The organism is Metabacillus arenae (assembly GCF_014773385.1).
Classification (GTDB): Bacteria; Bacillota; Bacilli; order Bacillales; family Bacillaceae; genus Metabacillus_D; species Metabacillus_D arenae.
The window spans coordinates 1-52092 of record NZ_JACXAI010000041.1 but is presented as its reverse complement, the minus strand read 5'-3'; the positions used below and the strand labels follow the sequence as shown (position 1 = coordinate 52092).

43 protein-coding genes are annotated in these 52092 nt (G+C 35.9%); 41 read left to right on the top strand and 2 right to left on the bottom strand.

Going from position 1 to position 52092, the window contains the following annotated elements; all coding sequences use genetic code 11:
* Positions 1–344 precede the first annotated feature (344 nt).
* The 15 genes from IC621_RS22825 to IC621_RS22755 all read left to right on the top strand — a co-directional run bounded on the left by IC621_RS22825 (position 345) and on the right by IC621_RS22755 (position 16849).
* Positions 345–803 carry a VOC family protein gene (locus tag IC621_RS22825; RefSeq protein ID WP_191161818.1) on the top strand — a complete coding sequence of 153 codons (459 nt, stop codon included), beginning with the start codon at positions 345–347 and terminating at the stop codon, positions 801–803.
* 250 nt (positions 804–1053) lie between these two features.
* Positions 1054–1638 (top strand): TetR/AcrR family transcriptional regulator, encoded by a 585-nt coding sequence (locus tag IC621_RS22820; RefSeq protein ID WP_191161816.1) that lies wholly within the window; start codon positions 1054–1056, stop codon positions 1636–1638.
* 182 nt (positions 1639–1820) lie between these two features.
* Positions 1821–3092, top strand: a complete 1272-nt coding sequence (locus IC621_RS22815) for an ABC transporter substrate-binding protein (protein ID WP_191161814.1) — start codon at positions 1821–1823, stop codon at positions 3090–3092.
* Positions 3093–3156: 64 nt separating this feature from the next.
* The gene (locus tag IC621_RS22810) at positions 3157–4122 is read left to right on the top strand and encodes a carbohydrate ABC transporter permease (protein WP_191161811.1); all 966 of its coding nucleotides are present in this window, start codon (positions 3157–3159) and stop codon (positions 4120–4122) included.
* A 1-nt stretch (position 4123) separates the two neighbouring features.
* Positions 4124–4945 (top strand): carbohydrate ABC transporter permease, encoded by an 822-nt coding sequence (locus IC621_RS22805; RefSeq protein WP_191161809.1) that lies wholly within the window; start codon positions 4124–4126, stop codon positions 4943–4945.
* 785 nt (positions 4946–5730) lie between these two features.
* Positions 5731–6003, top strand: coding sequence for a hypothetical protein (locus tag IC621_RS22800; RefSeq protein ID WP_191161807.1), 273 nt, complete (start codon positions 5731–5733; stop codon positions 6001–6003).
* Between the two features lie 22 nt (positions 6004–6025).
* A complete protein-coding gene (locus IC621_RS22795) occupies positions 6026–6193 on the top strand; it encodes a hypothetical protein (protein ID WP_191161795.1) in 168 nt (55 codons plus the stop codon).
* A gap of 508 nt (positions 6194–6701) precedes the next feature.
* Positions 6702–7724, top strand: a complete 1023-nt coding sequence (locus IC621_RS22790) for an ABC transporter substrate-binding protein (protein WP_191161821.1) — start codon at positions 6702–6704, stop codon at positions 7722–7724.
* Between the two features lie 20 nt (positions 7725–7744).
* Positions 7745–9469, top strand: a complete 1725-nt coding sequence (locus IC621_RS22785; protein ID WP_191161794.1) for an ABC transporter permease — start codon at positions 7745–7747, stop codon at positions 9467–9469.
* Positions 9466–10512, top strand: coding sequence for an ABC transporter ATP-binding protein (locus IC621_RS22780; RefSeq protein ID WP_191161792.1), 1047 nt, complete (start codon positions 9466–9468; stop codon positions 10510–10512). Before IC621_RS22785 ends, IC621_RS22780 begins: the two co-directional genes overlap by 4 nt.
* A gap of 104 nt (positions 10513–10616) precedes the next feature.
* Positions 10617–11171 (top strand): transposase, encoded by a 555-nt coding sequence (locus IC621_RS22775; RefSeq protein ID WP_191161790.1) that lies wholly within the window; start codon positions 10617–10619, stop codon positions 11169–11171.
* Between the two features lie 240 nt (positions 11172–11411).
* Positions 11412–13142, top strand: a complete 1731-nt coding sequence (locus tag IC621_RS22770) for a PTS mannitol-specific transporter subunit IIBC (RefSeq protein ID WP_191161788.1) — start codon at positions 11412–11414, stop codon at positions 13140–13142.
* A 34-nt stretch (positions 13143–13176) separates the two neighbouring features.
* The gene (locus IC621_RS22765; RefSeq protein WP_191161786.1) at positions 13177–15258 is read left to right on the top strand and encodes a BglG family transcription antiterminator; all 2082 of its coding nucleotides are present in this window, start codon (positions 13177–13179) and stop codon (positions 15256–15258) included.
* Between the two features lie 12 nt (positions 15259–15270).
* The gene (locus IC621_RS22760; protein ID WP_191161784.1) at positions 15271–15708 is read left to right on the top strand and encodes a PTS sugar transporter subunit IIA; all 438 of its coding nucleotides are present in this window, start codon (positions 15271–15273) and stop codon (positions 15706–15708) included.
* A 1-nt stretch (position 15709) separates the two neighbouring features.
* Entirely contained in the window at positions 15710–16849 is a 1140-nt protein-coding gene (locus tag IC621_RS22755) for a mannitol-1-phosphate 5-dehydrogenase (RefSeq protein ID WP_191161782.1), read from the top strand.
* A gap of 55 nt (positions 16850–16904) precedes the next feature.
* Here IC621_RS22755 and IC621_RS22750 read toward each other — a convergent pair whose 3' ends face one another.
* Positions 16905–17159 carry a hypothetical protein gene (locus IC621_RS22750; RefSeq protein ID WP_191161780.1) on the bottom strand — a complete coding sequence of 85 codons (255 nt, stop codon included), beginning with the start codon at positions 17157–17159 and terminating at the stop codon, positions 16905–16907.
* 203 nt (positions 17160–17362) lie between these two features.
* Between IC621_RS22750 and IC621_RS22745 the strand changes: the two genes are divergently transcribed.
* A complete protein-coding gene (locus IC621_RS22745) occupies positions 17363–17818 on the top strand; it encodes a hypothetical protein (RefSeq protein WP_191161778.1) in 456 nt (151 codons plus the stop codon).
* A gap of 276 nt (positions 17819–18094) precedes the next feature.
* Here the strand turns inward: IC621_RS22745 and tagU are convergent, their stop codons facing one another.
* Complete coding sequence (gene tagU, locus IC621_RS22740) at positions 18095–19045, bottom strand: polyisoprenyl-teichoic acid--peptidoglycan teichoic acid transferase TagU (RefSeq protein WP_191161776.1); 951 nt, start codon at positions 19043–19045, stop codon at positions 18095–18097.
* A 317-nt stretch (positions 19046–19362) separates the two neighbouring features.
* Between tagU and IC621_RS22735 the strand changes: the two genes are divergently transcribed.
* From IC621_RS22735 to IC621_RS22615, 25 genes are all read left to right on the top strand, one after another.
* A complete protein-coding gene (locus tag IC621_RS22735; protein WP_191161774.1) occupies positions 19363–22737 on the top strand; it encodes an N-acetylglucosaminidase in 3375 nt (1124 codons plus the stop codon).
* A gap of 455 nt (positions 22738–23192) precedes the next feature.
* Entirely contained in the window at positions 23193–24074 is an 882-nt protein-coding gene (galU, locus tag IC621_RS22730) for a UTP--glucose-1-phosphate uridylyltransferase GalU (RefSeq protein WP_191161772.1), read from the top strand.
* Between the two features lie 25 nt (positions 24075–24099).
* Positions 24100–25419: a UDP-glucose dehydrogenase family protein gene (locus tag IC621_RS22725; protein ID WP_191161770.1), complete on the top strand. Its 1320-nt coding sequence runs from the start codon at positions 24100–24102 to the stop codon at positions 25417–25419.
* A 180-nt stretch (positions 25420–25599) separates the two neighbouring features.
* Positions 25600–26532 carry a hypothetical protein gene (locus tag IC621_RS22720; RefSeq protein ID WP_191161768.1) on the top strand — a complete coding sequence of 311 codons (933 nt, stop codon included), beginning with the start codon at positions 25600–25602 and terminating at the stop codon, positions 26530–26532.
* Between the two features lie 16 nt (positions 26533–26548).
* The gene (locus tag IC621_RS22715; RefSeq protein ID WP_191161766.1) at positions 26549–27358 is read left to right on the top strand and encodes a glycosyltransferase; all 810 of its coding nucleotides are present in this window, start codon (positions 26549–26551) and stop codon (positions 27356–27358) included.
* Between the two features lie 25 nt (positions 27359–27383).
* Positions 27384–28427: an N-acetylneuraminate synthase family protein gene (locus tag IC621_RS22710; RefSeq protein WP_191161764.1), complete on the top strand. Its 1044-nt coding sequence runs from the start codon at positions 27384–27386 to the stop codon at positions 28425–28427.
* Positions 28427–29569, top strand: a complete 1143-nt coding sequence (gene neuC / locus IC621_RS22705; protein WP_191161762.1) for a UDP-N-acetylglucosamine 2-epimerase — start codon at positions 28427–28429, stop codon at positions 29567–29569. The genes IC621_RS22710 and neuC overlap by 1 nt, the downstream gene beginning before the upstream one ends.
* Before the next feature lie 10 nt (positions 29570–29579).
* The gene (locus IC621_RS22700; protein WP_191161760.1) at positions 29580–30272 is read left to right on the top strand and encodes an acylneuraminate cytidylyltransferase family protein; all 693 of its coding nucleotides are present in this window, start codon (positions 29580–29582) and stop codon (positions 30270–30272) included.
* A gap of 329 nt (positions 30273–30601) precedes the next feature.
* Positions 30602–31810, top strand: a complete 1209-nt coding sequence (locus IC621_RS22695; protein WP_191161758.1) for an alpha-2,8-polysialyltransferase family protein — start codon at positions 30602–30604, stop codon at positions 31808–31810.
* 73 nt (positions 31811–31883) lie between these two features.
* Positions 31884–32717 (top strand): ABC transporter permease, encoded by an 834-nt coding sequence (locus IC621_RS22690; RefSeq protein WP_191161756.1) that lies wholly within the window; start codon positions 31884–31886, stop codon positions 32715–32717.
* Between the two features lie 20 nt (positions 32718–32737).
* Positions 32738–33478 carry an ABC transporter ATP-binding protein gene (locus IC621_RS22685; RefSeq protein ID WP_191161754.1) on the top strand — a complete coding sequence of 247 codons (741 nt, stop codon included), beginning with the start codon at positions 32738–32740 and terminating at the stop codon, positions 33476–33478.
* A gap of 47 nt (positions 33479–33525) precedes the next feature.
* Positions 33526–34899: a sugar transferase gene (locus tag IC621_RS22680; RefSeq protein ID WP_191161752.1), complete on the top strand. Its 1374-nt coding sequence runs from the start codon at positions 33526–33528 to the stop codon at positions 34897–34899.
* Positions 34900–35393: 494 nt separating this feature from the next.
* The gene (locus tag IC621_RS22675) at positions 35394–36452 is read left to right on the top strand and encodes a glycosyltransferase family 4 protein (RefSeq protein ID WP_191161749.1); all 1059 of its coding nucleotides are present in this window, start codon (positions 35394–35396) and stop codon (positions 36450–36452) included.
* 159 nt (positions 36453–36611) lie between these two features.
* On the top strand, positions 36612–37868 hold the full coding sequence (locus IC621_RS22670; RefSeq protein WP_191161747.1) for a glycosyltransferase: 1257 nt from the start codon (positions 36612–36614) through the stop codon (positions 37866–37868).
* 2 nt (positions 37869–37870) lie between these two features.
* Entirely contained in the window at positions 37871–39214 is a 1344-nt protein-coding gene (locus IC621_RS22665; RefSeq protein WP_224752750.1) for a flippase, read from the top strand.
* Positions 39215–39250: 36 nt separating this feature from the next.
* Complete coding sequence (locus tag IC621_RS22660) at positions 39251–40270, top strand: Gfo/Idh/MocA family protein (RefSeq protein WP_191161743.1); 1020 nt, start codon at positions 39251–39253, stop codon at positions 40268–40270.
* Between the two features lie 8 nt (positions 40271–40278).
* Complete coding sequence (locus tag IC621_RS22655; protein ID WP_224752747.1) at positions 40279–41619, top strand: nucleotide sugar dehydrogenase; 1341 nt, start codon at positions 40279–40281, stop codon at positions 41617–41619.
* A 245-nt stretch (positions 41620–41864) separates the two neighbouring features.
* Entirely contained in the window at positions 41865–42995 is a 1131-nt protein-coding gene (locus IC621_RS22650) for a glycosyltransferase family 4 protein (RefSeq protein WP_191161741.1), read from the top strand.
* Between the two features lie 163 nt (positions 42996–43158).
* On the top strand, positions 43159–44400 hold the full coding sequence (locus IC621_RS22645; protein WP_191161739.1) for a glycosyltransferase family 4 protein: 1242 nt from the start codon (positions 43159–43161) through the stop codon (positions 44398–44400).
* Positions 44397–45512, top strand: coding sequence for a DegT/DnrJ/EryC1/StrS family aminotransferase (locus IC621_RS22640; RefSeq protein WP_191161737.1), 1116 nt, complete (start codon positions 44397–44399; stop codon positions 45510–45512). Before IC621_RS22645 ends, IC621_RS22640 begins: the two co-directional genes overlap by 4 nt.
* 17 nt (positions 45513–45529) lie before the next feature.
* Entirely contained in the window at positions 45530–46243 is a 714-nt protein-coding gene (locus IC621_RS22635; RefSeq protein ID WP_191161735.1) for an acyltransferase, read from the top strand.
* Between the two features lie 258 nt (positions 46244–46501).
* Entirely contained in the window at positions 46502–47959 is a 1458-nt protein-coding gene (locus IC621_RS22630; protein ID WP_191161733.1) for an O-antigen ligase family protein, read from the top strand.
* A 2-nt stretch (positions 47960–47961) separates the two neighbouring features.
* Positions 47962–48621: a GumC domain-containing protein gene (locus IC621_RS22625; RefSeq protein WP_191161731.1), complete on the top strand. Its 660-nt coding sequence runs from the start codon at positions 47962–47964 to the stop codon at positions 48619–48621.
* Between the two features lie 177 nt (positions 48622–48798).
* Positions 48799–49710, top strand: a complete 912-nt coding sequence (locus IC621_RS22620; protein ID WP_191161729.1) for an NAD-dependent epimerase/dehydratase family protein — start codon at positions 48799–48801, stop codon at positions 49708–49710.
* 592 nt (positions 49711–50302) lie between these two features.
* Complete coding sequence (locus tag IC621_RS22615) at positions 50303–51898, top strand: hypothetical protein (protein ID WP_191161727.1); 1596 nt, start codon at positions 50303–50305, stop codon at positions 51896–51898.
* The last annotated feature ends 194 nt before the right edge of the window (positions 51899–52092 follow it).

The window sequence follows — 52092 nt, the reverse complement described above, 5'->3', positions numbered from 1 at the left end:
CCTCCTAATGTTTGTTGTGGTAACTAACATTATTGCCAGGAATTCGTTCGTGTTTTCCTATTTTTGTGCTATTTTCACAAAAAGTGATGATGAATCTTAATAATAAATTGAGCGCCAAAGGTCTTTTTCTTTTATGCAACTTTTCTACTACTATTTATACCTGACTTTAGAAGATATAGAAACATCATATCTCTTTTTAAGTAAACAAAATATCTCCGTGACTACTTACTTTGGTTGTGATTTTAACTTTGGTTTTTTTTAGGATATGAAGCAGCGTTTAAATTGCATACATACAGTACGTATGTTAAAATTCAAGTATACTCATACAAAGGGGATGTTTTCCAATGAAACCCACTAGTGTGTATCCTGTCATACTGACGGAGCAGGTTGCTGTCAGTTCAAATTTTTATAAGGATTATTTTGGCTTTGAGACTGTATATGAGGCCGACTGGTACGTAAGTCTGAAGAATTTCCGGAATACACCCTCTTTTGAATTAGCTCTGCTTGAGGCATCACACTCTACAATCCCTGAAGCCTTCCGAAAAACGGCGCAGGGATTAATCTTAAACTTTGAGGTAGATCATGTGGATGCGGAATACGAAAAACTTATTCTCAAAGAAAATCTGCCTCTACATCTTGATATTCGAGATGAGCCTTTTGGACAAAGACATTTCATCACTTCAGATCCAAACGGTGTATTAATTGATGTCATTACTATTATCCCACCCTCCGAATCTTACAGCAGTCAATATACGGAGAGCGTTTGGTTGAACAAAGAAAGAAGCAGTGATAGTGATGACTAACTTTGCTGGAGCCCTTACTAAATGATGCCTCTTTTTATGTTCGAAAATCCGTAGCCAACCATTTAAATGATTTAACGAAGGATTATAGAACCATTACGTTAGAATGGCTTCGTGATCGTTTGGAACATGGGGGAGAGCATATAACCTGGATCACCTGTCATGCCTTGAGATCACTGATCAATTCAGGGGACAGGGATGCTGAACATCTCTTGGAAAAAACAAGGGAAAAAACTTAGAAGGAGAATATGAAATGAAGAAATCGGAGCAAACAAAGGACACGATCCGGAAGCTGACGAAAGTTGCTCGTGATTATTTTACTGAACAAGGTTATGCACATGCCTCAATGGAGGTAATCGTTAATAAAGCAGGACTGACTAGGGGTGCACTCTATCATCACTTCGGGAGTAAAGAAGGACTGTTCCATGCGGTTCTTGAATCTGTTCAGCAAGAAATAGCAGAAAAAGTTGAAGCTGAGGCTGCAAAAAGCGATGATTTATGGGAACAGCTTCTTTTAGGATGCAGGGCATTTGTTTCGGCCGCAGTCGAACCCCAAAACAGGAGAATTTTATTAATAGATGGACCGGCAGTATTGGGATGGGAGACTTGGCGCACGATGGATCAACAAAATTCCATGCGACTGCTAAAGGATCAATTAGAAGTTATGGCGCAGCACGGCTGTCTAAGGCCAATTTCCATCAATACCTTGGTGCATCTCCTCTCAGGTGCAATGAATGAGGCTGCGCTATGGATTGCACCAAAACCGAACCAGAAACAATCGCTCGAAGAAATCTCGGAAGTTCTTTCTCTTTTTATGGAAGGATTTAGATCGAGATAAACAATATTCAGAAGAATTTAATGGGACCTTACCTAAGATAATAAACACTATTAACAGACTACATTAAAAAAGTGAAGAAAATCATAAAAAAGTACAGATTATTTAATGAAAGAGAGCCTCTTTTTCTCGATATAATCCTAATTGATAGCGATTACATAATTAATCAATAAGGGGATGGAGAAATGAAAAAGGGGTTTTTTTTGTCGTTACTTCTTGTTGTTGCTCTGATTTTATCTGCTTGTAGTGGAGGTACTACGGAGGAAGCAAGTGGAGATGGAGAGTCTGGCGAAAGTGGAAAGCTTGATATTTTCAGTTGGTGGACAGGTGCCGGTGAGGAAGATGGATTAAAGGCATTACTTGCCTTATTTGAAGAAAAGTATCCAGATGTGCCGATTGAGAATGCAGCGGTTGCCGGCGGTGCAGGAACGAACGCGAAGGCTGTGCTTGCGAGCCGTATGCAAGGCGATGATCCTCCTGCAACATTTCAGGTTCATGGAGGGGCAGAACTAAATGAAGGCTGGGTAGCTGCCGGTAAAATGGAGCCGTTAAACGACCTTTATGAAGCAGAAGGCTGGATGGATAAATTCCCAGAGTCATTGATTGACATGGTTAGCAAGGAGGGAAAAATTTATTCTGTTCCTGTCAATATTCATAGAGGAAATGTGCTTTGGTACAATAAAAAGATTTTCGAAGAGAACGGACTGGAACCGCCGACAACATTTGATGAGTTTTTTAAAGCAGCAGATGCACTGAAGGAAAAAGGTATTACTCCGTTAGCATTGGGAGATAAAGAAGCATGGACTGCAACCCATATATATGAAACGGTTTTACTAGGGCACCTTGGGGTCGAAGGCTATGGAAATCTTTGGACAGGCGAGTTGGCATTTGATGATCCAAAAGTGAAAGAGGCAACAGAAATTTTCAAGAAAATGCTGAGTTATGTAAATGAAGATCACAGCTCTCGTAACTGGCAGGATGCCTCTCAGTTAGTAGGCAATGGTGAAGCGGCTATGAACATTATGGGTGACTGGGCTAAAGGATACTTTGTAAATGATTTAGGGTTGAAAGTAAATGAGGATTTTGGATATGTTGAAGCGCCTGGAACAGACGGGAAGTTCATGGTTATTACCGATACATTCGGCTTACCTAAAGGTGTTGATAATCCTGAAGGAGTGAAAAAGTTCTTGTCAGTCTTAGGTTCGGTTGAAGGACAAGATGCTTTTAATCCGTTAAAAGGGTCCATTCCTGCACGGGTAGATGCAGATGTCTCAAAATATGATGAATATGGCAGTGAGACAATCGAAGATTTCAAAACAGCTGAACTTGCTCCAAGCTTGGCACACGGCTCAGCCGCTGAAGAAGGCTTCCTGACAAAGGTTAACCAAGCCGTCAACATCTTCGTAACCCAGCAAGACGTAGACCAATTCGTAGACTCAATCAAGAACGCCAAATAGTATCGGTACCAGGTACCAAAGGTACCTGGTACCGCCATTTTTGCCCTAAGGAGTTGATTTGCAGATGGAGACAGTAAGATCACAAACAGCGTCCGCTGCTGGAGTGAGGGTGAAAAAGAGGGCTCGTTTAACAAGCGATCATTATATGTCATTTTTGTTTTTAGCTCCCTCTTTCTTACTGTTATTGGTTTTTGTTTATGGATTTATCGGATGGACTGGCTATGTGTCCCTAAGCAATTGGAATACGTTAGTGCCGGATTTTTCGTTTGCCGGTCTTCAAAACTATATCTATCTTTTTCAAGATTTCCGCTTTCAAGCTGATTTACGTAATACATTATTCTTTACCATTCTATTTATCGGCTTGGTTATAGTAATCGGCGTTTCGCTTGCCGTTCTCCTTGATCAAAAGCTTAAAGGAGAGTCGATCTTCCGCAATATTTTTTTCTTTCCAATGGCGTTATCATTTGTTGTCACAGGAGTTATTTGGCAATGGCTATTAAACCCTTCAACAGGGATCAACCTTTTTTTAAAAACTTTTGGTATTCAGCCGAAGTGGTATACAGATACGACGATTTTGGCTGGATTTCAATGGGGAAAAACTGAGTTTGGAATTCCAGTTGCGATTTTTGCTGTTGTAATTGCTGCAGTTTGGCAGATGACAGGCTTTTCACTTGCGATGTATTTAGCGGGCTTGCGTGCTATTCCTGATGAAGTCCGGGAAGCTGCCCGTATGGACGGTGCGACAGAATTTCAGCTTTTTAGAAAGGTTATTCTTCCGCTGCTTAAACCGATTACGGTCAGTGTCATAATTATTATGGCACACATTTCATTAAAAATTTTTGATTTGATTTATGCAATGACAGGATCTGGTGCAAACTTTGTAACAGATGTACCAGGTGTATATATGTTTGAAACGACATTCCGTGGCAATTATTATGCAAACGGAGCAGCAATTGCGATTATTATGCTGTTAACCGTTGCCATTTTTATTGTTCCCTATTTGATACAAAGCCGAAGGGGGGAAGTGTGAGATGGTTCTTGGAAGAGTAAACAAATCCTTGGTTTATCTCATTTTAGCAGGATTCAGTATTGTTTTTTTACTGCCGGTGTATGTCATGTTAACTACAAGCTTAAAGCCGCTTGCCGAAGTGACACTTGAGAACATGTGGACCCTTCCAACTGCGATCGATCTCAGCAGTTACAGTGAAGCTTTCATCAAGCTTGCACCAAACTTAATGAACTCTTTTTATCTTGTCATTCCTGCGACAATTTTGTCGGCATTGTTAGGGGCAATGAATGGGTATGTCCTGTCAAAATGGAGGTTTAAAGGGTCAGAAATAATTTTTACAATGATCTTGTTTGGAATGTTTATTCCATACCAAAGTATTTTGATTCCGTTAATTCAATTTTTACGAGAGATTGGGCTGTATAACTCGATTCCAGGACTCATCTTCGTTCATGTCATTTATGGATTACCGATTACAACGCTGATGTTTCGTAATTTTTATACAAATATTCCAGACGAAATGCTAGAATCAGCAAAAATAGACGGCGCAAACTTCTTGGGTATTTTCCAGCATATCATTATTCCGCTTTCGATCACTGGATTTGTTGTCGTGGCAATCTGGCAGTTTACGAATATATGGAATGAATTTCTCTTTGCCGTCACAATAACAACCTCTGATCAGCAGCCAATCATGGTCGCCCTGCAAAACCTGTCAGGAAGTCAAATCGTTCAATGGAATGTCCAAATGGCAGGAGCACTGCTTGCAGCTCTCCCGACACTGCTCGTTTATATCTTGTTAGGAAAATATTTTGTAAGAGGGCTTTTGGCAGGTTCTGTTAAGGGTTAAATAAAGGGTATCAGGTACTCGCGGTTCCAGGAACCGCAAGTACCTGATACCTAATTATTTTCTTAACACAAAAAGGAAAACGTGAAAGAATGTCGAATAGGTACGAGGTAAATCAAATGATAGAAAGGCAGAAACTAATGGTAAGGAAGAACAGAGTTTGGTATCCCGGTGCAATGTACCATATAACTGCTAGAGGAAAAGTTAAGTGTACGATATTTTATGATGAAAAAGATCGGTTAACATATTTTGAGAATTAACAAGGGAAAAACACCCCTGCTATCTTCACTCCCATTGTTTAATGACGAATCACCTGCATCTGCAAATTGAAACAATTAATACCCATATTAAAGATATCATGAATCATCTCCACCAGAAATTATGCCACTTATTTCAGGACAGGTATGGAGCGAGTCTAATTGAGGGAATGGAACACTTTCTTAGAGTAAGCAGATACATTCATTTAAACCCAATAGAAGCGAAGGTCGTTAAGAATCCGGAAGAATATAAATGGAGCTCATTTTCTTCCTATATTTCTTCATATCCTAATCCCCATCTACACCACTTAAAAACTCTATCTCTATTTCAAAATCTTAGTCAAGAAAACTATAAGAAATTTGTCATGAGCGGAATGGAAGATTAATGCCTTAACGCCTTTAACGGTACCAGGTACCTTTGGTACCTGGTACCGTTTTTTTTGTTTTGTAAAATTTTTTTAAAAAAATAGGTATATTTCGCTCAAAATCTAGTAAGAATAGTATCAACTACTAGTTTTGGGAGGAAGTAAAATGATAGGGGTATTGAAAGAGGAACCATCAGTGAATGTCGGTTTTGATTCGGACTTTGATGACTTGGTGAGGGTAGCTCTATCTGATTTAATTGCAGAATATGAAGAAAAAATACTAAAAATTTCGTTTGAAAATGATTTATTAGAGTTAAAAAAGGGAAAAGTATTACCAACACTATATTGTGAAGTCATCATAGAATCATATGAACAGCAGATTAAGGAATTGCAAAAAAAGCTGAAGGTAGCAAGAGTTCTGCTCTATTCCATCATTTAATCTATTAAAAGGGGTGCAAGAAATGGAATATAATATGAGAAATGTAAAAGATTTCAATTCTCCTATTCTTACATCTAAGGATTATTTAGAGTTAATGCACATGGCTCTTCATATGGATGACAAAGAATGGTTTGATGAATTAGCAGCCAAAAAGGAAGTTATAGATGGGATTTTGGATAGCACATGCTAACATAATTAAGAAGGGTCCATGCACAAATTGAAATTTGGTGCATGGACCCTTTTCTTTTATCTGTAAAGAAAGTTTAAGTTAATTAAAGTATTAACGTGATAAAGAGTGGTATCTTTGTCCACCTCCGAGTGCCATCGGCCCTTAGGTCTCAGGGTCAATCCGCCTGAGAAGGTTAAAGAACAACCTTCATGCAGGCTCGCCTAGTGGTTGTCGCCGAAGGACTAGCGCTCTGCGCTTTTCGTTCTAGTTTCAATAAGTTTAAGTTGATTAAAATATTAGCGCAGGTAAAGTGAGTGATCGTTGTCCAGTTCCGGGCGCTATCGACTCCTAGGTCATAAGTCAAAAGGCCTGTACCTTTTTCTTTTTTGTTAATTTTTCATTAAGAAAAATTAACTTTTTTTTATTCTTCTATAACAAATCCTTAACAATGGTTCAGTAAGCTAAATGAAAGATGGTCGATTTGCACCAATATTAGGAGGAATTTAATTTGAGAAAATGGTCATGCTTTATGTTATTTGCGCTTATTCTAGTTTTTACTACTGCTTGTGGAAGCAGCTCAAGCTCTTCAAAAACTTCTGAAGCTTCATCTGCTCAGAATGATTCCGGGAAGATAGAAGGTACGCTTAATTTTTACACCTCACAACCAGACGCTGATGCTGTCGCTCTTGTGGAGGCTTTTAATAAAGAGTATCCCGATGTTAAAGTTGAGACTTTCCGTTCAGGTACAGAAGAGGTTATTTCAAAAATTAAGGCTGAGCAATTAGCTGGAGATGTACAAGCTGACGTTCTGCTAGTAGCAGATTCTGTTACTTTTGAGGGATTAAAGGAAGAAGACCTTCTTCTATCCTATAAATCTCCAGAGGGAAAAGAAATTCCTGAAAACTTAGTAGATCCTGATGGAATGTATACTGGAACAAAAGTCATGGCAACGGCAATGGTCGTGAATACGGAAAATGTCAAGGAAATACCAAAAAGCTGGAATGCATTAACTTCTAATGAAGCAAAGGGTTCTGTTTTAATGCCAAGCCCATTTTATTCAGGGGCTGCAGCATATAATTTAGGTGTGTTTACACGACAAGATCCATTTGGATGGGCGTTATATGAAGATTTAAAAGCAAACGGAACGACGGTTACAAAAGGGAATGGAGATGTATTAAAAACTGTTGCCTCTGGTGAAAAGAACTACGGGATGGTTGTAGATTTTGTAGTTGCCAGAGCTAAAGCAGAAGGTTCTCCAGTTGAGCTCGTTTACCCTGAAGAAGGCGTACCTGTTATTACTGAGCCTGTTGGGATAATGAAGGATACGAAAAATGAAGCGGCTTCTAAAGCATTTGTTGATTTTGTTCTTTCAGAAAAAGGACAGGAACTTGCGGCAGAAATAGGTTATACACCTATAAGAAAAGGAATTGAAGCACCAGAAGGATTAAAGACAATTGATGAGATGAAGGTCCTTGATGCTGACATCACTGAGCTGTATCAAGCAAGAGAAGATGATAAAAAACAATTCGGCGAAATATTCGGTCAGCAATAGAACATCAGAGGAGTGGCACAATGATTTCGCAAAAAAGTGTGAAGAAAACGGGGCAATTCACCCCGTTTTCTTTTTCTGCGAGCTGGAAAACAATTGGATTGCTTTTCGTTCTCTTTTTGTTTTTTCTACCTGTCATTCGATTAATTTGGTTGAGCGTTATATCAGAAGGAACCTTCACCCTTGAAGAATATTCTTCCGTTCTATCAGAAAGAATGACCTGGCTCACTATTCAGAATACGTTATATATTGTAGCAGGTAGCACTGTTTTTTCTGTCATTTTAGGAATTTTTCTCGCATGGATCATAGCCTATGTGGATATAAGAGGTAAGAATTGGATGCAGCTGTTCATCTTCCTGCCGTTCATTATTCCCTCCTATATTTCTACGCTGGCGTGGGTTCAGTTTTTTGGGAAAACTGGTCCTTTTGCTTTTTTTAATGATTTGTTATCTTTATCTCTTTCTACTCCAAACCTTTACAGCATGGGCGGGATCATTTTTGTGTTAGGCATAACGAATTATCCCTTAGTATACCTGTTAAGTGTAGACGTTTTTAAAAAGATTCCCAGAGAGCTTGAAGAAGCAGCCTGGACGTCCGGCGCCAGTCGTTTCGTGTTGTTTTGGAAGGTAGTTTTCCCTATGGCTTTACCAGGTATTGCGAGCGGAGGGCTGCTTGCTTTTATATCAAATTTAGATAACTTTGGTGTCCCTGCCTTCCTTGGCATACCTGCGAATATTAAAGTGTTAAGCACGTATATCTATGAACAAATAGTAGGATTTGGACCAAGTGCTTTTGCCCGGGCAGCTGTATTATCGGTTATTCTCGGTTTGGTTGCGATAAGCGGAACAATCATTCAATGGGTGATTACGAGAAAGAATAAAGTCAATGAAACAAATTTGAGAGACAATAAACCAAGAATTTTTTTGGGGAAATATAAACAGATCGTGCTCGAGGCAGGGATATGGTTTTTACTTATCATGACAAGTTTGGTTCCTTTTATCACCATGGCAGCTACTTCATTGATTAAAGCATACGGACTGCCTTTTCGCCTGGAAAACCTGTCCTTCAAAAATTATTATTATGTTTTATTCGAGGATCAAAAAATGATATCTGCAATAACTAACAGCCTTTTTCTTGGCGGCATTACACTGGTCATTTGCTTAATAACAGGTACGATGATTGCCTATTTCCGTTATAAAAGGCCTTCCCATTTTATTAAATTCACAGAAATAATTGTGACGATCCCTTATGCCTTACCAGGTACTGTTCTGGCATTAGCCATTATCTTGATGTGGATTCAACCAATTCCAGGATGGAAGCCGGGTGTTTATGGTACAATTTGGATTTTGGTGATTGCCTATTTTACCCGTTTTCTAATCCTTCAGGTTCGCGGAAGTATTACAGCTTTTTCACAATTAGACCCTTCTATGGAAGAGGCAGCATTAACATCTGGAGCAAATGGTTTTGCCAAGTGGCGGAAGATTTTGCTGCCGCTTCTTCTGCCAGGCATAGTCGGGGGAGGGTTATTAGTATTTTTAACTGCTTTGACAGAATTGACTGTTTCAAGTCTTCTTTGGTCAAGTGGTTCAGAAACTATAGGAGTCATGATCTTTAGTTTTGAACAGGCAGGGTATAGTACTTATTCCACTGCATTTTCAAGTGTCATTGTCTTCTCAATTTTGATAGGGGCTGCTATTTGTGTGTGGTTTCAAAAGCTATGGAGTAAAAGGATGTTGAGGAATAAATGATAAACATTGATAACGTAAGTAAGCGATATGGGTCCTTCCAAGCATTAAAGGAAATTAATTTAATGTTCAAGGAAGGCGAATTTGTTGCAGTGTTGGGACCTTCAGGCTGTGGGAAAACGACACTTTTAAAATTATTAGCGGGTTTTATGAAACCGTCTGAAGGTATGATTAAAATGTATGGGGAAGAGATTGGATCTGCCAAAACTCTTATTCCGCCTAATCAGCGGAACATAGGGATGGTTTTTCAATCCTTCGCTTTATGGCCGCATATGACAGTGCAAGAACATGTCCAGTTTCCATTAAAACATCATCGTTTTGTTGAACAGAAATTAAGAGGAGATGCTGCATCAAGAGTGCAGCAAGTGCTTAATCTTGTCGGATTAGAACACTTAGCCACAAGGTTCCCCTCTGAATTATCCGGAGGGCAAAAACAAAGGGTTGCGCTTGCTAGAGCAATAGCGCCAGAGCCTTCATTGCTCTTAATGGATGAACCGCTCAGTGCTTTAGATGCAGAATTAAGGATGGAAATGAGAAAGGAAATTCAGCATATTCATCGAGAAATGGGAACTACGATTGTGTATGTTACCCATGACCAAGGTGAAGCATTAGCAATGGCTGACCGTATTGTTGTCATGAACGAAGGCAGTATTGAGCAAGTCGATACACCTGAAATCATTTACAATCAACCAAAAACGGTGTTTGTTTCTACATTTGTCGGTAAATGCAATCTTCTGCAAGGCCGCTGGCAAGGTAAAAATGAGTTTATTCCAGAGTACTATCCAGGAGTAATATTACCTGATATCGGAGTATCCCCAGAATTTAAACACGGAAATGTTTATCCGATTCGGCCGGAGCAATGGAGTCTGGCCAAGCCTCAAGGAAAAGGAAATCAACTAATCGGTAAGGTTGCATTCTCTCAATTTCAAGGAAAGGAAGTCCATTACACCATACAAACCGGGAAGCAATCATTGAATGTTATCCAATCCATCGGGAAGCCTCGCCATCAAGTCGGAGAACAAGTAGCGCTTCACATATGCAAATAAGGAGTTGGGTGCCAGGCACCAAATTGAAATTTGGTGCCTGGCACCCAACAGAGTAATTTTTGTCGACTGAAAAAGTGTACTTTAATAATGAAAGGAGCTAATTAATGGCAAGAAAACTGCGTGTTTGGTATCCTGGAGCGATGTATCATATTACTGCTAGAGGAAATAGGAGGAATGTTCTTTACTATGATGACCAAGATTATTTGAAATATTTGAGTTTACTAGCAGTTACCCGTTCTAACCTTCCTTTCCTCCTTCATTCTTATTGCCTCATGCCAAATCATCTTCACCTTCAATTAGAAACCATTGACTTTCCAATTCAAAGCATCATGCACGATATCCACTCAAAATATGCCCGTTATTTTAATCGCCGGTATGATTTAGTAGGTCATGTTTTTCAAGGAAGGTACGGAGCAAAGCTTATCGATGATAGAGACTACTTCATGAAGGTAAGCCGTTATATCCATTTAAATCCACTTGAAGCGAGTATAGTAGATAAGTTGGAAGAATATAAGTGGAGCAGCTATAGATCGTACATGAAGTTAGATCCTGATAACCAATATGTAAACCCCGAAAAAACTCTCTCCCTGTTCTACAACCCACAAGAGGAAAACTTTAAGAAGTTTGTTTTAGAAAAGGTGCCAGGCACCAAATTGTAAACTCGGTGCCAGGCACCACATCATCAGTTTGGTGCCTGGCACCCCCCATTAGAGGTGACCACAATTTAGTTTTGGCAACAGCAATAGTGACAAAATCACGTTTTCTATTCATTGAATCTCTTATGTAAGCGATTTACTATAAAGGTGTAGGCAGAAACAGCAAGATGATTTACTGTTTTAATTTCTTATTTCTTTTATTAGTTAGGTCAACAATATGTTGATGAACAGGAGGTTTATTCAATGGAAGCAAAACAAAATAATGATATAAAGGTTAAGATCCAGCGCTTCGGCAGTTACTTGAGCGGAATGGTCATGCCGAACATTGGGGCATTCATTGCTTGGGGATTGATCACGGCCTTATTTATTCCAGATGGATGGCTGCCAAATGAAAGCCTGGCGGAATTAGTAGGTCCAATGATTACGTACCTGTTGCCGCTGCTCATCGGGTTCACAGGCGGGCGTATGGTTCATGACCTTCGCGGTGGTGTTGTTGGGGCCACAGCAACGATGGGAGTTATCGTAGGGGCAGACATTCCAATGTTCCTCGGAGCGATGATTATTGGTCCAATTGGCGGTTATGCGATCAAAAAGGTTGACCAATTGTTTCAGGGCAAAGTGAAATCTGGTTTTGAAATGTTAGTCAACAACTTTTCTGCGGGGATTGTAGCAGGGATCTTATCAATCATAGGTTACCTTGGAATCGGACCAGTGGTTTTAGGAATTACTCAAGCGCTTGGAAATGGGTTAGAAGTCATTGTAAATGCTAATCTGTTACCTTTAGCTAGCATCTTCGTTGAACCGGCAAAAGTGCTTTTCTTAAACAATGCTCTAAACCATGGAGTGTTTGGACCGATTGCTGTTGAACAAGCAGCAAATGCTGGAAAATCAATCTTGTTCTTAATCGAATCAAATCCTGGACCGGGTCTAGGGATCTTGCTTGCATACATGTTCTTCGGAAAAGGCTCTGCTAAACAATCGTCACCTGGTGCAGCAGTTATTCACTTTCTAGGTGGAATTCATGAAATTTACTTCCCGTATATTTTAATGAAACCATTATTGATTTTAGCAGCTATAGCTGGCGGGGCAAGTGGGATTCTAACCTTTATGCTGACTAACACAGGGCTGGTCGCGACTCCTTCACCAGGAAGCATTATTGCGATTACTGCAATGACTCCAAGAGGAAACTTTGTTGGCATGTTCTTAGGTGTCATTGTTGCAACTCTCATTTCTTTCTTAGTAGCGAGTGTGATATTAAAATCATCTAAAAAAGAAGCAGAAGACGATATCGAATCGGCAGCAGCAAAAATGCAAGAAATGAAAGGGAAGAAAAGCAATGCAGCTTCTTTCTCTAAAGAGGCACCCGAATCTTCCCTGCAAAACGTCAAAAATGTTATTTTTGCCTGTGATGCTGGTATGGGCTCAAGCGCAATGGGAGCCTCTGTCTTGAAAAATAAATTCAAAAAAGCAGGACTTTCTATTAATGTCACAAATAAAGCGATAAACAATTTACCTGAAGATGCAGATGTTATTATTACGCATAAAGATTTAACAGAACGGGCGAAAGCAAAACGCCCGAATGCTTACCACATTTCGGTAGAAAACTTTTTAAATAGCCCGAAATATGATGAGTTAGTCAAAGAATTGGCTGAAACAGAAAATGAAACAGATGAAACGAAGCCTGAAAACAATGAAATGGAAAATGTCGAAAAAATCATTTTCGCCTGTGACGCTGGTATGGGCTCAAGTGCAATGGGAGCCTCTGTTTTAAAAAATAAATTAAAAAAAGCAGGACTATCAATAGATGTGACCAACTCGGCCATAAATAATTTGCCGAATGATGCAGATATTATTATTACACATAAAGACTTAACCGATCGAGCGAAAGCAAAAGTACCAGCTGCTCATCACATCTCAGTTGATAATTTCTTGAACAGTCCAAAATATGATGAGCTTGTTGAAAAATTGAAATAACGATTCTTCAGCATTTCGGAGGAGGTGTGAAACAGTGTATGTCACAACTAGAGAAAATGAAATTCTTCACTTTCTCTGTCATCATACGGATTATTTAACTGTACAAGAGCTGGCAGATCATCTGAAAATTAGCTCTCGAACGGTTCATAGAGAATTAAAAAAGGTCGAAAGTACGCTTTCGGCCTATGAGCTTTCAATTGAGAAAAAAGCAGGGCTGGGCATAAAGCTTTCTGGACAATCATTAGAAAAGCAAAGGCTTTTGAGTGATCTGTCAAAGGTGGAAAAGGTAGATTTTCAGCAGGAGGAACGCATCAATTTCCTTATTTGTGAATTGATCAAATCAAATGAACCTATTAAATTGTTTACTCTTGCTTCCCTTTTCAATGTTTCAATAGCTACCTTAAGTCATGATCTCGATAAAGTTGAAGAAAAAATAAAACCCTTCGAATTAACGATTACAAGAAAAAGAGGATTCGGAATCGAACTGACAGGAGAAGAATTATCTAAACGTAAAATCTTAGAATCTCTTGTAATGGAAAATTTAAGTGAACAAGACTTTCTCCAAATCATCGAAAAAAATATGAAACATTATCATACAGATGAAAAACTTTTAGGGATCGTAAATATGGAACGGCTGAATACAATAGATGGGGCGATAAAGCAGAGCCTGAACTCCTTGCCGTATACTCTTGCAGACAGTGCTTATTTTGCCCTGCTAGTCCATCTCGGTCTAACAATTGAACGTATTCTTTTAAAAGAAGACATTACTTTTGATGAAAATCATTTGAAGCAATTACAGGAAACGGAAGAATATAAGATTGCTCTGCAAATCTCTATGCAGCTTGAAAAATTGTTTCCTCTAAAGGTTCCAGTAGCAGAGGTTGGCCATATCACGATGCACTTAAGAGGAGCACGAAGGCAAAAGGAGGAAGAGGTCTTTGATCAAATTTATTCAAAGCTTTCTCAAAAAGTAATAAAGCTGATTGAATATGTAGAAACGAAGATTCAGGTTTCTTTTAAAAATGATCCTTCTCTATACAAGGGCCTGATCGCCCATTTAGAACCGGCCTGCCATCGAATTCAAGGTGGAATATCCACGTTTAATCCATTAAAAGAGGATATAAAAAGGGATTATCCCGACCTTTTTGAAGCTGTTAAGAAAGCACTGGAAATTGTTTTTCCATATTTAGTGTTTTCTGATGGGGAAATAGGATTTGTAGTGTTGCATTTTGGCTCTGCTCTGCAAGTAAGAAATAAAAAACGCCCCATCCATGCTCTTGTTGTCTGTTCGAGCGGGATCGGTTCTTCAAAAATGCTGGCAAGCCGGATTCATAAAGAAATACCTGAAATTACTAAAACAAAGCTATCATCACTTATGGATTTGGAAAAAGAAGAATTAGCATCATTTGATCTTGTTATTTCAACAATCGGATTATCTCTGACAGACATTCCATATATTCAGGTGAGTCCGCTGCTTCCAGATTCAGATGCAGAAAAAATAAGAGAATCTATTAAGGACATATTTCCTGTCCAAGGAAACAATGATCTTAAACACCCTAATTATTTTGAAGCTCTTGAAGAAGCTGATTTACTTGGTAAAATAGATGAGTTTTTTATCTATGGACAACTAATCAAAGGGATTATGGAACGCTTCCGGGTTTATGATTTTGAAAATAAGAAAGACCATGTTGAAACATTACATGCAGCTACGGAAGTTTTAGAGAAACAAAAGCTTATACAAAGTTCAGAGGCGTTGACAGAAGAACTGTTAAAACGAGAGAAGCTGGGGGGACTAGGGATTCCACATACCGCAATGGCTCTCTATCATTGCAGACACGATAGTGTTAAGGACCCGACATTTGTTATTTTTCAATTAAAACATCCTTATATTGTAGGTGATATGGGTCAAGGAGAAATCAGGATGAGGACTCTTCTACTCTTACTTGCGCCTAAGGATGTGCACCCCCTTGGATTAAAATTGCTTAGTTTAATCAGCTCCACCTTAATAGAAGATGAAGAAAGTTTACAAGTGTTCCAATCAGGAAATGGGACATGGATGGTTAAAAAGCTAAACGAAATGTTTTACAGATGGATTAATGAACAAATAAAAAAATAGGAGTGGTTCAAAATGAAATCAATACTAACTGAGGAAAACATCCTTCTAAATCAAACCGTAAATACAAAAGAAGAAGCGATCAAATTAACTGGATCCGTCCTTGTTCAAAATGGATATGTAAATGAAAATTACATTGAAAAAATGCTGGAACGAGAAGAAGTCTCCACTACCTATATGGGGAACGGAGTAGCGATTCCCCATGGAACAGAGGAAGGCAAAAAGGAAGTACAAGCTTCTGGGATTTCCATTATTCAAGTTCCTAATGGAGTCGAGTTTGGCAGCGGGGAGCCTGCGCGAATTTTGTTTGGGATTGCTGGTAAAAACGACGAGCATTTAGAACTATTATCAAAAATTGCGATTCTTTGCTCTGATGAAGAAAATGTAGCAAGGCTTGTAGCAGCAGAAACAAAGGAAGAATTGATGGCACTATTTGAAGAAGAGGTGAACTAACATGATTGCCGTACATTTTGGAGCAGGGAATATAGGACGTGGTTTCATTGGAGCTATTCTTAGTCAAGCAGGTTATGAAGTGACATTTGTCGATATTAATGAGGAAGTGATACAAGCTTTAAATGAACGTAATCAATATGAAGTCGAACTCGCTTCTGATTCTAAAAAAACTACTATCATTACTGATGTAAAAGGGATTAACAGCGAAAAAGATCCTGATAAAGTCATCGAGAAACTTGCCCAAGCGGACCTTATAACAACAGCAGTAGGACCAAATATTTTAAAGTTTGTGGCAAAGTCAATCGCTGATGGCTTAAAAAAAAGACTTAAAACCACGAACTCGTTTGGGAATATCATTGCATGTGAAAACATGATTGGCGGAACAGCTCACTTGCAGGAGGAAATTGAAAAGTATTTGAATGAGCAAGAGAAAGAAGCCATTGCAAAAATCATTGGCTTTCCAAACTCTGCAGTAGATCGTATTGTTCCTATTCAGGAGCAGAAAGATCTATTAAAAGTATCAGTAGAACCTTTCTTTGAATGGGTAGTGGAAGAGGAGAAGCTGAAAGGTGATTTTCCTAAAATCCCTGGAGTAACATACGTAAAAGATTTAATTCCTTATATCGAACGTAAATTATATACAGTAAATACCGGCCATGCTGTGACAGCATATGTTGGCTATGATAAAGGACTTCAAACGGTAAAAGAGGCAATTGAACACCCTGAAGTCCGAAAAATAGTAGAAGGAGCCTTACAAGAAACAAGCAGTCTATTAACCGCTCAATATTCGTTTGACAAAGAAGAACATCAAACATACATCAGCAAGATTTTGAGCCGGTTTGAAAATCAGTATATTTCAGATGAACTGACTAGAGTCGGACGCTCTCCTATACGAAAGCTGGGCTATGATGACAGACTCGTTGGGCCTGCCCGTAAGTTAATCGAAATTGGCAAAACTCCGGAATACTTGGCAACTGGAATTGCAGCTGCTCTAAACTATCATTACGACCAAGACCCTGAAGCTGTTCAACTTGCCATACTAGTGAAAGAACAAGGAATACCCGGCGCCTTAAGTAAGGTTTCTGACCTGCCTGAACAACATTCACTAGTACAATTAGTTACAGAAAAGTATGCTCAATAATAAACAAGGTGCCAGGCACCAAATTTTCAATTTGGTGCCTGGCACCTGCCTTTTTCTACACGGTCCCCATCATCAATAAAGTGCTAATTACAACCAAAATAATAAAGATGATATAAAAAATTAAAGCGAGAATGGTAATTGTCCATCCTAATCCCTTTTTACCGATCTTAATAAAATAGATTCCAAGAGTAATAAGTCCAAAGAAAAAGCCTAAGATTCCCCACAGCCATGGGTTCATACCGCGTTTTTTCGAGTCAATAGCTAAATAAACAGCTACTACGATTTGTATGATCCAGCCTAAAAATTCCATTATGATGCCCCCTTAATAATATTTTCCTATTCCATTATAATGCAAATGTAGGAAGTAATGGTACCATACTTTTCGATAAATTTAAACAAACGTTTAAAGAAGAATGATTCATAGAGGATGAGAGCCTTTCTTCCATCATACAACCTAACTTGTCTGCATACTTATTAGATGATACCAAGTGACATGATAAAGGTTGTGAAACGATGCGAAGAAGGAAAAAGCTGCAGCCGCTCGTTGTAGTGGCAGGGCTCATTATCATCGGAATTTTTATATTTTTTTTGGTCGTAAATGTATTTCAAAGCAGGAATTACGAAAAGGCTGTGGACTCCTTTTATGAATATGAACAAGAAGGGGATTTTGGTAGTGCATGGGAGTTATTTCATCCCCAGATGAAAAAACGTTTTTCAAAAAATGCCTATGTTACCGAAAGATCTCATATTTACATGTCGCACTATGGAGTCAATACGTTCACTTATAAAATAGTAGATGACAAAAAAATAAAATCATGGAAAATGGAAAAATCAAAAACGTTTCAAAATGTACATCGGTTTACAATACAACAGATCTTTAATAGTAAATTTGGAGTATTTAAGGTAGAGCAAGAGGTATTTGTCGTCAAGGAAAAAGGGGAATGGAAAATAGCATGGGAATTTAGATAATCTGTAAAGAAACACTATTCTATAGGGTTTCTTTTTTTACAGGGTAAAGTAAAGAAAATTCTACTAAATTAGGAGGAATTTGCAGCCAGCCGAGCGACAAGGGAAATCAAATTTGGGCGGATCACTTAATAAACTATTTTGTAGCAGATAATTGAGCAAGGGTTGCATTCTTGCTTTTTTTATCAGTATTGAAAATAAAATGTTAATATATCAGCATTTTGAAACATGTAAAGGGGCTTCCAATCGCCGAATAATCGACTAATTGGAAAGCCCCTTTTATTTTGATGCTGTATGAGAAGACAGCTCTAAGTGTTCTTTTAACTGGTTCGAGAGCTCAGTTTGCTGGGTTTCATCAGGTACATAATAATAAATCCCGTTAATCTTAGTTCCTTTTCCCTTAATTTGATACTGATCAAGCTTAGAAATTGCATCCTTGTAATTTGATTGAATATCCCACATATTATCAAATGACAAATTCGTTGTAACGTTGTTTTCAACCACTTTAAACATATCTCCGAATTTCGTAATGGAAGAGATGTTTGCCCCTTTATTTATAACAGCTTGAATAATTTGACGCTGTCTTAGCTGTCTTCCGAAGTCTCCTCTTGGATCTTCATATCTCATGCGAGTATAATTTAGTGCCTCATCACCGTTTAAAGTGACTTCACCTTTAGGGAAGTCATCTCCCCCGTAAGAAAATGTAAGATCATTATTAACCGTTACTCCACCAACAGAATCAACAATGTCTTTAAAACTTTCCATATTTACTTTAACAAAATAATCGACAGGGACATCTAAAAAGTGTTCCACAGTGTTAATGGCCATTTCTGTTCCTCCAAATGCGTAAGCATGGTTGATTTTATCCATGCTCCCCTTGCCGATAATCTCTGTGTATGTATCACGCGGAATACTAACCATGTTCATAGACTTGGTATTTGGATTTACGGTCATGTAAATCAAAGAATCAGAACGACCGCGGTCACCTTTCCGTTCATCTACACCCATTAATAAAACAGAAATTGGATCCTTCTCTTTGAATTCTGCTTTTTTTTGTCTTTTATCAGACTTTTCTCGTCCGATATCTTCTTGAATATTAGCTACTGTAGAAGTTGCTTTGTTCCATAAGTAGAAGGCATATCCTCCAGTAGAAACAATAAAAACAGCAATAATAGATAATATTATAGTCAGAACTTTTTTTCTCTTCTTAGGCTTCTTTTCAGTTCGCATGCTTCATCACCTTTTACTAGTCTATATAGATTATAAAATTACAAAAAAAAGAAATCAATCCTTTTTGACTATTCCTTAAATTTCTGTAAACTCTATATCTTTATTCTGTCTTTCTATTAATATTAATTTTTTGTAAAAAATATTACAGCATTATTAGGAAATAATACTTAGGTAAATTATCCTTTGTTTTATTGACAACAAGATTCGACAAAGATAACATGAAACATGAAATATTACAATATATTTCAAATGCAACCATATTTTACGGGGGTGTTTACCGAAAAAATGACAAATTTCGTAAGCGGAGGATACATATTTTGAAGAAATCTTCTAAACTAGTTACTATTCCATTGGTATCTCTCTTAAGTTTATCATTGTTCATTCCAACCATGCCTGCTCTTTCCTTACCTGATAATACAAGGTATAAGATTGAGACAGGGGACTTCTTGGGACATGCTGAGGCTAATAAAGCTGCCAATCAGCTGAAAAAAGACACAGGTTGGGCAAGTACTATCGAAAGAAAAGCTTCTTATGTCAATTATTTTGAAGTTCTTTCAAACCACACATACAATAAAACAGAAACTGATGACGTGATTCAAGAACTTGAAAGAACAACAGGTATAAAATCCTATTCAAAACCTACAGGTACTCCAAAAAAATACTTTGAGGTTTTAAGTGGCGGTTATGACGGTCTGCAAAATACAGAGAAAATTATCCAACAGTTTGAAAAAGATACTGGTGTAAATGCTGAGCCCAAAATAATAAAGCAATCGGAAGACTTTTACAGAATTTTATCGGGTAGCTTTAATGGCTTAGAAAATGTCAATAATAAGATCCGGCAATTTGAGACAGATACTGGAATTGAATCCTCGGCAAAAGTAATTAAGCACCCTGAAGACTTCTATCAAGTGTTATCAGGAGGTTTTAATGGGGAAGCCAACACAAATCGGATAATAAAAGATTTTGAACGAAAAACCGGCCTTAAAGCAGAACCAAAAGTGATAAGACCAAGGGGAACATACTACCAGGTGGCATCAGGTGGGTTTAACGGGTCAAAAAATGTTGATCAGTTAATAAAGCAGTTTACAAATGTAACAGGTATCGAGGCTGCTAAAAAACCTTTAAGAAAAGATAATTACTATAAAATACTTTCAGGTGCTTACATAGGTGAAAATAAAGTTAAAGAAGTAATAAGAGGTCTAAAAAGTAAAACCGGAGTAAACGCTGTATCCAAACCTATAGGATCCCAAGCTGATTATTATCGTATTCTGTCAGGATCATATACTAGTGAGGCTAAAGTAAATCAAGTTATCAAAGAACTAGAAGCGGCTGCAGGAGTAAAAGCTGCTGCCAAGCCAATTGGTTCTCCTGAAAAGTACTATTACATATTGGCTGAGCCTGTAGAAGGAAAAGAAAAAGCAAATGAAATCATTACCAACTTCGAAAAGTCTACAGGAATAGAGGCTGAAGCCAAAGGTTCCGGCTCAATTCAAACCTATCATCATGTAGTTTCAAATGGACATGAAAAAGAAGCGGAAGTCAAAAAATTGATCGACCAGCTCGAAGGTGATACAGGAGTAAAAGCCTCCTATCAAAAAATGCCTGATCATTATTTTCAGATCCGGTCTACAGTTTTAGGAGATAAAGAGACTGATAAAGTAGTAGAGTTTTATACAAATAAGTCTCTGAAAGTAAATTCACAAGAAACGTCATCGCGAGAATACTCCCAATACGAAATTGTAACTGGGCCTGTGTTAGGGGAAGCTGAAAGAGAAAAAGCTATCAACTATTTTTCAGATCGCAAAATTATTGCTAAATCTGAAGAAACTGGAAAAACAAAACAAACTCGTTTTGATATAGTTACTAATCCGATTCTCGGAACATCTGAAAGGGAGAAAGTCTTAAAGTTTTTCTCAGATCGGAATTTTTATGCGAGATATGAAAAAACTGGACAAAAAGCTTACAATCGATACGATATTGTGACAGATCCAGTTTTAGGAGCATCTGAAAGAAACAAAGTGATGGATTATTTTAAATCTCAAAAATATTTCTCTAGATATGAAAGTACTGGAGAAACAGGATATACAAGATTTGATATTGTGACAGAAAAAATCCTTGGTCCAAACAAAAGAGATAAAGCTGTAAAGTTTTTTAAAGATCGAAACCACTTTGTAGTATCTAAAGAAGCAGGAAAAGTGGAAGGACGATACGATATTGTGACAGATCCACTTCTTGGTGAAGCCAAGAGAGATCGAGCTGTTAAATACTTTAAGGACAACCGTTATTATGTCAAATACCAAGCAACAGGGAAAAAAGACGGGGGTCGCTACGACATTGAAACAGAACCGATTTTAGGAGTAACAGCCAGGGACAAACTAGTAAAATATTTTTCTGATAAAAAGTATTTTGTTAGATATAAGACTACCGGAAAAAAAGGTGGTGGTCGTTATGATATCGTAACAGATCCAGTTTTAGGGGATACAGAAAGAGATCGAATTTTGAAGTACTTTAAAGATCGGAAATATTATGCTATTTCAAAGGAAACCGGTGAAAAAGGGTATGATCAATTTACTATTATCTCTTACCCAATACTTGGTTCTTCCTTAACAAATAAAGGTCTTGGATTTTTTGATCAAAAGGGACTCCCTGCAACCTCTCGTAAAACAAATGAAGTGGAGTTGGAGCATTATTATCAACTTTCCATTAGCTATTTTACCGGACAAAATAGGGTTAATAACTCCATGGAGCGGATCAAATATCTTTATGGATGGGATGTAAAATCAACAGTCATAAGACAAGGAAATAAAGTGTCATACACCGACTACGGAAGAACCTTGAGTAATATGGCCGACTTTCAAATGATGCTTAATCCTCCGCCTCAGACTGACAAGTACCGTAATGAATTAAGGTATGTTCATAAAGATTATGTTAGTAAAGCAACTGGTTCCATAATCGGATCTAATGTTAATATAAGGTCCACTCCATCAATGGTTGATAATACCAATGTACTTCAGCAGCTTCATAATGGTAATACAGTAATGGTTATCGGCCAAGTTGGAGATTGGGTTGAAATCAAATTCACTTGGCAGGATGCCCTAAAATCAGATGTAGAGTATTATCTTAACCCGGAAAACTTTGAGTTAGGATCAAAAGAATCATTTCAATTCCTTAAACTGTCTGAATCAGCTAATTTAACGGCAAAAGAAATAAATGATAAAATTCTCAAAGGCAAAGGAATATTAGAGGGGAAAGGCCAAGCTTTTATAAATGCCTCTAAAGAGTACAACATAAACGAAATTTACTTAATTTCTCATGCGCTATTAGAGACTGGAAATGGAACTTCAAAATTAGCTAATGGAGTTAGAGTAAATGGTAAAAAAGTTTATAACATGTACGGTTATGGAGCTTATGATTCCTGTCCACTAGAATGCGGTTCTCTAACCGCATTTGCGCAAGGGTGGTTTACCCCTGAATCAGCGATTATTGGCGGAGCGAAGAATATAAATAATAACTATATTAATAATGATACTTTCAAGCAAGACACGCTTTATAAAATGAGATGGGATCCTGTTGCAGCTCACCAATACGCAACAGATGTAGGATGGGCGTACAAGCAAGTAAGTTCTATTTATAATCTATATCAATTACTAGGTAACTATTCTTTACACTATGATTTACCTAAATATTTATAAAGAAAGCCTGCAGCTAAGTGAAATCACTTAGCTGTTTTTTATGGTTTCAGAAAGCATTCCTGTATTAACGCAAAGTTAGTTATCATTGTCCAGCTTCAGGCGTCATCGGCCCATAGGTCATAAGCCAATCCGTCAAAAAGGGTTAAAGAACAACTTTCCAGCCGGCTCGCCCGAATACTTATCGCCCGAAGGATTTGCGTTCTTCACCTATTGCACCCTTCTCTGCATATAAAGATAAATAGATAAGAAGAAAGAAGAGTAAGTACCAATTTAGACGCCGCTTGAAAATTTTTTTCAAACTTCTTAAAAATAAACATTATTGGTCAAGGAAATGAATAATCTAAATAGAATATAAATGTAAGCCTTATTAAATCTTTTACATAAAATTAACGTCTTGTAAATATCGATATGACTATATATAAGCTATTATTAAAGAAAGTATAGGAGGTAATCACATGGTCAAGAAAGCAATTATTCCGGCAGCAGGATTAGGGACAAGATTTCTGCCTGCCACAAAAGCGCAACCAAAAGAAATGCTTCCAATCGTAGATAAGCCAACTATTCAGTATATTGTTGAAGAAGCTGTTGCATCGGGGATAGAGGATATTTTAATTGTGACAGGCCGCGGGAAAAGAGCGATTGAAGATCATTTCGATAAATCCTATGAATTAGAAGAAACATTAGCTAAAAAAGAAAAGTGGGTTTTGTTAGAACAAGTTCAGAAAATCTCCACTTTGGCCAATATCCATTATATACGGCAAAAAGAACCTCGCGGCTTGGGAGACGCGATTTATTGTGCCAGAAGATTTATAGGAAATGAACCATTTGCTGTCTTACTTGGAGATGATATTGTTCAGTCAACCCAAACTCCATGTCTAAAACAGCTCATCTCCATATATGACGAATTTAAACAATCTGTGATTGGGGTACAAGTGATCCCGAAAGAGGATGTTTCTAAATACGGTATTGTAAGTTACGAAAGTAAGAAAATTGTTGATAATGTATACCGAATAATTGATTTAGTCGAAAAGCCAAGCAGAGATCATGCTCCTTCCAATAGTGCAATTATGGGGAGATACATTTTATCACCAAATATTTTAGATATTCTAGGGGAAGTAAATCCCGGGGCTGGAGGAGAGATTCAGTTAACGGATGCACTTAAAGTTTTATCTATGAAAGAAACCTTGCTGGCCTTTCACTTTGAAGGGAAAAGATTTGACGTCGGAGATAAACTAGGTTTTATAAAAGCAACAGTTGATATAGGTCTTCAGCGCGAAGATCTAAAAGAGGATATCATGCAATACCTCGAAGATGTTATAAAAAGGGAAGAGATATAGAAAACCTGGTAAATGGGGGATTAGCTTGAAGGTTACAATAGCGGGGATTGGTTATGTAGGATTAGTAACGGGTGTTTGTTTAGCGGAAATAGGTCATGAGATCACTTGCGTAGATACTGATCATAAAAAAATCAGTGATTTAAATAAGGGTGAATCACCAATCTATGAACCCGGAATTACAGAGTTAATTAAACATAATCTTGCTAAAGGCGCTATTAGATTTACTACAAATTCAAAACAAGCATACTCATTTGCTGAAATCATCTTTATTTCTGTGGGCACACCTGAAAGCGATGACGGTTCAGCTAATCTCCAATATATTAAGGAAGCTGCAGAGGAAATAGGCCAAAGTATCCGAAAAAACGTTATTGTCGTCACAAAGAGTACCGTACCTGTTGGTACGAATGAAAAAATTAAAAAATGGATTGAAAATAAGATAACAGGTAGATTAAAAGTAAGTATAGTCTCTAATCCAGAATTTCTAAGAGAAGGATCTGCGATTTACGATACCTTTAACGGGGATCGAATTATTATTGGAGCTGAAGACGAGTTATCGGCTAATATTATTGGAGATTTATATAAACCATTTGATCTTCCAATTATAAAGACAGATATACGTAGTGCAGAGATGATAAAATATGCCTCCAATGCATTTTTAGCGACAAAAATAAGTTTTATTAATGAGATTGCTAATATTTGCGAAAAGGTTGGAGCGAACATAGAGGATGTTGCACAGGGTATAGGAAAGGACAGTAGGATTGGCAGCCAGTTTTTAAGTGCAGGTATTGGCTACGGCGGTTCTTGTTTCCCGAAGGATACGAAAGCATTAGTCCAGATTGCTGGGGATGTCCATCATAGATTTGAACTGCTTGAGTCGGTTATTAAAGTGAATAATGTCCAAAGAAACCGGCTTGTCCATAAAGCCAAGGAAGTTTTAGGCCCTCTAGCAGGAAAGAAGGCTGCGATTTTAGGTCTTTCTTTTAAGCCAAACACAGATGATATTAGGGAAGCAGCTTCTATTTCCATGATTGAGCAGCTTCTAGCTGAAAAAGCAGAAGTTTTTGCTTTTGATCCAGTAGTAAACGGAAAGATAAAAGCGCTGTTTCCAGAAAATATAAAGCTTTGTACTTCGATTGATGAAGCTATTACAAAGGCTGACCTATGCTTTATTGCAACAGAGTGGAATGAAATAAAGGAATATCCCCTTGTAAAATTTAAAGATCTTATGAAGGAACCATTTATTTTTGATGGAAGAAATTGCTTTCAACTTATGGAAGCTGAAAAGTTCAACCTAAACTACTATTCAATAGGCCGTGAACCTGTAATAGCGAAATATTCCAACTAGGCGATCATTAGGTTGCCTTTTTAATTTGGAAAAAAACACCTGAAATATATTAGAATGATTACAAAATGGTTAAATGATTTTCCAGGTCCATTAAAACATTAACAAATTCTTGTATTAAAATGATGTATCATATAGAATTATTAAAGTTAAGCCTTTAATCAACTAGTTTGGGGTTATTTTATGGGAAAAAAGTTATACAGAATCATTCGCGGCGTATTAAAACACATATATAACATACTTCAAAAGGCAGTGCCTAAAAAGTATTTTTTATCATTAAGCTTTATGGCTATGTATATTGCCAATTCAATAACAGTAAATTTTTTTCAAAAAAGATATGGTTTTAATAAAATCAATTCATTTCCAGTTAAGGATGAAAAAGAAGATGTTCTTTTTATTCTTGGAAGCGGGTCTTCTGTGAATTTATATACTGAAAGGCAGTGGGAGTTAATTTCAAATCACCATAGTGTCGGTTTTAATTTTTGGCTGATACATGAATTTATTCCCAGCTTCTATGTTTATGAAGAGAATCTCAACAAGGACAGAAATCAAATTTTTTATAATCTTCTCAATATGAAAAAGCATCATTTTCAAAACGTGCCAATTATTGTAAAGGATGTAGAATACAAAGGACTGTCTGTAGATCAAATTCCGTCTGAGCTAAAAAAGGATGTTTATTTATCAACAGAGTTGACTGTTGGCTGTGATGAAGAGAATCTTAAGGATTTTTTTATTCAAGGACACCGATTTATGGGGAATATCAATAAAAACGGGTTAAATGCGATCCTTAAAAAAAGCGGAACTTTAAGCTATTTAATTTTTTTAGCTGAACAGCTGAAGTATAAAAAAATTGTCCTTTGTGGAATTGATTTAAATGATAGTAAGTACTTTTACGATTTAGATAAATATAAAGAAGAGTACGATATTCCAACAAACTATAAAGATGTTGAAGGAAAGCATCCGACCAATCAAAAAACGAATGGCAATGTCCCAATGGAAGATATTATCTACTCAATTAATGAAAATATTCTAAAACCACAAGGGATAAAGCTGTATGTTGGCAGTAAAACGAGTGCCTTATTCCCAAAACTTCCTTATTATTTTGAAGGCATCTGAAGGATAGTGATCTAAAATGAAGTTTAGTGTCTTAATGCCAGTTTATCATGGAGATAAAGCTGAGTTTGTAGATCAAGCGATTGAAAGTTTATTCATTCAAACCTTGATACCAAATGAAGTAGTAATTGTAGTTGATGGGAAAATTGGGAGCGATACATCTAAAATACTTGAAAAATATAGCAGTAAGGAGAATGTTGTCATCCATCAATTAGACAAAAATGTAGGCTTAGGAGACGCACTAAAGATTGGTCTGCAAAAATGCTCGCACGAATTTGTCGCAAGGATGGATGCCGATGACATTTGTCATAAAGAACGTTTTGAAAAGCAGGTGGAATTTCTTGAAGCCAATAAGCACATAGATCTTGTCGGGTCTTTTATTAAGGAGTTTACGGACCAACCTGCAGATGCAAAAGTCATTCGGAAAGTTCCTGTTCATCATGAGGAAATATTGAATTACTCAAAAAAAAGAAACCCTTTAAATCATATGACCGTCATGTATAGAAAACAAGCCGTTCTAGACTCTGGAAGTTATCAGAAATTTCTCTGGTTTGAGGATTACTATTTGTGGGTAAGAATGATTCAATCTGGTAAAAAGCTCCATAATATCCCAGAGCCTTTAGTATTCGCAAGAACTGGTCATGATATGTATAAGAGGAGAGGTGGTTTTCAATATCTCTTGAATGATGTAAAATTGCAATGTAACTTTTTAAGGTCTGGTTACATTACTATTTTTCAATATATAACCAACATATTGTTAAGATCTTTAGTTAGAATGATCCCTAATAAATTTCGGGAAGCCATTTATCTAAAGTTCTTAAGAAATTAGGCTTACTTATGAGGAGGAATTATAGATGTCTAAAAATTTTATTCAAATAGGCGATAGAAAAATTGGTGAAGGATATTCACCGTTTGTCATTCCTGAGATTGGGATTAACCACGAAGGGGATATAAATAAAGCCATCCAAATGATTGATGATGCGTACGAGGCTGGAGCTGAAATTGTGAAGTTTCAATCACATGTCATTGAAGATGAAATGATTCCTGAAGCTGGGAAGGTTATTCCTGGAAATGCCAAGGAGTCCATTTTAGAAATCATGTCCCGGTGTGCTTTAACATTAGAAGAAGAAATTAAATTGAAAGAATATACCGAAAGCAAGGGAATGATTTACTTAAGTACTCCATTTTCTAGAGCAGCAGCTGACCGTCTTAACGAAATGGGTGTACAAGCGTTTAAAATCGGTTCTGGTGAATGTAATAACTATCCATTAATCGATCATATCGCTTCTTTCGGTAAACCAATTATTTTAAGCACAGGCATGAATAATCTAGATTCAATTGAAAAAGCAGTGGAGATTTTGGAAAGACGTGGAGTTCAATATGCTTTGTTGCATTGCGTATCTATGTACCCAACTCCTTATGACAGAGTTATGCTTGGTGCTATTGATGATCTTAAAGAAAGATTTCCGAATGCAGTACTTGGACTTAGTGATCATTCCCTAGGGAATTATACTTGTTTTGGATCCATTCCATACGGTTCAAGTATTTTAGAAAAACACTTCACTTCAGATAAATCATGGCCTGGTCCTGATGTTGAAATCTCTATAGATCCTGCAGAACTAAAAGACTTGATTATAGGAACAGACGCTATTTGGAAAGCTTTGGGCGGTAAAAAGGAAATTCAAGCAGAAGAGCAAGTAACAATTGATTTTGCCTATTCATGTGTTGTTTCTACTAAGGAAATTAAAAAAGGTGATACATTCTCAAAAGACAATATTTGGGTGAAGCGCCCTGGTACTGGTGAAATTAAAGCAGTGGACTACGACAAAGTTGTAGGACAAGTAGCTGATGAGGATATTCCTGCGAATGTTCATATAAAATGGAGTATGATGAGTTAATGAAGAAAAAAGTTGTTTTCCTTACTGGAACAAGAGCAGACTATGGAAAAATCAAGTCTCTCATGGCAAAAGTATTAAAAAGTGACAAATACGAATTAGATATATTTGTTACAGGAATGCATATGTTGTCTAAGTATGGATCCACTTATAAAGAAATTGAAAAAGATGGGTTTAAAAACCTGTTTAAATTTGTAAACACTAAATTCAATCAAAATATGGACATTACATTAAGTAATACGATTGTTGGTTTTAGTAATTACGTATCAGAAATGGAACCTGACCTTATTGTAGTTCATGGAGATCGGGTAGAAGCTTTAGCGGGTGCAGTAGTAGGAGCTTTAAATAATATTAAAGTCGCCCATATTGAAGGCGGAGAGGTTTCTGGAACGATAGATGAATCGATCCGTCATGCGATTACAAAATTTGCACATATTCACATGGTAGCAAATGAAGAAGCAAGAAGCAGAGTCATTCAATTAGGGGAATCACCTGATTCCGTATTTGTAATTGGATCACCTGACATAGATATAATGTTTTCAGAGTCATTGCCGTCTCTTGAGGCTGCTTTTGACCATTATGAAATTAAGTTCGATGAATTCGGGATCTTTATGTATCATCCTGTTACAACAGAATTGGCTAAACTTAAGCAAAATATTAGTCAGGTAGTTGATGCATTAATTGAATCAAATGAAAATTACGTTGTAGTGTATCCTAACAATGATGAGGGAAGCTCAATCATTCTTGAGGAGTTTAATCGATTAGATGGAAACCCAAGATTCAAAATTTTCCCTTCCATTAAATTTGAATTTTTCCTTACACTTTTGAAAAATTGTAAATTTATGATTGGGAATTCTAGTGCCGGAGTAAGAGAAACTAGTGTATACGGAGTCCCTTCGATTGATCTCGGATCAAGGCAGCAAGGAAGATATGACACAATGTTAAGCAAAAATATTGTGTCTGTTAAAGAGGACACATCATTAATTTTGCATTATATTAAGAATATTGATAAAGTGCCTGTCTTGCAGGTTTCTCCTTTTGGGGAGGGCAATAGTGACCTTCGTTTTCTTGAAATATTAGATAGTGAAAATGTTTGGAATAACGAATTTCAGAAGAAATTTATTGGTTTAAATCAAATGAACTAGGGTTGATTTTATGTATGAAGGAAAAAGATTTCTCGCTGTTATTCCAGCTAGAGGCGGAAGCAAAGGGATACCAAAAAAAAATATTATTGAACTAAAGGGTAAACCTTTAATTCATTATACGATTGAAGCGGCTAAAAGCTCAAAATTTATAGATGATGTTATTGTCACTACAGACAGTGAAGAGATAGCGTCTGTTGCAAAAGAGGCAGGAGCAGAGATTCCATTTATCCGCCCGGCAGAATTGGCCTCAGATACCGCTAAGTCAATTGATGTATTGATACATGCTATAACTGAGCTGGAGAAAGCAGGAAGGTTCTACGATTATCTTGTATTGCTTCAGCCAACACAGCCGCTTCGTTTAAGCATGCACATTGACGGTGCGATTGAGAAAATCGTGAAAACTGGCAAATCATCATTGACTAGTGTTTCCCCTGTACAGGAACACCCAATTCTAATCCGTTCCGTTAATGAAAGTGAAGAATTGGAGCCGGTTTTAAAAACTTCCAGTACTGTTAGAAGGCAGGACTTTCCTGAGTTCTATAAGGTGAATGGTGCGATCTATATTAACAAAATAGAGGATTTGACGAATAATACAAGTTTAAATGATAATCAAGTTCCCTATATGATGGAATATAGATATAGCATTGACATTGATGAATTAATTGATCTGGAAATAGCCAAAATATTTCTAGAGAGTAAATAAAAAAGCACCTCTTTCCTCGGTACCCGAGAAAGAGGTGTTTTACTGGTGTTTACAGAGAATTTAAATTGATTAGAGAGTTGAAATGGAGCTAGTATTGTCCAGTCAGAGTCTAAACAGATTCTTTAGGTCAAAAGCCAATTCTTCTAAAAAGGCAATGACAGCCTTTTTAGAAGAATTGGCTTGTACTCGCCCTGGCCCAGTCAAGGTTGATCATAATCCGCCCATCCATCACCCGAGAAGGTTAAAGAAGACCCCTCCAGCAGCTCGTCTTATACTTGTCGCGGATGGACTAGTGCCTAGCGTTTTTCTAATAATAAGGTGGTATTTTTGTGAATTTATTTATTGTTTCTAATATAGGGCAGCTTTACCAAGCTCAAGCGCTTATACGAAAAAAAAATTTAGATCAAAATATTTTAGCCTTACTTTATACCAACGTAAATACAACCATTCTTGATTATTTACATGCGAATGTAGATGAATCTTTATTTGTTAAAAAAGAGACAGTATTGTTACCGAATCATCCAAATAACTTCTCAATCAGAAAGCTTGCTAAAATAAGGCTTGAATATGAACAGTTATTTAATAAATATAACCCTGAAAAGGTTTTTATATGTTCTTTTGAGTCACATTACAACTTTATAAAAGATATTGCTGTTGAAAAAAGTGTCATGACTGTATTATTTGAAGACGGTACGGCCACTTATAAGTTTTTAATTGAAGAAGATGAAGAAGAACCTAAGTTAACGAAAAGAATGAAACGAGCTTTCCGCATCTCTGGAAACGATTTTAAAAACGCATTTAAGAAATTATTTGCTGCTATTACTCAATTAACAAAGGCATCAATTAGAACTTTGAAAAGACTGATTGCTGCACTATTTACTAAAGAACAAAGAAAAAATTTGAAAGCGAGCATTTATCCAAAACATTTGAAAAGTGCCTTTAAAACAATTAATGAGTTTGACGAAGTATATGTGACCTTTCCAGAAAAAGCGAAAGATATTTTCAAGTCTAAAGTCTATAATGAAATGATAAGTGACTATTCGTTAAATGAAGAAACAACAGAGGTCATAAATCGAAGCAACACGCTTAAGAAGTTAGCTTCGAATTCGGTAGTTTTTGTAAATCAAAGGTATAATGTTCCTGTAAATTTACACGTTAACATTATCCTTTCTTTCCTGTCACAATATTATAATGAAGATAAAATATTTGTTAAGTTTCATCCGAAAGATTCAACAGAAATGAAGGAAGCCTTCTGGAGCGGTCTGCAAAACTTCAAACTGGATGCAGAAATAATTGATTTAAATATAGAAGTTCCATTTGAAGCAATATTAAAAGTGAAGAAACCGAAGGAAGTAATTGGTATTTCCTCTACTTCCTTAATATATACTCAAAAAATATTACCAACCACAACGACAGTAAGTTGTGCAAATTACTATATAGATAATCTTAAACAAAACAAGGTTGACCAGAAGGTTGTTGACTTAATTAGTTACCATAAGAGAATACTTGAGACATTAAGCGATATAGATGTAAAATGATAGACATGGACATTCGACCTTTAAAGTGATATGATTTAAAACAGTTTTAAATCTGATAAATAGGTGAATAAGGATGGAATATAGAGTAGGAAGAAAAGTTAGTATGGAAGAGACTAAAAATAAAAATCTTTTATCAAAAACATTTTTTGATCTTAAAAAATATAAAGAGTTTGTTGTTTTTAATTCTAAATACGAATTGAAAGTACAGGTTGCAAATACCCTATTGGGTTATGTTTGGTGGTTATTAGACCCGCTTTTTCATATGATTGTTTACACGATCTTGTTTACTGTAATATTTGAAGGAAGAACAGAAGCATTTCCATTGTTTGTATTTTGTGCTCTGCTCTCCTGGAAATGGTTTACTTCTTCTTTAATGAATAGTGCAAATGCAATTCGTTCAAAAATTAGTATACTAAATCAAACATACATCCCTAAGTTCCTGCTGCCGTTAACGCAGAGTATTGTTAATTTTACCAAGTTTATTTTTGGCTTAGTGATTTTATTTCCGATGATTTTTATATTTAATATTAAATTAACATTCCATTTCTTTGAGATCATAATTATAATTTTTGTGAATTTCTTGTTTTTGTATGGATGTTCACTTTTGGTAGCCCATTACGGTGTGTTTTTTAAAGATATGAAAAATCTTTTAACACATATCATTAGATTATGGTTTTATGTATCTCCTGGATTATATTCTTTAGATATGATACCTGAGTCTGTTCGTTTTATATGGTGGCTAAATCCGTTTACGACATTCTTTGAGAGCTATCGAAATGTTATTATGTACGAATCTTCCCCTTTATATGGCCCGTTATTGATTTTAGGCTTAATAAGCTTGGGGTTAATTTATTTTGGATTAGCAAAACTAAACAAATATGATAAAACTTATTTAAAAATGAGCTAAAAGCTATAGGTGTGATATTTATGGGTAAATACATTATAGAAGCAGAGGATATAAACTTAAAATATACTTTTATTCAATCCCTTAACTTCCGAAATTCTATGTTCAGTAATTTTAAGAAACAAAATAAAGAAAAACGCGGAAAGACGGTTCATGCCTTAAAGGATTTGAATTTTAAGATAGAACATGGTAAAACAGTTGGGTTAATTGGCGGGAATGGTGCCGGTAAATCAACACTGCTCAGGATGTTTGCAAAAGTTTATGAGCCTGATTCTGGGTCATTAACTATAAATACTGATTCAGTATCCTTACTTGCTTTAGGAGCCGGTTTTCAAAATGATCTGCCCGGCATAGATAATATCTTTCTAAACGGAATTTTGTTAGGTTTAACAAAAGCACAAGTTGAGGAAAAAATAGATGAGATTATAGAATTTGCGGAGCTGGGAGAATTCATTGATGCTCCTCTTAGAACATACTCTTCAGGTATGAGGACTAAATTGGCTTTCTCAATTGCTTCACATATTGAGCCAGAATTATTACTAATTGACGAAGTATTTAGCGTAGGGGATGCAAGATTCAAGAAAAAAAGTGATAAGAAAATAAGAAGTTTAATTAATAATAAACGAACTGTTATTATGGTTTCACATAGTTTAGGTGTAATTGAGGATTTATGCGATCAGGTAATATGGCTGGATAAAGGCGTTATAATGGAAATTGGAGAAACGAAAGAAATCATTAAGAAATACAATGAGTTTATGAAATAGTCCTGTTAAAATAATAAAGGATATTTGCAGTTTGAGGAGGGAATTAAATGCCTGAACTTACAATAAGAAGAAGAAATAAATTTATATTTCTAGGTATAGATCTGTTTATCCTATTCCTTTCCTATCCATTGGCTTTCTTTCTGAGATTTGATGATTTACCAAAAAGAAACATGGATTCTTTCATTTCGTTGCTGCCATGGATCCTTTTAATTGGGTTAATCTTTTTATCAGTGTATGAACTTTATAATCTTCAGAGAAGAAATAAATGGGATGTTGTAAGAGATATACTAGTTGCCAATACCTTTATTGTATTCATAACAATGGCTTTTTCTTTTATTTTCCGTGAATTTGCATTACCAAGGTCAATCATCGTCATTTCATTTGGAATTTCAATATTTCTAATGCTGGTGTGGAAGTTAACTTTTATTTGGTTTAGGAAAGGCAAGAATGTAGATAGAGTTCTTTTGTTTGGGCCAAAAAAGGACCTTTCGAAATTAGTCAAAGAGCTTCGCGGAGCATTTTCAACAAATATTGAAATCACGTGTATTAATACTGAAAGCAGTATCAAAGATAATATTGATCAATTAATTAAAAATGCAGATAAAGTTGCGATTGCGCCAAACGTAAGTGAAGCAATTAAAACCAAAGTTATATATGAATCTATTAGTAAAAACAGAACTGTGTTTGTAGTGCCATCTGCATACGAACTCATTTTATCAAAGTCATATATTACTTCATTTGATGATTCTATGGTATTAGCAGTAAGGCCATTTGGTTTAACTTTAGATCAGCAAATTGTTAAAAGAATGTTTGACTTGGTGCTTGGATGTATTTCGTTACTATTATTATCTCCATTATTCTTATTGACTATTATTCTAATAAAATTAGAAGATCCAAAAGGATCTATATTTTATGGTCAAAAAAGACTAGGTCGATATAATAAAGAATTTACCGTATTAAAATTTCGTACTATGATTGAAGATGCAGAAAAAAATACGGGTCCTGTTTTGGCTTCTTCAGACGATAAAAGGATTACAAAAATCGGGAAATTCTTGAGGTTAACACGAATAGATGAATTACCTCAATTTATTAATGTAATTAACGGGGATATGTCTATTGTTGGTCCCCGTCCGGAAAGAGAACATTTTATAAAGCAGTTTGAAAAACAACACGAAACTTATAAATATAGAAGTACAGTGAAGCCTGGGATTACCGGAGTTGCTCAAGTAATGGGCAAATATACTACAGGCGTAGAAGATAAGCTTAGATATGATTTGTATTATATTCGAAATTACTCGATCTTTTTAGATATTCTCCTTTTACTCAGAACTGTTATTGTCGTTCTTGATAAAAGTAAATCAGAGGGAGCAAAGAAAACAAAAAAATCTAGAAAAGAAATCAGAGATGGAATAACTTTTTAACAGGCTTTAATAGCCTGTTTTTTGTCGTAAACGAGGAAATTTTCTTGGCTAAAGGTTTGGTCTGCTGAGGTGAAAATGAAGCTTATTCATGTATTCAAAAGCTTTGTTTTATGTAATTTAAATAGGAATTAAACTTTTGAAATGAATAAGATGTTCCTCCCAATTTTTTCATGACTCCATTGATTTGTTTAATTTATTCGGGTAGGAATTCCTAATCATCTTAACAAAATAATTTTTGTAGGACCTGTTATATGGTATATTAAAATTGGCAATTGACCAATCTATATCAAGAAGGCTGGACTAAAAATGGCAGATGCCATTACAAACGACTTTTTTATTCATTATCCATTTAATCAAACGATGACCTATAGTACAATATGTTTGACCTGGAATACTTGAAGAAATAAAAAGTAATAATACTTGTGGACAAACCATATGATACAAAACAAATATAATTTAAAAGCGCTTTTAGTAAATGAAAAAGGAGATATATCATGGACATAAGAGTAGTTTTAGCTTTTATAGCTTCATTTATAACTGTCCTAGTGGTTACTCCGTTGGTTATGAAAATTGCCATAAAAATTGGTGCTATCGATAAACCAAATGTCAGAAAAGTTCATCAGAAAGTAATGCCCACCTTAGGTGGTCTTGCGATCTTTATAGGTGTAGCAGTAGGATATTTTGCAAGTGGACTTTATGAAAATAAGATGACAGGTATTATTGCAGGCGCATTAATAATCATAATAACAGGTATGTTAGATGACTTTATGGAGTTATCAGCTAAGGTGAAATTGCTTGTACAAACAGCTGCTGCAATAATCGTCGTAAGTACAGGAATGACAATTGAATTCTTAAACATACCTTTTTTGTCAGTTATTGATTTAGGGTTATGGGCTTATCCTGTCACTGTCCTTTGGATTGTAGGGATTACAAATGCGATTAACCTAATAGATGGTTTGGATGGACTCGCCGCAGGTATATCTGCCATTATTATAGGAACAATTGCAGTAATGGCAGGATTACTCGGAAAATCCCTGATTTTATCCTTGGCTGTCATACTGCTTGCAAGTACCCTTGCATTTTTATTCTATAATTTTCACCCGGCAAAAATTTTTATGGGCGATACAGGTGCTTTATTTTTAGGATATTCAATAAGTATCCTTTCTTTGTTAGGATTATATAAAAGTGTTACATTATTTAGTTTTGTCGTTCCAATTATTATTTTAGGTGTTCCTATTTTTGATACATTATGTGCTATCATTCGAAGAATTGTTAATAAGAAACCTATTTCAGCACCTGATAAGTCTCATTTACACCATAGGCTAATGGCTATTGGCCTATCACATAGAAAAACCGTCTTAGTCATATATGCATTTGGGACTTTATTTTCAATAAGTGCTGTAATATTTGAATCCACAACCTTATGGGGTTCATTATTAATCCTTTTAGCTTTGATTTTAATTGCGGATTTGATCGCTGAAACAGTTGGCTTGGTTAGTGAAAACCACAGGCCGCTATTAAAGTTTTATAAAAAAGTTTTTGGAAAACAATGACGGCTGATTAGTCGTCTTTTCTTTAGTGAGATCAGAGAATTTAAGTTAATCTAAGGCTCAAGGGTATAAAGAGGTTTTATAAAGAAATCAGGAAGTTCACTGATTTCATCAAATACCACCTAGATGTAAATTCGTTTTCTTGATAAAAGGAGCTTTTGTATGATTTCTAAAGAAATAAAACAGCAAAAACTAGTGTTGTTAACGAATCGTTTCCCGTTCTTGCCTGGAGAGCAGTTTTTGGAAACAGAAATCAAGTATCTTGCTGAACAATTTAATGAAGTACATATTATACCGGTAAATGCCTCAAGTAAAATAAACGGTAGAAAAGTTCCTTCAAACGTCATTATATATGATGATTTTTCAATAAATTCAAACAAATATTCTAAATTCGTTCATTATACTTTAAGGGTTTTCTCTTCTAAGCAAGGAAGATTATGGTTCGGAAAGGACTTTTCTAGAGCAAGAGGCATCCATCCAAAATGTCAATTCATTCTTTTAAGTTGGTTAGGAACAGCTCTGCATTTGAAGGATTTTATTAAAGCGAAATTTGGAGAAGAACTGGAAGATCATATTTTCTATTCATATTGGTTGAGTACTTCTGCTTTAGCATTAGCCTTATTAAAGGAGGAGTTCCCTGGAGTGAAAGCAGTATCACGAGCGCATAGGGGAGACCTCTATGCCTATGCGCATGTTCCGGAGTATTTGCCTCTTCAAAAAGAGATAATTGAAAGGTTAAACAAGGTTTTTGTTATATCAGAAGACGGGAAAAATTATCTTTTGAATGAGCATGGCGGCTCTATTGTAGAAAAAATCAGGATTGAAAGACTAGGTAGTCTAAAAGCACCTTCGTTCTCCAAGCGATCGGCCGATAATGTTTTAAGAATTGCCAGCTGCTCCTTTCTTTCACCAGTAAAAAGAGTACATTTGATTTTGGATGCATTAAAAAGTATTTCTGACATTCCGATTGAATGGAGACATATTGGAGATGGGGAATTAAGAAGAGAGATAGAGGGGCAAATTAACGAGCTGCCAAACAACATTCAGGTGAAGCTTCTGGGAAATATGGATAATAAAGATGTTATTAAAAATTATATTGATCAACCTGTTGATTTATTTATCAATGTAAGTAAAAGTGAAGGGGTTCCAGTATCCATTATGGAGGCTTTTAGCTGCGCGATTCCTGTTTTAGCAACTGATGTAGGAGGTACTTCAGAATTAGTTGATGAACATAATGGAATCCTTGTTCCTCCAGACGTAACCGCTGAAGAACTTTCTTTGACTATAAAAGATTTCTACCATAGTTCAGGGGAACAAAAAAATCAGAAGAGTGAAAATGCTTTTAAGAAATGGTCTGAAGAGTATAATGCTGAAAAAAATTATTTATTATTTACGGTCTCATTAAAAAAAGGTGATTGAAAATGACATCTTCAAACAAACAATTTGCCAGAAACAGCATGATTACTTTAACTCGGCAATTAGCAAGTATTTTGATTGGATTCTTGTTAATCATCATTATTGCGAAAGTTTTAGGACCTGAAGCGCAAGGGAAATATACTCTCATCACAATGGTGCCTTTAATGCTTCAAACTTTCATGAATCTGGGAATCAATTCATCCACAATTTATTATGTGAGTAAAAAAGAAGTGGATTTAAATACCGCCTTTAATACAAACGTATTAACAGGCTTTCTTTTATCCTTGTTATCTGTAGGAATCGGTTCTGTTGTCATCATACTTCTCTCCTCTACAACATTTAAAGAGGTTAATACGGATATATTATATTTAGCTTTATTGGCATTGCCATTCATGTTTTTAATGATTTTTTTGCAAACAATTTTTCAAGGTTTGCAAAATTTTAAAATGTTTAATTCTATTTTGGTTATACAGCAAACTTCAAATCTATTAATGGTGACGATCTTCCTTATAGTTTTTGATTTAGGATTGAAGGGGGCGATATTTGCTTTCATTATTGGATATTTAATATCAGTATCTTTTGTTTTATATGTGATCTTCTATAAATACAAAATGAGATTGAATCTTACTTTTTTCTCTAAGCCATATTTTAAAAAGTCATTAAATTATGGATTTAAAACTCATATTAGTAACGTAATGACTTTTTTAAACTACCGTTTAGACATTTTTCTAATAGGCTATTTTATTAATCCTTTTGCAGTTGGGGTCTATTCTGTAGCAGTAAGTATAGGGGAAAGGCTTTCTGTCTTTTCTCAATCTATATCAACTGTCCTACTTCCAAGGGTTGCTTCCCTAAATAATGAAGAGGAACGGAACTACATATCATCAATAGTTAGTAGAAATATGTTGATTTTCATAACGATTCTCTCTGTAATTGTTTTCTTTTTGTCTAATTTTATATTTACTGTGATAATAGATAAAGATTATAGTGAAAGTGCCCTCATTTTGCAAATTCTTCTACCTGGGCTGGCAGTACTTTCTATCGAGAAACTTTTATCGAATGATTTAGCTGCTAGAGGGAAACCTGAAATTAATATGTATGTAGCCTTTGTTAATGTAGGGTTGAATTTGATATTAAATTTGATATTAATCCCCGCTATTGGGATAAAAGGAGCAGCGATTGCAAGTACGGTTACTTATTTAGTTAGCTTCATTATTAAGGTTATTATATTTAGTAAAATAACAAAGCAGCCTATTGTAAATTTTTTAATAATCAAAAAACAAGATTTTCTTTTATATAAAAGGATTTTAGCTAATTTTTCAAAAAAAATAAAACCGAGTAATTCATAATAACAATGTTAAAAAATGTAAAGGGGATAGGATCAAATGATAAACTATGCGATAGTAGGTTGTGGGCATATTGCAAAAAAGCATGCAGAGGCAATTAAAAAAGCTGAAGACTCCAAATTACTTGCAGTTTGTGATACGGATCCGGATCGAATGACTTACTTTAAAGAAGAGTATGGAGCGGATACATATACAGACCTTGATAAAATGCTTAAAGTGGAAGATATACAAGTTTTAAATATTTGTACACCGAGCGGAGTACACGCTCCCCTTGCTGTAAAAGCCGCAAAGGCAAAGAAGCATCTGGTAGTAGAAAAACCGATTGCCCTTAAAATAGAGGATGCAGATGCCATTATTGAAGCTTGTAAGGATAATGGTGTTAAGCTTGCAGTTGTTCATCCCAACCGTTTCAGACCTGTCATGATGGAATTAAGAAAATTAATGGATGATGGTTTATTGGGAAAACTGAGCCATGCAAATGTGGCGGTAAGATGGAATAGGAACCAAGAATACTACGACCAGGCAAGCTGGAGAGGGACAAAGGAATTTGATGGAGGAGTCCTAATGAATCAGGCCATCCATAATCTTGATCTCATGCTTTGGTTTATGGGTGAGGTTGAGGAAGTATTCAGTATGGATGCAACGAGATTAAGAAAGATTGAGGCAGAAGATGTATCAACTGGAGTTGTAAGGTTTACTAATGGGGCTCTTGGAGTTGTTGAAGCTGCCACCACTATCTATCCAAAGAATTTAGAAGAAACGATTAGTATCTTTGGAGAAAATGGAACGATTAAAATAGGCGGAGTTACTGCCACAAAAATAGAACATATGAATATTGAGGGGTTAAGCGAGGAAATCGTTAACGATCTAAAGGCGAAAATTGATGAGAATCCAATGGGGAAACCGGGTCACCAATGGATCATTGAAGATATGACTGTATCGATAACAGAAGATAAAGAACCCATCGTCACTGGAGAAGATGGGAAAAGAGCTCTTCAGTTAGTCCTTTCTTTTTACGAATCGGCAGAGAAAAATCAGCCAGTTGAAATAGGAAAGTGAGGCACAATATGATGTCATTTGATAAAGAGTTGAATCAAACAGCAAGGGCTTTATTAAATAAAATAGAATCAAAAACAGCTATTATTGGAGTAGTAGGACTTGGATATGTTGGACTTCCACTTGCAGTAGAGAAAGCAAAAGCAGGATATAAGGTAATTGGGTTTGATATTCAGCAAAAACGTGTAGACATGGTGAATGATGGTGTGAACTACATTGGAGATGTAGTGAATGAAGAATTATCAGAAATTACGTCTAAGAAATTACTGGAAGCAACTGTCGACTATTCAAGAATTGCAGAAGTTGATGCTGTGGCCATTTGTGTTCCAACTCCATTAGATACATATAAGCAGCCTGATACTTCATATGTTGAAAGCTCTGGTAAGGAAATTGCGAAGTACCTTCACGAGGGAATGTTAATTGTGTTAGAAAGTACCACTTATCCTGGTACAACAGAAGAGGTTTTAAAGCCGATTCTCGAAGCTACTAAATTAACATGCGGAGAAGACTTTTTCCTTGCTTACTCTCCAGAACGTGTTGATCCCGGTAACAAGCACTTTAATACTAAAAATACGCCAAAAGTCGTTGGCGGCATTACAGAAACATGTACAGCAATAGCAGGAGAACTTTATAAGCAGGTTCTAGAGGGGGATGTTCATCTTGTCACAAGTCCTGCAGTTGCTGAAATGGAAAAGATTCTAGAGAACACATTCCGCCATCTCAATATCGCATTAGCAAATGAAATGGCTATTTTGTGTGATAGAATGGGAATTGACGTTTGGGAGGTCGTTGATGCAGCTGCAACTAAACCTTATGGCTTTATGGCGTTCTACCCAGGACCTGGATTAGGCGGTCACTGTATTCCAATTGATCCTTTCTATTTAACATGGAAAGCGAGAGAATACAATTATCATACCAAATTGATTGAAATTGCAGGTGAAATTAATAATAGTATGCCTGATTTTGTTATCGATCGAAGTATGAAAATCTTAAATAAAGAAAAGAAAGCTTTAAACGGTTCAAAGGTTGTTGTTTTAGGTCTTTCCTATAAAAAGGATATAGATGATGTGCGTGAATCTCCTTCTCTAATAATCATAGAAGAGCTTGAAAAAGCTGGAGCAGAATGGATTCCAGTTGATCCTTTTGTGAAGGAATTTAAATTTAGAGGAGAGGCAGTAAAAACACACGATTTAACTTTAGAATTAATTCAATCTGCTGATCTTGTCCTAATCACCACTGACCACACTCCTTTTGACTATGAAATGATTGCTAAACATGCAGATGTCATTTTTGATACAAGAAATGCACTTAGGGATTATAAAGATTTGGCAGCAAAATATTATCGGCTTTAATATATGGCTGTCTTTGCAAACTTAGTTTCCCATTGAAACAGAGTCTATTACTTCGAGATTTAGGGTATCACTTGAAGTGAGAGGCGAGACTTGAAGCAATCGGCGACTAACCCGATTGCCTTTATTCAATAGGTCTGGTAAGTTAAAAGCAAAAATCACATAGAAAAGAGTCTAATAAATTGGCCGAATCTATTTTAGGTCAGATCTCCGTTTAATGATTTTAGAGAGAAAGAAGGAAGTTCTCTATGAAGATATGTCATCTCACATCTGTTCATCCTTCAGAAGATATTCGCATTTTGATTAAGGAATGTCAATCATTGGCTAAAGCAGGACATGATGTATCCTTAATTGTTGCAAATCACCCCTCCGATACAAAGTATGGGGTGAATATTATTGGGGTAAAAGCTGCCAGTCCTAACCGTTTTTTTAAAATGGTAAAGGGGCCTATAAGTGTATATAAGCAGGCATTGAAAGAGGATGCCGATGTCTACCATTTTCATGATCCCGAATTAATGCCAGTAGGACTGCTCCTTAAAAAGAATAGAAAAAAAGTAATCTACGATGTCCATGAGGATGTTCCTGAACAGGTTCTTTCAAAAGAATGGATACCCAAGCCTTTAAGGCGGCTAATTTCAAAGGTTGTTAAAGCGGTAGAAAAGTATTCCTCCCAGCGCTTTGATGCTGTGGTGGCGGCGACACCTACAATAGCAGGTCGTTTTCAAACATACAATTCTTCTACTGCTACAATACATAACTTCCCTATTTTAAATGAACTCCATAATGGGGCTGTGGAACAAGGGGAAAATCACAATTCGACTTCTGATGGTAATGTTCTTTATATAGGAGGCATCACAGCTTTAAGAGGCATTGAGGAAATGATGGAAGCTGTTGAAAAGATAAATGCACGAAGACCTGCAAGATTATTACTTGCTGGTAAGTTTGCTCCTGCCAGCTTAGAAGAGGCGATGAAAGAAAAACCAGGCTGGAAATATGTCAATCATTTAGGATGGTTATCAAGAGACCAGATCAAACGTTATTTAAGCAGCTCAGATGTTGGTCTAGTGCTGTTACACCCAGAGCCGCGGTATGTTGTTTCATATCCAATAAAATTGTTTGAATATATGTCTGCTGGACTGCCTGTAATTGCTTCAAACTTTCCTTTATGGAAGGAAATTGTAGAGGGAAATCAGTGCGGGAAATGTATCGACCCCCTTGATACTGATGCAGCTGCTGATGCTATTCAATGGTTTTTAGACAATCCTGAAGAAGCAAAGCAAATGGGGGAGAACGGCAGACGAGCAATTGAAGAAAAATACAATTGGGAAACAGAAAGTGAACATTTGATTGAGCTATATGACCATTTATCTCACACTTAACGGGTGAGTAAAGCCCCTGAACTTCAAGCTCTAGATTAAACAATTAGGGTAAGCGGGGATAACTGCCCGTAAAGGTCCGATTAGTGCGGGCTGACCATGAGTGGAAAAAACCCTACTCATCGAAGTTTCACTTTATAATTGATCTAATAAGGTGGTAGGAACCTTGAAGATTTGGATTTTAAATCATGTTGCATTAAAGCCTACTGATATTGGTATTACAAGACATTATGATTTGTCAAAATATATGATAAAAAATGGTCATGAAGTCACGATATTTGCAAGCAGTTTTTTAGCCTATTTATTTAAATGGCGGGATCCTGCCAAGAAAAATTATAGTGAAGATGTAAATGGTGTCACGTTTGAATGGGTGTGGACGCTTCCTTATAAAGGAAATGGAGTAAAAAGAGTATTTAATATGCTGAGCTACTTTTTCACCTCGCTTTGGAGAGGTTTTAGAAAGAAAGAAAAACCCGATGTAGTTGTCGGTTCATCTGTTCATCTTTTTGCATGTTTAGCAGGTTATTTTTTAAGCCGCATTAAAAAGGCAACCTACATTGTTGAAATTCGCGATCTTTGGCCAAAAACCTTAATCGACTTTGGAGCAATAAGTAAAAGGCACCCTGCTGCAATCATGTTTGGAATGATTGAACGTTTTGTTTATAAAAAAGCGGACCGAATTATTGTTACATTACCTGGTGCTCCTGGATATATCGAGAGCTTAGGAAATGATCCAAATAAAATCTATTATATTCCCAATGGTATTGATATAGATAAAATAGAAGAGTTGAATAATCGTTCTACATTAGAAAATGAAATAAGTAATATTAAGAGAAAACACAAGAAGATCGCGATGTATGTCGGATCTCATGGAATAGCGAATTCACTATATACGATTGTTGAAAGTGCTAAGTATATGAACGCAAGCGATATGGCTTATGTTTTTGTAGGGGATGGACCTGAAAGGGAAAATCTAATAAATGCTGCAAAAGAGTATGAAAATGTTTATTTTTTTGAAGGTGTGCCTAAAGATGAGGTATTAGCCACTTTATCGATAGCCGATGTAGTAATGGTGTCCATGCTTGATACAGCACTTTATAAATATGGGATTAGTTTAAATAAATTAAATGATTATTTACTAGTAGGAAAACCCATTTTATTTGCAGGAAATGTTTCCAATAATATCGTTGACCTTGCAAAAGCTGGACAAACTGTTCCGCCTGAAAATCCGTCTTTATTCGCAGAAGGCTTAATCAGCCTTTTAAATTTGACTGATGAAGAAAAGTCGGCAATTAAAGAGTCAAGCTTTGAATATCTTCAGGAAAATCATAATATTGAAAAGCTTTCAGATAAATTTGTCTCAGTATGCAGCTTACAAAAATTCGTTGAAAAGGGGAATCTAAGGTGAAAGTACCTATGTTGGATCTTACTGAACAGTATCAAGCCTTAAAATCAGATATAAATCAAGCTTTGGAGGAAGTAATGTCATCCGCTAGATTTATTTTAGGTGACAATGTTAAGAGGCTTGAGAAATCTATTGCTGAATATAGCCATGTCAAGTATGGAGTAGGAGTAGGAAATGGCAGTGACGCCATCCACATTTCTCTTGTTGCATGCGGAGTAGAGCCAGGAGACGAAGTAATTTGTCCAGCCTTCACTTTCTTTGCTACTGCAGGTGCAGTTGCTAGAATTGGAGCTGTTCCTGTATTTGTTGATATTGAAGAAAAAACGTATAATCTTGATCCATCAAAAATTGAAGCGGCGATTACTCCTAAAACGAAAGCCATTATACCTGTTCACCTATACGGTCAAATGGCTGACATGGATAAAATAGCAGAAATAGCTAATAAACATAATCTCGCAATTGTGGAAGATGCTGCCCAGGCTATCGGTTCTGAATATAAGGGGAAAAAGGCAGGGGAATTAGGAACGACTGCAACATACAGCTTTTTTCCAACAAAAAACTTGGGTGCATATGGTGACGGCGGAATGATCGTTACGAATAACGCAGAAATTGCTGAGACAATGAGTGTTATCCGTGTTCACGGAAGCAAACCAAAATACTTTCATCACATACTGGGCTACAACAGCCGCTTAGATGAACTGCAGGCAGCTATTTTAAATGTGAAGTTCCCTTATTTAAATGATTGGAGCAAACAACGCATCGACCGTGCAGAGACGTATACGAAGCTGATTAAAGACCAGCTTGGTGATTTAGTTGTAACACCGTTTGTAGAAGAACACAATTACCATATTTTCCATCAGTACACAATACGTGTACCGAAAAGAGACGAGCTGCAAGCCTTTTTGAAGGATCAGGGTGTGGCCACTATGATCTACTACCCTAAATCACTTCACCTGCAGCCAGTATTTGCTGAGCTTGGCTATAAAGAAGGAGATCTGCCTGTAACGGAAAAAGCTACAGAAGAGGTGTTGTCTCTCCCGATATTCCCTGAATTGAAATTAGAGCAGCAGGAATATGTAGTTTCTAAAATAAAAGAATTCTATTCAACTAATTAAGGAAAGGCTGTTAGCTCATGAACCCTGCTTCTAGCGGAGAAAATGTCGTCATCATGGATAATGTAACATTTGGTGAAAATGTTACGTTAGGGAACAATGTTATTATTTATGAAGGAACGATCATCGGTGATAATGTTATCATTCAAGATCAAGTAGTCATTGGCAAGCAGCCAACTCGTGCAAAAAACTCCATTTTACCTGAGGTTAAGAAATTACCTCATGCAGTCATTGGAGCTGGCTGTACGATCGGTACTTCTTCTATCATCTATGCGAACGCGAAGCTAGGGGAAGAAGTATTTGTTGCAGACCTGGCTACAATTCGAGAACGGGTAGAAATCGGCATGCGAACCATTGTTGGACGAGGAGTTGCTGTAGAAAACGACTGTAAAATCGGCGAAAAGTGTAAGCTGGAGACGAATTGCTATATTACAGCCTATTCGAATCTTGGTGATTATGTATTTGTAGCACCAGGTGTCATTACTACAAATGACAACTATATGGCGAGATCGAAGGAAAGATATGATAAGTTTAAAGGCATAACAATAAAAGACGGAGGAAGAATAGGTGCGAATTCTACTATTCTGCCTGGTAAAGTGATAGCAGAGGATGCTGCTGTAGGAGCAGGCAGTGTCGTGACTAAGGATGTTAACAAGGAAGAATTAGTCGTTGGTTCTCCCGCTAAAAAGCTTAGAAATGTACCTGAAGCACAGTTATTAAGAAATCAAGAGTAAAAATAAAGACATGATCTGTTAGATTTATCTGATTTTCAATCAATCTTCAGGTGAAACAACGAAGATAGGTGGGGATAAAAGCCTCTGAGGATCAGAAAAAAATGAAGACTAAAAAACGCCGCCTCCTGTCGCAGCGTCTATGTGACCTGCATTCTGTGGGCTCTCGCTTCCAGCAGCGGGGATAAAACCCCTGCTGCTGGAGCTACAAATTATTTACTTCATACTTTAAGTAAATATCCTCCCAGAGGTGTTCTTAAGATGATTAAACTTTTCTTACATAATAAAATGACTCAATTAATTGCGGGAGTCTTATTGAGCTTTATTTTGTTTTTATATTTAAGATATTTAAGTGAATTTCCGCTTCTGGCAGCTGCAGGTATTATTATAATTAGCACTGGTATTTTGATAATAATTAAATATATTAAGTTTTTTTGGATAAAATCTTCTATTCGAAAAATTCTTCTAAGTTTATTATTATCTACCGCTTTCTTAAGTGGGGGTATTACTTTAGCCGTTCTTCCGGGATTTAGTTTATTTCCATATCGACTATTTTTATTGATACTAACACTTGTTTATCTTATTCAATGGCTGAAAAGGGATATACTTTGGTGGAAGGATATAAAGGTAAAGCCAATTATTGCTTTCTTCTTTTTATGGTTTTTATATTCCTTAGTGTCGTTATCCTGGTCTGCTTCATTGTCTGAAGGAGTAAAGGATATCACCTACTTAGTGGTAGGAATTTCTTTCACTTACTATGTGGTTTCCATTTATAATGAGAAAAGAAATTATGTAGAATTCTTTTTTATTTGGATCATCATGACCTTTGCTTTAATAGGATTAGGTTTTCTCAATCATTTCTTGGAAAAACATTTGCCTATTTCAAGAATAAATTATGCATACAGCTACCAGCAGGATATTCCAACAGCAGTATTTGTAAATGAGAATGACTTTGCAAGCTTTTTAGCTATTGCAATTTTCTTTTTAGTATCTCTTTGCCATAACCATCCTTATAAAATTTTAAAATTTTTTGGGGTGATAGGCATTTTATGCAGTCTCTTGTTAATTGTCTTAACAGAATCAAGAGCTAACTATATTTCTGTTGCTATTGGCTTTGCCTTCTGGTATTTATTTATGATAAACCTCAAGCTTAGAGTTAAGCTTACAATTTTAGGGTCTTTAGCAGTTGTCCCTATCATTCTGTTTTTCTCAAACAGAATTATCCCTATTGTACAGTCAGTAGCGGTTCAAGTTGTTTCTTTATTTGTACCAAACGAGGCAAGCAGATCTGTTGATATTCGAACCAATCTATTAAAGAATATTATAGTCTATATTGAAGACAGCTTTGGCTTCGGAGTTGGTTCAGGAAATGCCGAGTTTTACATAGAGAATAATCAAATATATGATACACATGGTGATTACAATGTGCATAATTGGTGGGCAGAGATTTTCGTAAACTATGGAATGTTCATTTTTTTCTTATATGTGATCATGCTTGTTTATTTGTTTGTTAAGCTATTTCGCTATAATATGAGAGAATCTGATTGGCAGCTAAAAATGATTACGGAAGCTTTGTTATGCGGATTAATTGTTTTTCTTTTCGCCTCAATAAGTCCCAACTCATTTATGGCTCTAACTTATAACTGGATTTTTGTTGCATTTCTAATTGGGGTAGTACAGTTTTATAAAAAAAGCAGGGTAAAACAAGAGGTGACCTAAGCATGAAAGAGATTTTTAATCGAATGTTAGAGAGAACTAAAAAGCTGCTTGTATTTTTAGTAATCCTTCCTGTGTTAACAGGTTCAATTGCCTTTTTCTTTGAATTGCAGAGACCGACGACGTATACAGCTGAAGCAAAACTGGAATTAGGAAACTTTCAGAATGACCGGTTAACAAATCCAGAACTTCTTAAAGAAATAATGACTTCTGATACATATTTAGGTAACGTTATAAATGAACATAACCTGGAGGCTGGGGTAGAGGAAATTCAATCAAATCTTTTATATGAAGTGGATAATAACAAAATTATCACTTTATCATATAAAGGACAAAATCAAGAAACTGCAGAAAAGGTTTTAGATGGTGTAATTTCAACTTTTTTAGAAGAAAGCAACGATGTTTTTGAAGCTAAGGAAAAATTGTATGAAGAAGATCTTAAGGAAGTTGCAAAAATTGAAACGGAATATGAAAAAGTAGCAAAAGCAGAATTATTGACCAAATTAAAAAATGAAAATATTGATATTCAAGAAACTTATATTTTGAACCCAATCGATACAACTTCTTCCTATCAAAATCCAGCAAAAAGAGCAGTCTTTGGTGTCATTATTGGTTTAATGGTAAGTTCACTTTTTGTCGTATTACCAGAAGTAATGAGGAAGTGAAAACAGGGGTTCTGACAGCTTTGAAGGTGAATGATGATGTCATGCCCTCTCCTCCTGAGCTGTCATTATCAAACCCTTTCATAAAAGGATAGCTTGAGTGCAGCATTGTTTGCTTATATAGTAACGATATATAATAAAGGTTAAAAGTATATTACTTAATATAAAGGTTGGATCATAATGAATGTTTTAATTACAGGCGGAGCAGGTTTTATTGGCACATATGTAAGAGATCTTTTCCATAAGGAAGGACATACTCTATATATTCTTGATAATTTATCTACAGGCAATGAAATGAATATTAACCAAGAGGATGTATTTTTGAAAGGTGATCTCTTAGATCGGCATTCACTAAAGATGCTCGAGCCTTATCAAATCGATATTATCATCCACCTTGCAGCGCAAATAAGTGTCCCTTTATCAGTTGAAAATCCAATAGAGGATATGAAGGTGAATATTGAAGGTACATTAAATTTACTGGAGTTTGCTAAGAATAATGGAGTGAAAAAGTTTATTTTTGCTTCTTCAGCTGCGGTTTATGGAAATACAGTTAATGTTCCGATTCGGGAAGAGCAGGAATTGAACCCAGATTCCCCATATGGGATATCCAAAATGGCTGGTGAGCATTATGTAAAAACCCTTTGCCAAGAGAACATGATCGACTATGTGATTCTAAGATTTGCAAATGTTTTTGGTCCAAAACAATCCGAGGAGGGTGAAGGGGGAGTAATAAAAATATTTGCTGATCAGCTAACAAAAAATGAGTCACCATTTATTTATGGAGATGGAGATCAAACAAGAGATTTTATCTATGTTGAAGATGTTGCCAGGGCCCTGACCTATTCCATAGCTGCTGAAAGTGGAATTTATAATTTATCTACTAATACGGAAACAAATATAAACGAAGTGTTTCGTATGATCTCAACAGCCATGAATTTGCCAGCAGTAACCCCGAAATATCTTCCGGCAAGAAAAGGAGACATCTACAGAAGCAGCTTGGAAAATCAGAAATTTATAGATGCAACCGGCTGGAATCCAATTTATACTGTGAAAAATGCAATAGAAAAAATGATAGGAGAGATGAGGGAATAAATATTCAATGAAAAAATCCCTTTTTCAATAAGAATAAGATGAATCCTCTATCATCAATGGGGGTTCTTTATTCCCCTGAGGGTTAGATGAGACCAGCAGGATATGGGTCACACCGACGCAAATTTAGGGACGCTTTAAGTCGTACTCCTTTACCTTGTCCATTTCCCCACGTATCCTCCACAAAGCCATAAGATTTTACTCCCATGAAAATAAAAGAACATTTTATCAGTATTGGTGAAAAATAACTCCGTAAGAGCGGGACAAATAATCTTCCCAAAACCAGCCTCTAACCTATAAGGTGTAGTTTTTCCTCAACACAAGGTGAAAGTAGTCAATTCTTGTCCACAACCTAGGTTGTTCATGGACTGGATGGAGTTTTTTTAGTTCGAACGTCTCGAATGAATTTAATCAATGGAGAAAAGACTGGAAAACTATTAAGGCAGTTGTGAGTTAGTTTATTGGAAACGTTGTACGTTTAACAGGAAAATAAATGGTAAAAAATCTTCAAGAAATTAGAAATAAATTATAGTCAAAATGGAAAATTTGGTATAAAATTAAATTCTTGATTATTATTTAGAGGGAGATTTTTGTCGTGAGTCAAAAGTTGCAAGAATTCATAAAAACGATAGAAAATAAGAGTTTATTAATCATTTTGTCTTTGTACTCTATCACATTCGGTTTGTTAGTTACGAATAATGGGTTGTTTTGGGACGATTGGACTGTACATAATGTAGAAAATAAAGGACTAGAGCAACAATTTGGAGAGAATGGATATTTAACCTTTCTATGGTTGTTAAAAGCACTAAACAGTTTATTTGGCAATGAGGTTACGGCACTTAGGATTATTACATTTTTAAGTTATTTATTTTCTGCAATTTTTCTATACTTTGTTTTAAAAAAGATTAAAGAGATAGATAGCTGGTCTAGATTATTCATTGTATTAATTTTCATGCTTTTCCCTGTGAATTTTGCAAGAGTCAGCATTGTAAATGCAAATCATGCCATGAACTATTTCTTTTTCTTTTTTGGCTTTCTCCTGCTGATGAAATACCTTAGTAATAAAAGGATTATTACTAGAATTATCTCTCTTTCATTGTTTTTTCTTTCTTTTTTTACGCCATCATTCTTAGTGATTTATTTAACAATTGTTTTTTATATTTTTCATTGTGAAAAAGTAAACATTTTAAATATAAGGCAAGCTTCAGTCACGGTATTGAAATATATAGATTTTATTTTATTGCCTATCATCTATTGGATCATTAAAAAAGTATTTATAAAAACGACAGGACATTATGCTAATTACAATGAATTATCACTTGAAAATTTTATGAACCTGCCAAGCGAGCTAATAAGAGCTTTTAAGTACTCTTATATTGAACCAATTTTAATATCAATCCCAAAATCAGTCCTATGGGGAATATTCTTCTCCATTATTTGGCTGGTATTATTCTTTGTTTTTAAAAAAAGCTTGAACGTTTTTAAGGAAAAAATAAACGTGAAAGTTGATGTCATTTTCTTTCTATTAGGCTTTGTTTTCTTTGTGCTTGGGGTATTTGCCTATGCAGCTGTTGGAAAAACACCTAGTCCCGAGAATTGGAATAGCAGGCAGCAACTATTAGTACCTTTAGGTGCAAGTTTTATCACATATTTTTTAGTTAGGCTTATAGCTTATCTCCTTAACCTTGGAAATAATTTTAGAAATATAATTTTTACCCTATTTTTAGCGCTTTTTATCACTTCAAATATTAGTATTTATTTCGATTATCATAGAGATTGGATGAAGCAGTTATCCATAATGGAGAATTTTAAGGATAGTTCTATTATTCAAAATAATACGACATTTGTTTTTGATGATAATACTGCTTATTTAAATACACTTAATAGAAACTATCGTTTTTATGAATATACAGGGCTATTTGAAAAAACATTTCATGAAGAAACCAGAATAGGAGTAAGTGATCCACAAAGTTTAAAATCGCGAAGCTTTCGAAGTATCTTTAAGTATGAGTTTGTTAATGTTGGGGGCTATACTCTTACAGAGCCGCAATATACAGTTCATATTAATCGTGGAAACTATGAATTAAGTATAATGGGTACGATAAATTTATTTTTTAATAAAGTTTTTAATAAAGAACAGTTTAATGAAGATTTGAAAAATGTTATTGATTTACAATATTCTAAAATGTAAAGGTATAGTCTTAGCCCCTTAATCACAAAGTGACTTCTTAACTTCTCATCAATTTATGAGGAGAACTAAGGGGTTTTTTTACTGAATGGGAACCTGATATAGACTGCACCCCTTAAAGTAGATGTTGAAAAACCCACAGTTTGGCAATATTGAATTAAGGGGTGATTTTTTATGGCGAAAAAAGGACAGAAGTT

Excerpts from the sequence above, each read along its gene's own strand:
- IC621_RS22825 (WP_191161818.1), top strand. The coding sequence starts at position 345 with ATGAAACCCACTAGTGTGTATCCTGTCATACTGACGGAGCAGGTTGCT.
- IC621_RS22820 (WP_191161816.1), top strand. The coding sequence starts at position 1,054 with ATGAAGAAATCGGAGCAAACAAAGGACACGATCCGGAAGCTGACGAAA.
- IC621_RS22815 (WP_191161814.1), top strand. The coding sequence starts at position 1,821 with ATGAAAAAGGGGTTTTTTTTGTCGTTACTTCTTGTTGTTGCTCTGATT.
- IC621_RS22810 (WP_191161811.1), top strand. The coding sequence starts at position 3,157 with ATGGAGACAGTAAGATCACAAACAGCGTCCGCTGCTGGAGTGAGGGTG.
- IC621_RS22805 (WP_191161809.1), top strand. The coding sequence starts at position 4,124 with ATGGTTCTTGGAAGAGTAAACAAATCCTTGGTTTATCTCATTTTAGCA.
- IC621_RS22800 (WP_191161807.1), top strand. The coding sequence starts at position 5,731 with ATGATAGGGGTATTGAAAGAGGAACCATCAGTGAATGTCGGTTTTGAT.
- IC621_RS22795 (WP_191161795.1), top strand. The coding sequence starts at position 6,026 with ATGGAATATAATATGAGAAATGTAAAAGATTTCAATTCTCCTATTCTT.
- IC621_RS22790 (WP_191161821.1), top strand. The coding sequence starts at position 6,702 with ATGTTATTTGCGCTTATTCTAGTTTTTACTACTGCTTGTGGAAGCAGC.
- IC621_RS22785 (WP_191161794.1), top strand. The coding sequence starts at position 7,745 with ATGATTTCGCAAAAAAGTGTGAAGAAAACGGGGCAATTCACCCCGTTT.
- IC621_RS22780 (WP_191161792.1), top strand. The coding sequence starts at position 9,466 with ATGATAAACATTGATAACGTAAGTAAGCGATATGGGTCCTTCCAAGCA.
- IC621_RS22775 (WP_191161790.1), top strand. The coding sequence starts at position 10,617 with ATGGCAAGAAAACTGCGTGTTTGGTATCCTGGAGCGATGTATCATATT.
- IC621_RS22770 (WP_191161788.1), top strand. The coding sequence starts at position 11,412 with ATGGAAGCAAAACAAAATAATGATATAAAGGTTAAGATCCAGCGCTTC.
- IC621_RS22760 (WP_191161784.1), top strand. The coding sequence starts at position 15,271 with ATGAAATCAATACTAACTGAGGAAAACATCCTTCTAAATCAAACCGTA.
- IC621_RS22755 (WP_191161782.1), top strand. The coding sequence starts at position 15,710 with ATGATTGCCGTACATTTTGGAGCAGGGAATATAGGACGTGGTTTCATT.
- IC621_RS22750 (WP_191161780.1), bottom strand. The coding sequence starts at position 17,159 with ATGGAATTTTTAGGCTGGATCATACAAATCGTAGTAGCTGTTTATTTA.
- IC621_RS22745 (WP_191161778.1), top strand. The coding sequence starts at position 17,363 with ATGCGAAGAAGGAAAAAGCTGCAGCCGCTCGTTGTAGTGGCAGGGCTC.
- tagU (WP_191161776.1), bottom strand. The coding sequence starts at position 19,045 with ATGCGAACTGAAAAGAAGCCTAAGAAGAGAAAAAAAGTTCTGACTATA.
- galU (WP_191161772.1), top strand. The coding sequence starts at position 23,193 with ATGGTCAAGAAAGCAATTATTCCGGCAGCAGGATTAGGGACAAGATTT.
- IC621_RS22720 (WP_191161768.1), top strand. The coding sequence starts at position 25,600 with ATGGGAAAAAAGTTATACAGAATCATTCGCGGCGTATTAAAACACATA.
- IC621_RS22715 (WP_191161766.1), top strand. The coding sequence starts at position 26,549 with ATGAAGTTTAGTGTCTTAATGCCAGTTTATCATGGAGATAAAGCTGAG.
- IC621_RS22710 (WP_191161764.1), top strand. The coding sequence starts at position 27,384 with ATGTCTAAAAATTTTATTCAAATAGGCGATAGAAAAATTGGTGAAGGA.
- neuC (WP_191161762.1), top strand. The coding sequence starts at position 28,427 with ATGAAGAAAAAAGTTGTTTTCCTTACTGGAACAAGAGCAGACTATGGA.
- IC621_RS22700 (WP_191161760.1), top strand. The coding sequence starts at position 29,580 with ATGTATGAAGGAAAAAGATTTCTCGCTGTTATTCCAGCTAGAGGCGGA.
- IC621_RS22690 (WP_191161756.1), top strand. The coding sequence starts at position 31,884 with ATGGAATATAGAGTAGGAAGAAAAGTTAGTATGGAAGAGACTAAAAAT.
- IC621_RS22685 (WP_191161754.1), top strand. The coding sequence starts at position 32,738 with ATGGGTAAATACATTATAGAAGCAGAGGATATAAACTTAAAATATACT.
- IC621_RS22680 (WP_191161752.1), top strand. The coding sequence starts at position 33,526 with ATGCCTGAACTTACAATAAGAAGAAGAAATAAATTTATATTTCTAGGT.
- IC621_RS22675 (WP_191161749.1), top strand. The coding sequence starts at position 35,394 with ATGGACATAAGAGTAGTTTTAGCTTTTATAGCTTCATTTATAACTGTC.
- IC621_RS22670 (WP_191161747.1), top strand. The coding sequence starts at position 36,612 with ATGATTTCTAAAGAAATAAAACAGCAAAAACTAGTGTTGTTAACGAAT.
- IC621_RS22665 (WP_224752750.1), top strand. The coding sequence starts at position 37,871 with ATGACATCTTCAAACAAACAATTTGCCAGAAACAGCATGATTACTTTA.
- IC621_RS22660 (WP_191161743.1), top strand. The coding sequence starts at position 39,251 with ATGATAAACTATGCGATAGTAGGTTGTGGGCATATTGCAAAAAAGCAT.
- IC621_RS22655 (WP_224752747.1), top strand. The coding sequence starts at position 40,279 with ATGATGTCATTTGATAAAGAGTTGAATCAAACAGCAAGGGCTTTATTA.
- IC621_RS22650 (WP_191161741.1), top strand. The coding sequence starts at position 41,865 with ATGAAGATATGTCATCTCACATCTGTTCATCCTTCAGAAGATATTCGC.
- IC621_RS22635 (WP_191161735.1), top strand. The coding sequence starts at position 45,530 with ATGAACCCTGCTTCTAGCGGAGAAAATGTCGTCATCATGGATAATGTA.
- IC621_RS22630 (WP_191161733.1), top strand. The coding sequence starts at position 46,502 with ATGATTAAACTTTTCTTACATAATAAAATGACTCAATTAATTGCGGGA.
- IC621_RS22625 (WP_191161731.1), top strand. The coding sequence starts at position 47,962 with ATGAAAGAGATTTTTAATCGAATGTTAGAGAGAACTAAAAAGCTGCTT.
- IC621_RS22620 (WP_191161729.1), top strand. The coding sequence starts at position 48,799 with ATGAATGTTTTAATTACAGGCGGAGCAGGTTTTATTGGCACATATGTA.